Raw genomic sequence first — 57,211 nt, forward strand, 5'->3', positions numbered from 1 at the left:
ATGCTTACCGCGCGCAGTATGGCTGTAACTACATCTCGGTGATGCCGACTAATCTGTACGGTTTGAACGACAACTATCATCCACAGAACTCACATGTGCTGCCTGCGCTGATCCGTCGCTTCCATGAAGCCAAACAAAGCGAAGCAACAGAAGTCGTGATCTGGGGCACCGGAACACCCAAAAGAGAGTTCCTCTATGCCGATGACCTGGCCGAAGCCTGCTACTACCTGATGCAGAACTATAACGAACCGGGACTGGTGAACATCGGAACAGGAGAAGATGTCAGCATCAAGGAATTGGCCGAACTGGTCAAAGAGACCGTAGGTTTTCAGGGAGAGATCAAGTATGATACTACCAAACCCGATGGTACACCACGTAAGCTGATGGATGTATCCAAGCTACACGCCTATGGATGGAAGCACACCATCGAGCTGCCACAAGGCATCCAATTGGCTTATCAGGATTTCCTGAGTAAGAATAAATAGTATACTTATACAATAAGCCGCCGGATGATCATCCGGCGGTTTCCTGAAGAGATCTTCTAAAAAGATCAACAGTTCCCTTACCTCAAATTATTCAAATTACGATACCGAAGGTGTCATGGCCATGCTATGCCTGCGGTTCCTCTATCAGCTTAATCCTAAACCTATAACCAGCATCATGAGCACCCTCACATCATTCAGAAACGATATCCAAGGCCTTCGAGCCCTGGCCGTCATCGTTGTAATCATCTTTCATCTCGGTTTTTTGCCCAATGGCTACCTGGGTGTCGACGTGTTTTTTGTAATAAGCGGTTACCTGATCATTGGCATTATCAACAAAGATTTCCTCAACGATAGTTATTCTATAAAAGATTTTTATCTCCGAAGGTTCAGAAGAATCATTCCCCTGGTGCTTTTGACCGGCTTGGTTTCGTTACTGCTCGGTTCATATTTTATGCTTCCTGATGATCTGGAGAATTTAAGTCAGTCCATCATTGCTACCAACTTCTTCAGCAACAACATCCTGCAGTTGATTACCACGAGGAATTATTGGGACGTGATGAATGAATATAAGCCTCTGATGCATACCTGGAGCCTTGGCGTTGAAGAGCAGTTTTATATCGTCATTCCTTTTCTCTTTTTGCTTTCCAGCAGGAAGAACAACAAGATATTCGCAATCATACTGGTTGCAACGCTTGCATCTGCATTGGCTTACGTCTTTTATGGCGATGAGCCGGTGAAGTTTTATATGCTTCCTATGCGGTTTTTTGAGATCTCTATCGGAGGACTTGCTGCATTAAAAGCACGCGGATTTAAGAGCAACTCTCTAGTATCCAGTCTTTCATTCTTTACCTTGCTTGTTTTTCTCTTGTTTGATTTTGGTTTACCGGGTGAGCTGGAAACCATAGTAACCGTTCTTGCAACGGTCATGCTTATTGTATACAATCGTTCCTCATTCAGCATTAACAGGCTTCTTGAAAGCCGCGTGGCTGTCTATATCGGCACCATCAGCTTCAGTCTTTATATGTGGCATCAGCTGGTGCTTGCCTTTTATCGTTACACGGTATCCCAGGACTTCAACCTGTATTCATCGCTGCTACTGCTGTCCATCATGTTTGTGATCGCCATTTTCTCCTATCACTTCATTGAAGATTACTTCAGGAGACCCCATAATATATCCACTAAAAAGTTGCTTGTTGTTTGCTCATTTCTTTTCGTGGGTCTGAATATTGCTTCATTCTATATCTACCTGAAGGCAGGGGTGGTGAGAGACGTTCCTGAACTGGAGATCACTACAGGTCATGTGGAAAGGGGGATGCATGCCAGATATAATTCCCGCATCCGGGAGTTTACTCAGGATTTCACGCCATCAGAGAAGATAAACGTCCTCCTTATCGGAAATAGTTTTGCACGTGACTGGGCAAACGTATTGCTCGAATCAAATTTCCGTGAGCAGATTAACATCTCCTATAGTGAGCTTCCTTTTCAGACGGAGCACATGCAGCAGAAGCTGGATATGGCCGACATTATCTTCTTCTCACCTTACTATAAAGCGGAGTATATTCCAGTGTCAAAGAAATTCAGAATAGACGAGTCTAAGGTATGGATAGTAGGTACAAAGAACTTTGGACCTAATAATGGCCTGCTATATAACCAGAAACGGAGTCAGGGTAATTGTGACGTCCGGGCGGATGTCAGCGACTACGCGCTAAACGAAAATGAGCAGCTAAAAAAACAGTGGGGAGACCGCTACATAGATCTCCTGTCGCTTGTAATGGACAATAGTCATCAGGTTCCTGTATTTACGAAGAATTGTGAGTTTATCAGCCAGGATACCCGTCACTTTACGCGTCCTGGCGCAGAGTTCTTCGCCAGGAAGATCAACCTCGCGAGGTACCTGCATATATCCAAGTCGGTAAACACAAATCTGAGTGCCTCTCTCCGGTAAGGTCGCCTTTACGCAACCTGCAGGACCTTACTTGTCTGATGCGACATGATAAGTAGGGTCCTCCAGAATATTGACAACGATGACGTCCTCGGCGTTTTTCAGGAGCATTCTGCAATCCTCACTCAGGTGCTTTATCCGAAGTGTCTTATTCTCCTTTTGATATCGTTCCGTCAGTTTATTCAGGGCCTCAATGCCCGACATGTCCGCAACCCGGCTATCCTTAAAATCGACAACAACCTCAGAAGGGTCATTGAAGACGTCAAACTTCTCCATGAACGTTGTTGCTGAACCAAAGAACAGCGGCCCGTAAATCTCGTAATGCTTTACGCCATCCTGATCAATATACTTCCTGGCTCTGATGCGAATAGCGCTGTCCCATGCAAAAACAAGGGCAGAAATGATCACGCCGATCAACACCGCGAGCGCCAGGTTATGGAACCAGACCGTGATGATGGCAACGAGGGCCATGACGAATACGTCCTGCTTCGGCATCTTATTGATAATCTTGAAACTGGTCCATTCAAATGTTCCGATCGCGACCATGATCATTACCCCTGTCAGCGCTGCCATAGGAACACGTTCGATTACAGGAGCACCGATTAGCACGATAATCAGAATGGTCAATGCGGCTATAACGCCGGAAAGCCTTGCCCGTGCACCGGCGGAAAGATTCACCAAGGTCTGAGCGATCATCGGGCAGCCTCCCATCCCTGTAAAGAAGCCATTCAAAATATTGGCGCTCCCCTGTGCCACACACTCCCTGTTGCCGCTTCCTTTCGTTCCGGTGATCTCATCTACCAGATTCAGCGTCAGGAGACCTTCCGTGAGACCCACACCTCCCATAATCAATGCGTAAGGAAATATGATCTGGAGCGTATCCCAGGAAAGCGGAATGTTGGGAATATGGAAGGGTGGGAATCCTCCACTTACGGATGCAATATCTTTGACAGTCTTCGTATCGATATTACCCACAAATACAAGCATGGATACGATGATGATGGCAACAAGTGAGGGAGGAATGGTTTTCGTAACCTTCGGCCATAAAAAAACAATGCCGATAGTGAGTGCAACAAGTCCTGTCATAATATAAAGAGGGCTTCCGGTCAACCACCTGGAATCTCCATTTACTACTGCCTGGAACTGCTCCAGCTGCGCCATAAAGATGACGATGGCCAGGCCATTGACAAAGCCGAACATGACGGGCTGAGGCACCAGCCTGATAAACTTCCCCAACTTAAATAGCCCCACCAGAATCTGCAGAACTCCTGCAAGTGCTACCGCGGCAAATACATATTCGATCCCGTGCGAATGCATCAGAGCAATCAATACAATGACGGTAGCTCCCGCTCCACCGGAAATCAATCCGGGCCGTCCTCCAAATACCGAAGCAACCAAACCCATGATGAAAGCTGCATACAGGCCACTCAACGGTGGCAGGCCTGCCAGAATAGCAAACGAGAGCGATTCGGGGATCATGGTCATCGCGACGGTCAGTCCCGCCAGAATTTCAATTTTATAATCAACTTTTTGCGAAAAGTCAAAAAGACGCAGATAGGGCTTCATCTCAGATAGTGATATTATTGGAGGGGCACCCCGGGTAGTATGATCGGACTGCCATCAGTACTTGCTTTATTTCGAAGATGCAAAGATAATATAATTCACAAAGGCGTGTGCTCTTCATGACTCCTCCGTACTCAAGCCTTACCCTCCCGCAAAACATAAGAAACGGTTTCATGTTCCAATAGAGGGAAAAGAAGTTTAATATATTTATAGAATGGAATATAAAAACGTGCTTGATCATGTTGAAAGGTATGTGGAAAGAATGTTTTCCGAGAAGGAATCCAGCAACCTGATCTATCATAATTTAAGCCATACCGAATATGTCGCCAAGCATACAAAAGCAATAGCAATCCATTACAATCTGACGGAAGATGACCTCTTTATTGTTCAGGCCGCTGCCTGGTTTCATGATGTGGGCTATCTCTCTGGTCAGGAGAACCATGAATCCAAAAGTGCCTCGCTGGCAGCAGAATTCCTGAGATCACACCAGGTTCCTTCGCACATTATTGATGCTGTCCAGGGCTGCATCCTGTCTACCCGCATGCCGCAGCAGCCGCAAACCCTGCTACAGCAGATCGTATGCGACGCTGACCTCTACCATCTCGGCAGCGACAATTTTCAGGATCGCAGTAAACTCATGCGGCAGGAGGCACAGCTAGTCGCTGGTAAGAAGATCAAAAAGGAGAAGTGGCGTGCAAAAACAATTGAACTGCTCACACAGCATCAGTTCCACACAGATTACTGTCGCAGCATTCTCGAGGAAAAAAAGCAGCAGAATCTCCTCAGCCTGAGAAACGAAGCAATCAGCAATGCTGAATCAACATTATCTGCCGTAGCAAAGGAGCTGCAGACGCAGACAGCCCCGGCTAAAGACAAAGAGCTAAAGAGAAAAGACAGACCTGAACGTGGAATAGAGACTATGTTCAGGATCTCGTCGAACAATCATCAGCGCTTAAGTGATATGGCTGATAATAAGGCTCATATCATGATCTCTACAAATTCAATCATACTCTCGGTTGTGCTGAGTATCCTCCTTCGCAAGCTGGAGAACAATACACATCTGATTATTCCTACCATGATGCTTCTCACCGTTTGCCTTATCACCATCGTTTTCTCCATTCTTGCTACCCGCCCTTCTGTTCCCTCGGGCAGCTTCAGCAATGAAGATATAGAGAAGAAGCAGGTCAACCTGCTGTTTTTCGGCAATTTCTACCGGATGAGCCTGCAGGATTACCAGAAAGGCATGCATGCGATGATGGATGACCGCGACTTCCTTTATGGAAGTCTTATTCGTGACCTTTATTCGCAGGGTGTTGTTCTGGGAAGAAAATATAAGCTGATGAGAGCTGCCTATAGTGTATTCATGTTCGGAATCGTTGCATCGGTTGTCGCCTTTGTAATAGCCGTTATACTGGTGACAGATTAAGGTACTCCTAATTGATACGTATGAGAATATTTCTGATTTCAGCAATCCTGATTCTGATAAGCACTTCTTGCAAGCCGCAGCCCGAGGCGAAGAGCAATCCCCCCGGTTATGACCTTCAGCAGCCGGAAAAGTTCAGCCTGACGGAGAGCCTGCTCGAGATCTCTGGAGTGGCCTTCAAAAATGGCGAAAGCGATACGATTTTCGCCGTGCAGGATGAGGATGGGCGCTTGTTCAGGCTTGCCTGGGGCAATAAAGACCAAACGAATATATCATTTGCGGGAGCTGGCGACTATGAAGATCTGGCCATCGTCAATGATAAGGTATTTATTCTGAAGAGTAATGGCAACCTGTATTCTTTCATGCTCAACCAGGCTTCCGCGAAAAAAGTCACACAGGTGAATGAACATGAAAAGCTGCTTCCTCCGGGTGAGTACGAAGGGATGTATTATGACCCTTTAAGCGACAGGCTCACGGTCTTGTGTAAAAGCTGCAAGGTCGACAAGAAGAAGAAAAGTGTTACCGGCTATCTTCTCCAAGCCAAAGGAGATCAGTTGCTCCTTAGTGGCACCTTCAAGCTCAAAGGCCTTAAAGATAACAAAGCCATAAAAGGAACCTTGAAGCCTTCAGCCATCGCCAGGCATCCACTCACCTCGAAATGGTATGTGCTCTCATCCGTTAACAAGGCCTTACTGATTCTGAACGATGAATGGCAGATCGAAAACGTTCATCCGCTGAGTTCTAAAATTTTCAACCAGCCTGAAGGTATCGCATTTGATAAAAACGCTAACTTATACATATCGAATGAAGGCGATGAACTGACTCAGGGAAACATTCTGAAGTTCGTTTACAAGCCCTGATTGGATCCTTCTAGAAGCTTTCGCATGAAAAGAACGGCCAAATTACTGATCCTGATTCTCTTATTTGGGCTCTCCGCCCAGGGACAGGATTCTGTACGTCATAGAATGATCTTTATCGGGGATGCCGGCGAGATCAATCATAAACAGGAGACCATCATTCCTTATGCGGCCCAACTCATCCTTCCAGGAAAAACAACTGTGATGTATCTGGGAGATAATGTTTATCCAAGCGGAGTCGGTCTGCCAGGCAGCGCGGATGAGGTGTCCACACGTGACATCCTGCGGTCCCAGTATCGTCCCATGCGTGCCGCGGGTGCACCGGTCTACTTTATTCCGGGTAACCACGACTGGGACAGAATGGGTAAGCAGGGCCTGGCCAAGATTAAGGCACAATGGGAATTTCTCCAGGCGCAGGGTGATTCTTTGCTGATGCTGGTTCCTGCTGACGGCTGTCCGGATCCTGTTGAAATCCCGCTCAGCGACAAGGCCCTTATCATTGCATACGATAGTGAGTGGTGGGTGTTCCCGCATGATAAAAAGAGCGACGATGCGGACTGTGCGTGTAACAGCGCGCAGGAGGTTATTGATCGCATGAAGTTTCTGCTGAACAAGAACAAAAATAAAACGATCTTCCTTGCTGGTCACCACCCCATCTGGACATACGGGGTTCACGGAGGGCATTACTCATGGAAAGATCATATCTTTCCGCTAACGGCGAAATTCAAGAACCTGTGGATCCCTCTTCCGGGAATAGGCTCACTGTATCCGCTATTGCGAAATACCCTCTTCCTTAATCCGGAGGATAGCAAGCATCCTGCATACAAAAACCTCGTCAGGAACGTTAATAGCGTTTTTAAGGGATTCGAGAATGTGATCTATGTATCAGGCCATGATCATGGATTGCAACTGATCAACGAAGAAAAATTGCAGATCGTCAGCGGTGCAGGGGCCAAGCAATCTTATGCCGGTAAAGGAAAAAACTCCCTTTACTCCCAGGCAGAGCAAGGCTTCGTTACCGTGGATCTGCTTAGCGATCGTAGCAGCCGGATCACGTTTTACGGTTTTTCTGATGCTTCACTTAAGCGTACCTTCGTATATGTAAAGCCCTATGAACCGGCACATGGTCAGGAGCATAAGGGTAGCCTGAACAAGGTACCCTGGCTTAAAGAAAAAACAAATTCATCTTCTTCTGAGGCCGCCGATTAATAGCGCTCAGCAATACATATTACATGAAACTTATTTCTCCAGATTCTTTATATCACAGACCATCAGGTAACTTACCCGAGGAGGTCTTCTCCTTGCGACCGCTTTATGAATTCCTCCTGAAGAAAAAATCCGGCGATAAAGTAATCACCAGGAAGATTTATTCCTCACTTATTCATGAAATAGAACGCCGTCCGGAGCTGAAGAGTCATATAGAACCTGCAATCTTCCAGCACGATAGCCTCATCCTGGAGATGATCTACACTATTACCTCCAACATTGTGCATGCGACGGAGAACGATCTCTGGGGACTGGCACTGCCAGTAAGCATCGACTCGTTCTATGGCACCGACCGCATCGCTCGCCTGGTCGTCAATAAGCAGAATAATATATGCAACCTGCAAGAGCAGGAGGAGTCACCGTATGATAACAGGCGCATGGCATTCATGTATGCTACCGTCCTGGAAAAAGTCTACCACTACCAATTAAAGCTGTGTAAGAGCCTTGTGCTCAAAATACCAAACGTGGAGTCGAAAGTCTCCGAGTATTACGAAGTAAACATAGACACGACTTTCCTTGATGTGTTCAGCCGGGAAAACCTCCCATCACTGGATCTGTCCAAGCTCAGGGAATTTACCTCCGACGAGGAAATCCTGGCTTTCCTGATCGCGGAAATACCACTGAGCACGTTCAGATTCGAAGGGTTTACCATCCTCACCTTAACGGATGTTACCGAGCGGCACGCACTTTCCACTATCCGGAACAGCATTCTGACAATGGACGAAGAGAGTAGGGAAGTATGCGAACGTGACATAAAATCGGCGCTTCACACATTGGCCAACACCAGCTCCCTTGAATTTGGCCTCATACCGCTGGTCATGCTGAACGGAAAACCGGTGTTTGACTTCGGAGAACTGACCAAAACGCTGGTCAGTAACAGTCTCAGCAAAAATGATGTGCTTCTGGAAGAAGAAGTACATCGTTTTATGCTAAAGCCCGAGCCCCTTTTCATACCTCACGTATCCGTGGTCCGCCATCAGGATGCCTCTCTCTTTCTGAGAACCGTTCTGCAAAACTCAGATTTGGAATCTTACGCGCTGGTGCCCCTGTTTTCTAATAAGCAACTTGTAGGCGCAATTGAGATAACATCCAGAGAGAAGAATGTCCTCACTACGGATCTGATGCAGAAGCTGGATGCCGCGTTTCCGCTTTTATCGCAATTACTAAAATATGCCGTAGAAGCCATTCAGAATAGAATTTCATCGGTAGTCAGCGAGAAGTTTACGGCCATACAGAGTGCAGTTTCCTGGAAGTTCAGGGAAGCAGCCTGGACCTATCTGAGCAAGAACCGTTCAGAACAGGCGCGTATAGAGATAGAACCTGTATTGTTTAAGCAGCTGTATCCGCTTTATGGCGCCATAGACGTCCGCAATTCTTCGATCGAGCGCAACACGGCGCTGAAACTCGATCTCAACTATCAGCTGGGGCTCCTGTCCGATACGCTCACCTTGCTGAAAAAAGATATCGGGCTTTCCATTCTTGATGAAGTAAACTACAGAATAGAAAAATGGCTTTTTACCCGCGACAGCAACTCTGCGGAAGAGCATAAGGTGAGCCAATATCTGGAGGCGGAAGTTGTGCCTTTTCTGAAAAACGTCAGTGCGCAGCACCCCGATTCAGAGGAGGCTATCAACGCCTACCTCGAAGCGACCGACCCAATTACCGGTCGCGCTTATCAACATAGGAGGGAGCTCGAAAAATCGATGCAGATGATCACTCAGGCAATAAGTCTCTACCTTGACCTGATGAACCTTGAAATGCAGAAGGCATATCCCTGTTACTTCGATAAGTTCCGTACAGATGGTATCGAGTACGATATCTATATCGGTCAATCTCTTCGTCCTGATATGCCTTTTGATCTGATGTATCTCCGGAACCTTCGCTTTATGCAACTTTCATCCATGGCAGGGATATACAAGCAACTCCATAGCATGCTGCCGCAGATGCCTCATCAGCTGCAGACCACTCAGCTGATATATGTCAACTCGGACCCGATAGACATCAGCTTCCGGATGGACGAGAAACGCTTTGATGTGGAAGGCGGTTACAATATCCGTTATCAGATAATCAAGAAGAGAATAGATAAAGTGCATGTTCGCGGTACAGGTGAGCGCCTAACTCAGCCCGGAACCATTGCTATTGTTTATTCACGCAACGCCGATGTTCAGGAATATGTATCGTATGTTGAGTATCTTCGGGATAGTCAGATACTTGAAGGGGAAATTGAATATCTTGATATGGAAGAATTGCAGGGCGTCGATGGATTGAAAGCCCTTCGGGTAAGGATAAAGGTCGAAGATCAAAAGAATCCAGATGAATAATAATGAACTCAGGCAATTGGTCGAAGCTTCCGTTATAACCGAGGAAACGGCAGACCGGATCAGACACTACTACCAGGAGAAGAAAGGAGACTCAAAACTCACCCTCTTTACTGTTTTTGGCATACTGGCATCTTTACTTGTGGGCCTTGGCATCATCTTAATCATTGCCCATAATTGGGATCAACTGACTAAAGGCCTTAAATTGGTGCTGGCTTTTATCCCTCTCGTCGCAGCTCAGGGCCTATGCCTGTACGTACTGCTGAGAAAGAACCCACCCGGTACAGCGTGGAGAGAGGGGAGCGCAACATTTCTTTTCTTCTCGCTTGGTGCCTGCATCGCCCTGATCAGTCAGATGTATCATATCTCCGGCGACATCGAAAAATTTCTGTTCGTGTGGATGTTCTTATGTCTTCCTGTAATCTATCTCATGCAGTCATCGGTAACATCACTGTTGTACCTGTGTGGAATAACCTGGTATGCCCTTGCATCTGATGATTGGTCTCCTGCCCATCTCCCGGACTTCTGGTATTGGCTGATGTTCAGCCTTGCCATGCCTCACTACTACGCCCTGGTGTCCAGGCACCCGAAAAGCAACTTTACAGGATACCATAATTGGATAATTCCACTATCTCTCAGTCTCGGTCTGGCAACCGTATCCCACACCATCCCTCAGCTCATGTATATTGCCTACATGAGCCTGTTCGCAGTCTTCTATTTGTCGGGACATTTGCTATCCGGTACTTTTCAACGCCGGCGCAACAATCCCTATCTGCTGCTCGGCTCTCTGGGCACGATCACGCTGCTTCTTTATCTGAGCTTTGAAGAATTCTGGACCAAACTATTGCGAAAGGACTTTTATACGGATGCACTCCTCCGCTCCCCGGAACTCCTCGCTTCCCTGATTCTCACAGGGGCAGCAATCCTGCTCGCATATAAAAGTCTCAAGCTCCGGAAGCCGAAACCAATGGATATGGTATTTGCCGTTTTTATCCTCGTTTTCCTCGCAGGCACTCAGTCGATGATTTCCGTGGTATTCATAAACGTCATCATTTTAATTTGCGGTATGATGATCATCCGCGAAGGTGCCCGGTCTGACAACCTGGGAGTGCTCAACTACGGCTTGTTGATCATATCTGCGCTTACAGCGTGCCGCTTCTTCGACACCGATCTCAGCTTTGTTCTCCGGGGATTGATCTTTATCACAGTAGGTATCGTAATCTTTATCTTAAACACATGGATGCTCAAAAGAAGGACCTGAAAAAGTGGATCATTCCTGCATTTCTGGTCTTGTGTCTGGTCCAGCTATATGCTCCTGTCAGCATGATCGTCAAACACAACGCGGTCCTTACAAAGGGTAAACTTTTCCGGTTTAAAGTTGCTCCTCTTGATCCAAATGATCCTTTTCGTGGAAAATACATCACACTTCGGTACGAGGTAAATAGCGTAAAAGTTAAAAATGTGAATGAATTCCTGGGAAACACCAATGCATTCGTCATCCTCAGGACTGATTCGAATGGCTACGCAATGATTGAAAATATATCACTGCAAAGACCAAATGGCCCCGTCGACTATGTTGAAGTGCATGCGTACGTCATTAACGTTGACGACAAAAGTATAGTACATGTGGAATTTCCATTTCAGCGTTTTTACATGGAAGAAACTAAGGCAGTTGGGGCAGAAAAGATGTTTCTTCAAACGCTGAGGCGCCCTGGCGCCAGCACCGTTGCCCTGGTATACGTTCGCGAGGGAGCAGCTGTCCTGCAGGATGTGCTGATCAATGAAAAGTCGGTCAATAAGCTCTTGAAATGATGGAATCAAAGCAGTGAAATAAAACTATACATTGGCACAAATCGATTGGACTTAAAACGTGAAGTGCATCTTTGATAAATACACCTAGTTTTATTTCCTTGATTTACGTCCAAACCTATGTTATATTCACTCATTTATTTCAGTACCTGCACACACCTGATGAAGCAGGAAGATCTGAAGGTACTGCTCCATCAATCGGCTACTTTCAACAAGGAGAATGATTTGACGGGAATGCTGGTATACGTTGAAGGGCGATCAGTAAAATGTACTGAAGGCCGCTTCATGCAGATTATCGAAGGATCCAGATTTATGGTTCAAAGGGTGTTCTCCAAGATTAAACAGGATCCCAGGCATCATCAGGTCGTCGTCCTGAAAGAAGAAGCGATCTCCAGGCGGCATTTCCGCATCTGGAACATCGGTTTTGAGATCCTGGATCTCGACGCAGATAAACAGCTGATGGAATTCTTCCAATTGGACAATCACGTATTGGGGAGTGATGAGTTTAAGGCAACGAACGGTCCTCTGCTTTTCCTGAAGAGTTTCTATAAGTCGATGTTCAGTTCACTCGGCACCCCCGCCGCAAACAGAGAGCTTCGGGGATTTGTATAATCCTGGCTTACCTGCTTAAGAGCGAGGTCAGGGTATTTGCGATCGCTTCCAACAGACCTGCACTCAGATGCTTGCTCTTGTCTATCTGCTCATGGCTCACCAGCGCCCGGTAATTGCGCTCTTCATCTGGCTCAAAAATAACGGGCACTCCATCTACATCAATTTCAATCTTGTGAACGTAACCCAAAATGCGTAGCCTGCCCTCATATTCGAGCTCCCTGCCCAAATAAGAAACAGGAATCATAAACGACTCATCCATAATAACATAAATTTTACTTCCAAAAATCGACCGAAAATAGGGTATAAAAAGATGATTTCTCTAATTTCACCGCATGAATCTAAGACCCCTCATTTTTTTTTCCTTTATTTTTGTTTTTCCTTTCTTCTCCAGCGCACAGGTTAAGGAGACCTCCGCATGGGGAGCCTGGTTCAACAGCACCCGGATCTCTGAAAGAGTGGGTGTGCATTTTGACGGACAGGTGAGGTCTTCCAATGATGTTGAATCCGTAAAAAACGTGCTTATACGACCTGGGGTTACCTGGTTTATTGATGATTCTAAAAACGCCACCGCGGGTTATGCTTTGATCAAAACTTTTAATAATGCAGACGGTGCTGCCAGCAATAACCTGACTGAGCATCGCATCTGGGAGCAATTTATTTACACCCACAAGATCAGCTCTCTAAACCTGACACACCGCTTCCGCCTGGAGCAACGTTTCATTGACCAGGGAAATCAGGATGTCTTCTCACAACGTTTACGTTATTTCGTAAGGGCGCTTGTCCCTTTGCGCAAAGCTGCCGATACTCCTTTTTCCAAAGGCGCCTTCTTTGCACTCCAAAATGAGGTTTTCCTGACTATTCAGAATAAGGACGAGCTTAACGGATCCATGTTTGATCAAAACAGGGCCTATGCTGCTGTGGGTTACAGGTTTAGCCCGGCGGTTGATCTTGAAGCAGGCTATCTGAACCAGGCCATCAAGGGCTCGGGCAGAAATGTGTTAAATAATGTTATTCAACTGGCGGTATATACCAGATTCTAAGTTTTTTCTCGATTTTATCGTAAGTTTGCATCCTTACAAGAAGGCGCTCCTAACTAAATAATGATCCGAAATAACGTTAAAGAGGAAAGGCTCTCATTGTCCGGACAATGGACTTTGGCCTGGCAAATTCCTCTGTTCAGGCAGCGCCTGTTGGTAGCCGTTGGCATCTTGCTTTGTCTTACTCCTGTTTTTCCTCTGTTCTATCAGTATATCGAGAAAAGGGAAGGTGTGGTTTACGAAGACTTTTTACTGCAACTGATTCCTGCTGTCGACGTTTCTATCCCAATCTTTATGATCACCTGGGGGATGGCCCTTTTTACTCTTTCACGGGTGATCAAAGTGCCGCATATCTTCCTCGGCCTGCTTTATGGCATTATCGTGCTCAACGTCTCCCGCTTTATCTCCATCTCCCTGGTTCCACTGAATCCTCCCGCAGGTATTATCGATATCTGGGATCCGATAACTGATATGTTCTATGGTGATACCTACGTAACCAAGGATCTGTTTTATTCCGGACATACCGCTACTCAGTTCTTGTTTTTTCTGTTCCTGAAGAAGCGGACCGACAAGACGCTGGCACTGCTGTCGACCTTGTTGATGGGGATGCTGGTGATGATCCAGCATGTACATTATACCGTAGATGTCGTCTTCGCACCACTCTTTACCTACCTTTGTTACCTACTGGCTAGCAGGTTGGCCCGGGTGGATTCATTTACCGACAAAACTCCACCATTTACCGAGTAGTTTCTCTTATATACCTATTGTCTCTTTCCTGAGGGCGTTTCAGAAGATAGTTTTGACTAAAGTTTAGAACCAAAACTCATGAAATCTCTTAAATGCCTCTTGTTTATGTTGCTGCTGATTGTCGCAGGAACGCTGCGCGCGCAGGACATCGTATCTGGAAGCGAAATCGACGGAGTCGTAAAGGATGCAAACCAGAAACCCGTGGATTATGCTACCGTTTCTCTTATCCGGGTAGCTGACTCCGCCGCAGTCAAATCAGTCATGACCGATGGCAAAGGCCGCTATAGCTTTAAGAATATTCCTGCTTCAGCCTATCGCGTGGCGGTCCATCAGGTGGGACAAAGCAAGCATCTCAGCGAAGTGGTCACATTGAATACATCCAATCCCGTATTGCACATGAAGCCTGCCACACTATCTCCCGATAGTAAGCAACTAAAGGAAGTCAATATCGCTGTGCAGAAACCCGCTATCGAACGCCGGGGAGATAAGCTTATCGTCAATGTGGAAAATAGCAGCGTATCTGCCGGCTCAACGGCTCTGGAGGTCTTGCAGAGAGCCCCCGGAGTCAGCCTGGATAAGGATGACAACGTAGCCCTGAAAGGCAAGCAGGGTGTCCTGATCATGATAGATGGCAAGCCTACTTACCTCAGCAACACGGATCTGGCCGCGATGCTTCGCAATATGCAGAGTAATGAAATTGAATCAATAGAAATCATCAATAACCCCTCAGCCCGCTATGAAGCAGAAGGCAAATCGGGTATCATCAATATCAAACTGAAGAAGAACAAAAATTACGGTACAAACGGAACCTTCACCCTCGGTGCCGGATACTCAAGCAAGCGTAAATCAAACACCGGAATTACCCTCAATAATCGCAACGAAAAATTGAACATTTTCGGAAACTACAATTATAACAACAGCCAGGGCGAACAGCATATGCAGATCGACAGGGTCAATGCGGGTCAAACCACAAGTGCCATCTTCAATCAGACCGGAAATGCAGACCGCGCCTGGTACAACAATAATTTCAAGGTTGGTGCCGACGTTTTCCTGAATAAGAATAATACGATCGGCGTACTCGCCACCGGATACATCAACCAGTGGCGTGAGATGTATAGCAATGGTACACTTATCCGTTCCATGCAGGGAGTTTTAGATTCTTCTTTATTGTCTCAAAACGATTCCAGGTCCAACTATAACAACCTGAGCTATAACCTCAACTATAAGTCTGTACTCGACACCGCAGGGCGGGAACTTACCGTGGACCTCGATTATGCGAATAACGACAGCAAAAGCCGGATGCTTTACGATAATGTATATGCTTATGCGTCAGGTACACAGAAGGTTAATGAGCTGCTGGAGAATAAAACGCCATCAGGGATTAATATCTATGCGGTGAAGACCGACTATACCCATCCGTTTTCCAAATCATTCAAAATGGAAACAGGATTTAAGCTCAGCTGGGTAAAGACAGACAATGACTTTCAGGCAAGGCGAATGGGAAGTCAGCAATGGGAAGATGATCCCCGCAGAAGCAACCACTTTATCTATGATGAAAGTGTAAAGGCAGGCTACGTCAACTTCAGGAAGGAGTTTAAAAAGGTCAATGTACAGGTGGGACTGCGTGCGGAGCAAACTGGATCCAAAGGCAATCTGGTTACAACAGGTCAGGTGGTTGAGCGAGATTATCTCGACTTCTTCCCCAGCGCAGCAGTCAACTATACCGTCAATGAAAACAACTCCATGGGGATCACTTACAGCCGCCGTATTACACGCCCTGCATATGACGACCTGAATCCCTTCGAGTATTTTCTTGATCGTTACACCTATAACCAGGGTAACCCCTTCCTGAATCCGGAGTACACCAATACCTTCGAGCTGAGTTATACGCTACTGAAAAAGTACAACGCTTCGGTAAGCTATACAAAGACCACAGACGTGATGACCCAGGTATTATTGCCCGCTCCTGAGAAAAGTGCACTGTACCAGACGAATGCCAACCTGGCTGAGCAACTCTCATATTCTTTCAATCTGAGCGCTCCTTTTACGTATACCAAATGGTGGAACAGTAATACCAACCTTACAGTATTCAATAACCACTTCAAATCGCCAAACCTGAATGGTCAGGTGCTGGACAACAGCCAGACTGCTTTTCAGGTGTTCCACAGTGAAAACGTAACGTTGAACAGCTCTACTTCTTTTGAACTTAGCGGAAACTATCAGTCTAAGCTGATTTACGGGACCTTCCTGGTTCAACCACAGTATGCGATTGATTTTGGATTCAGCAAATCGTTCATGGCTAAGAAAGTGAACCTGAAGCTGGCAGTGAATGATGTATTCAAGACCCGACGCGGTAAGATCAGCAGTGCCTATCCTGGACTTGACTATAGTGTTAATCAGCGATTTGACAGCAGAACTGCACGACTTACCCTTTCGTATAAATTCGGAAACAACAACCTGAAGGAAAGCCGCAAAAGGTCAACCGGTCTTGATTCAGAAGCAGGCCGCATCAAGAACTAAGGCCACACCGTACATACCGATCGAAGATCAGATCAGCTTAACGCCTGATCCGGTCTTCGATCATCCCTTTGAAGCCCTTTGATAGTGGCTTTCCAGAATGTTGCAGTGCCTTCGGTTTCAGGCCGCGCGACTGGTTCCTGGATGCAATGGCTCCCGAACTGCTGGTAAAGGATCCCCGCACCAAATACGAATATGCCGTTGCCAGAGATTCCTCTCCCAGGTCGCCAAAGGCATACCGCGGATCATCAAACGCTGCGGCATCCGGTTTAATTCCAAAATAATAGCCACCTTCCCCTTTCGAGTTCTTCGACTCGAACATACTCATATAGACATCGTATTTGTCGATCCGTAAAGGGAAGAACCCCACTGGCTTACCGTAGCTGGTTTCGCCAACGGTCTTTACGTTCATGTGAGGCTTCAGATTATTGATCACCAGCTCACTCGCAGAGGCGGTGCCATCCGTGGTGATGAAGACCACATTTGTCAGGTTGCGTAGATCGCCTTTCTTCGAAAACTTAGATGTATTGCCTGCAATGGTATAGTCGGCATCGGCATACGTTAACATCCTCCCACCGGAATACTGAATCTGATCCTGATCATTCAACAGAGGAAGATTCTTCAGAATAGGGGCTTTCTTGTTTTGCATAAGGGTGTTAAACCGCTCGGTAAACATGACCTGTCCGTCAACAGTGGCAGGAGCAATCAGGTTGGTCAGATGCTCGGCCGTTGAAACATAGCCGCCCCCATTGTAACGCAGATCGACTATCAGATCAGTCACACCGGCTGCCGCAAACTCGCTGAACGAGTCGTTCAGTCGGGCCACAGCATTGCTGCCTGTCGAGAATTCAGAAAATACAAGATACCCGATCTTTTTAGTTCCCGCAGTGTAAACGGTATCCAGATGTACCGGCGAACTTTTATAAGAACTCCTCGTTAGTGTCACGTTGAATGGTGTGCCACCTCGCTTCGTGCCTGTGAGCGCAGCCGTACTCACCGTGCTGGAAAAGAAGACATCATCTAAGAATGATTTCTCTGCAGTAAAGTTAGCACCAAGGGCACGACCGTTTACCGATTGTATGACATCACCGCGCACAATACCCGCTTTAGCGGCAGGGGAGTTCGGACTCACATCCAGAACATAGATCCTATACGCGTCGGCGCTAGTCGCCACTCCGTAGAAGCCAACGTCCATACCCAGATCATATCCATTCCCCTCCAGATCTACCGAACTCAGCCGGGAAGCAATGGATGCTACCGGATTGGCGTTCTCTGTATTGGTGATATAGCTGTATTTTATCCCGTTCGGATTATCTGTATCGAATTCGTAAGACTGGCCTGTAGCAGGGTCTTTCGCATAGCGGGTAATGGCAAAAAGCTCCTGCCTGAATCCACCTTCTTCGTCGGCAGTGGCGTACTTTCTTGGGTTGAACGTGTTGTAGTCGGGCAAAGACTCGTTCCAGAGGTAGACCTCCTTCGCATAGAGAAAAATAGAATCTGCAGTCAGTTCTGTGCGGCTCGCTTTCTCAGGCTCAGGGGTCGGGGCCGGTTCTTCCTTATCTTTCTTGCAGGAAACTGAAAAACCCAAAAGGGTCAGCAAGAGCAGGGCAGGTCCAACCTGCCTGAATTTATGTGATGTCATCTGTGATGTTTTCCTCGTGGATGTTGAATGTTCTACTATTAATGAGATAAGCTGAAATTTATTGTGTAAGGTGCAAAATATACTGAAAACCAGCTTTTTGTCTGCCTGCTGATCCCAGTGTCAAGCTTTGCAGTCACCTCTTAAAACCGTAACATTTGTAAAACTATAAGGTTTCGGCTAAATAACGCTTTCTGTCCCGGATAAAAGGTAGTAATTTTCCACCTTTTTACGGCGTCTTTGCCGTTTGCACTAAACGAATTGTAATATGAAAGGAAGATCGACGCAAGTAGAGAGGATGCTGTTAGTGATGATCCTCTTCCTGCTGGCTACTCCACTCTTCGCAGGTGATCCTGCACAACTATGGGTTTCAACAAAGGGCAGCGATACAGCGGAAGGAACTGAAAAGCATCCGCTGCTTACTCTCGATATGGCTCTACGTAAGGCCAGAGAAATGCGCCGTCTGGCCGAACCGGCTGCAAAAGACGGTATTCACATCATCATAGAGGGAGGTACTTACCGCTTGAACGAACCTATCCGTATTCGCCCTGAAGATTCGGGTACAGCCGGAAGTCCCACCATCATCCGTTCGGCAGGTACTGGTCAGCCCGTTCTGAGCGGCGGAAAGGTCATTCGCGGATGGATCAGGAAAGGCAATCTTTGGGAAGCCGATGCACCGACGATGGGGACCGATGTAATCGACTTCCGCCAGCTTTGGGTTAACAACAGAAAGGCCACCCGGGCGCGCGACTATAACGATCATAAAATGGGCAGGATCCTGTCATGGGACCATGTATCCCGTACCTGTATGATCCCATTCCCTAAAAAATGGAAAGCTGAGCAGCTGGTGGGTGCCGAAATGGTCATCCTGCAATGGTGGGCCATAGCAAACCTCCGCATCAAAGAGGTAAAGGTGATGGGCGACAGTGCGCGACTGAGCTTCTACGACCCGGAGAGCCGGGTACAGTCTGAACACCCCTGGCCGGCACCCTGGATATCTAAAGAAACAGGTAATTCGGCCTTCTATCTGACCAACTCCAGACAGTTTCTTGATCAGCCGGGAGAATGGTACCTCGACAAGCGGGCAGGTAAAGTTTACTATTGGCCGCTGCCTTCAGAGCAAATGACCTCAGCTACGGTGGTGGCACCTTATCTTGAAACCCTGCTGAAGATGGAAGGTACAATTGACAGGCCTGTGTCGCATGTCTACTTCAAAGGAATCTCTTTTCAGCACGCAAGCTGGCTCAGACCCTCCCAATACGGCCATGTGCCTCACCAGGCCGGGATGTATATGCTGGATGCCTATAAGCTGCAGGTTCCGGGTACAGCTGATAAGAAGGGCCTCGAAAACCAGGCGTGGGTAGGCAGACCCGCCGCCGCGGTGGAAGTTCTCTATGCCCATCATACCGGATTTGAAGCCTGCCGCTTTGAGCATCATGCTTCAACAGGGCTCGATTATAAGAAGGGTACTCACCACAACCTGATCATCGGTAACCTCTTCAAGGATATTGGCGGCACCGGTATTCAGGTCGGAACGTTCTCTGAAGAGAGCGTTGAAGCGCACTTACCCTATGACCCGGCCGACGAGAGGGAGATCAGCACCAATGAAACGATTGCCAATAACCTCATTACCGATGTGACCAATGAAGACTGGGGCTGTGTGGGAATTGGCGCGGGACATGTCAGGGGCATCAATATTGTGAACAATGAAATTTCTAATGTTTCCTACTCGGGCATTAGCATGGGCTGGGGCTGGACCCGTACCATCAACGCGATGCGCAATAATACCATTCGCGCCAATAAGATCCATCATTACGGCATGCACCTTTATGATGTATCGGCCATCTATACCCTGTCCGCACAACCTGGTTCTGTCATCGCTGAAAATGTGATCGACAGCATTTACCAGGCACCCTATGCACACGATCCCCATCATTGGTTCTACCTCTATACAGATGAAGGGTCTTCGTACTTCAGCATCCGGGACAATTGGACTCCGGCGGAAAAGTTTCTTCAGAACGCTAATGGCCCTGGTAATACCTGGGAGAATAACGGTCCGCTCGTTGCCGACAGCATCCGGGCCCGTGCAGGCATTCAGCCACCGTACCAGTACCTGCTGAAAGATCGCAGTCCCGCAGCCCCCCACCGCAAAATCAATCAATATGTACCCGAAGATGATAAGCCTTCACTCATCGAAATTGCCTCAGCAAACGCCGATGCTCCGGATGCTCAGCTTCTTAAACGTATTGCCGGGGAGTTCAAGCTTCCTGCCGGCTCGCTCTATCAGTGGAATAACCGTGCCGTTATCTACGCCAGGCTTAAAGATCCTCGAAGCCTCCGCGCAAATCTGGCAGCCAACTTCCCAAAGGCCACGGTGAAGTTGTACACCGATAGATTCTATTCGTTCGACAGACAAACACACTGCGCGGAAAATCAGTTGAAAGAACAGGATCAGGTCATACTGACGGCCAAATTAGTTAGAAACCCCGGCCTGCAAAAAGAGTATTTTAGCCACTACGCCACACAGTTCGAAAAGTGGCCCGAAGTGGCGAGGGGATTATGCCAGGCCGGCTTTCAAAGTGTCGTCATGTTCCGGGAGGAAGATCAGCTGATGCTTATTATCAGTCTTCCGAAGGGCAGGACATCGGATCAGCTCAATGCCAAGACCCTGGAGAACAACCCCAAGGTGCAGCAATGGAACAAGATGATAAGGAAGTACGAGGAGGGGCAGCCTGGAGCAAAAACCGGTCAGACCTGGTCTCTTTTTAAACACCTCAACTAGCACGACCGGATCAGCATTTCGGGGTCATTTTATGGTCTGCAAAGAGGCACCTTCAAGAGCTTAGTCAAACAAAAAAAAATTTGTCTGAGCGGCAGTAATCCTTTTGTACTCCGTTCGTCGCCCGTGTTTCGCCTGGTGGTATCGTATCACCAGCGGGTGAGTATCGGGTCAGTAGCGGATATTCAAACCTTTTTTCTCCGGCTTCAAGTTTAGGTTCTTCATTGCTGGCATAGAGCCGTGAAAAGCGCAAATTCCGGAAAAATGCGACATATTTCGGAAGAATTTGACGTTTTGTGGCGAAAAATCGTATCTCATCGTGGCGATGACGACCTTTAGTTCACCGGGTTAGAAACACCCGGCTACGAATTATTCATTAAATAAAAGGTAATAATGGCTACATTAAAAAACGGCGTAAATGGCGGATTTTCAGGTACAGTAGGGAGTGTGATTGGCAGCAGTTGGAAAGGTATTGATTATATGAAAGGTAAACATCGTCTGAAAAAGTATCGGAAGCCTCCGACTGGAAAACAGCAGTTTACCAGGGATAAGTTCAAAGAAATTGGCGAGTTTTTTGTTTCTTTTAAAGATGTTTTGCGTGTCGGACTGGGGCAGCGTAATCTGAAAAGGATGACACCGTATAATCTTGCGTTCAAGCTGAACAAGAATGCTTTTGAGCGAACAGGCGATACGATCAGAATTGATTTCTCCCGTATTGTACTAAGCAAAGGCGCTGCCGTAAGCAAACCGGGCATGTGCTCGGTAGAATGGCGGGAGGGGCCGGAGCTGGATGTTCGCTGGGAAATCTTTGGCCATTGTTTGACAGAAAGGCCCACAGATCGAATCGTTCTGACCGCCTACTGCGAAGAGGAGCCGGAAGCGATTTCCGATATTGGTCACCGGACTCGTGCTCACTGTGAAATGAGGGTCGCCATCCCGCAGAATTGGGTGGATCGTACCGTTCATGTTTATCTGTTCATGGTGTCTGAAAAGAGGCCTGTGTTCTGAAACTGTTTATGTCGGACCCTTAAAAATCAATTGATATGGCAAGAGTGATAAATGGCCTTATTTCAGGTCGGGTAGGAGAACATGTATACTGGACAAGGGACGGGAAACAATTCATCAGAAAGGCTCCGGAAGTGGTGCTCCGGCAATCGGAATCGCTGGATGCCTCAAGGGGGGCTTTTGGACTGACGGCAACTTTTCTCACTCAATTCAGATCACTGTTGATGCGGACCTGGACAAGTAGCAGAGCTTCCGGAAATGCCAGGTACCAGGCTGCATTTAGCTACGTGAGGAAGAATGTAGTCCGGGTGGACGAGCAGCGAGCACATATTCAATATGACCGCTTATTGATCAGCCGGGGAACGCTTAGTCCTGCTCCATCGGTTGAGCTGGAAATAACAGGCGATACAGCCATAGTCCGGTGGACGATGTCAGCGATATACACGGTCGATTGTTCGCCGGATGACAGGCTGAATCTGCTCCTGATCAATGAGGATAAAGCACATCATATGTTATTTGAGAGCCTGGCCCTCCGGGATGGCCTGCATGTTCAGGTCAGCTTACCAGAAGCATTCCGGCAGGATAGGATACATGGATATGTGTTTTTCTCCGATTTAAAAGGACGGAACGTTTCAGACAGTGTCTATCTGCTCCCGAAACCTCAGTAACGGACTTAGAAGTCTTCGGTGAGTACCGTCACACAGTTCTTATTGAGCTCGTCTATCCTGGAGTCGAGTGAATTAAAGGTGGATTGATCATCAAGGGCAAGGTAGGCATTCTTGATAGATGCCAGAACCTGATCATTGGGATCACAGGCCATCGCCTTCTCCAGATGAGGGATCGCTTTTCTGAGCGCTGCTTTATATTCGGTCTGGTAGCGTTGGCGTGTAGAAGGTGAAGGCTTTTCGGCCTTCGCTTTCGCGCTTATTATTCTCGCATGATCCAGATAGAGATGCCCGAGAGCCAGGTGGGGTACATAGTAGTTGGGTTCCAGCTTCAGTGATCGTTCGTAAAAGGAGATCGCCTGTTGTGCATTTTTTCTGTCTTCATAGAGCCTAGCTAGCTTGAAGTAGAATATAGCCTGCTGCTTTTTGGTCAGCGACGTGGATGAGGGGACAAGTTTCTCAGCAATTGTCATGGCTTTTTCTGCATCACCTTCGGAAAGGTGAAGACTGAAATCATAGTATTGATCTTCAGGAGTTTGACAAATAGCTGTTTTGCAGAGAAATGTAAATATTATAATGATGATATGTTTCATGGAGTACTAGCTGTAATGTATTCAAATATGCTATATAATAAATATAGCTGCAAAAATGTGCCCAAACGTTTACCTCAGGGAAACAATATTGTTCTGAGATGGTTTAATATTTAACTAAGCAAGCGTATTTCTGTAGTACTGTTATGGAAAAAAATAATTCATCGTCGGAGGTCAGAGATTTGATTGATGCCATTCTGAATGTAAGAATGGGGATGAAGCAGTTTATCCAGCGCAAAGTTAAGGAACACGGGATTGGCCTTACGTATGAAATGCTGCAGGTGTTAACTGTATTATGGCGCAAGGGTGAAATGAATCAGCAGGATATCGCTGATAATATTCAAAAGAACAAAGCGAGCCTGACATCCCTTCTGGATAATCTGACGAAGCGCGGGCTTGTCAGGAGATCGGAGGACCCGACAGACAGGCGTAATAAGATCATATCTGTTACCCCACTCGGGTTAGAAACCCAGAAGTTGTTTCAGCCAATCTTCGATGAATTTCAGACTGTACTAAGTAAAGATCTTTCCAGAACGCAGTTGAAACAGGCTGCTGATTTACTAAAACACGTTTACGAGAACCTGGTTTAGGATACTGAACGATCAAGGCACATTCCCGACTATACCTTACATGATACAAGTTCAAAGCGAAGTATTTTCTGTACGCTGAAACTTTCTGTAACTTTATGAAATTTTATGTCTCATTCCCAAATTCTCATTATCGGAGCGGGTGCAGCGGGGCTGCTTGCTGCCCGTGGGCTCTCATCCGCTGAGAGAAAGGTTGTTATATTGGAAGGGAGCGCCCGGACGGGCGGTCGGATTCTGGATGCCGACAATCAAGGCTGGCCTGTGCCGGTCTCTCTTGGTGCGGAGTTTATCCATGGTGAGCTTCAGCTGACCTTTGATTTGTTGAAGGAAGCAGGAATCACCTATACGCCGATGGAACAACGGGGTGTACGTCTGCGAGAGGGGAAGGAGATCTTGGAAGAGCGTACAGGTCACTGGTCTGAATTTATGGACCGGCTTAATACTCTGGAAGCTGACCGGACACTCAGTGACTTTCTATCGTCCTTTTTCAGCGACAGCCGTTACAGTACTTTACGAGAGGAGGTGTTACGCTTCGTACAAGGTTATGATGCTGCTGATCCGGACACGGTTAGTGTATTCTCGCTACGGGATGAATGGTCTGATGATGGTAAGCAATACCGGGTAGATGGAGGGTACGGACAGCTGATCAGTTTTCTTGAATCCCGTTGCCGGGAAGCGGGCTGTACTATTCAGCTGCATAAGGTGGTGACGCAAGTTCGCTGGAAGAAAGGCTTTGTGGAGGTTTTTACCTCTAACGGAGAGTCATTCACGGCTGAGCAGCTCATTGTGACCGTACCGCCGGGAGTACTGCAAATCCCTCCGGGAAATGCGGGATCTGTCGTGTTTGAACCCCGAATGCCGGAGCAGGAACGGGCCATACAGGCTATTGGCTTTGGAGCGGTTATCAAGATGATCCTTCGCTTCAAAACGGCTTTTTGGGTAGACATGCTGAGCCCGGATACATCATTTCTGTTTTCAGATGAGGCCGTACCTACATGGTGGCTGCATGCCCCGTATACTACGCCTATCTTATACGGATGGATTGCGGGTCCTGCAGCAGCGAAATTTGACCAATGTACCGACAAAAACGTGATAGATGAAGCCATTGCTGCGCTCGCGCTGACCTTCGGGGTAAACGAAGATTTTTTGATCGACCAAATAGAAGATTCTTATATTTTCAACTGGAATACAAACCCGTTCTCCAAAGGTGGATATGCCTTTGCTACACTGGAAGGGGCGCAGGCTTTGGAGGTATTAAATGCCGGGGTTGAGGATACAATCTTTTTTGCGGGAGAGGCGATGTACAGCGGACCACATGGAGGTACCGTTGAAGCCGCTTTAATTTCGGGCAGGGATGTGGCTCAGCAAATCCTGAATAACTGATCATTGTGATCCATACGATATTGCATGAGTTATATACGCCTGGTTTTTTATCCTTTGTCTCTTTTGTATAGCGGTATCCTGCAGCTGAGGAACTTTCTGTATTCGGCAGGTGTATTTCACTCGAAGAAGTACAGGATACCGGTGGTCTGCATCGGGAACCTAGCTCTTGGTGGAGCCGGTAAAAGTCCTATGGCTGAATACCTGATCCGCTTGTTGGGTGCTGAGCGTCGGCTTGCTGTTTTAAGCAGAGGATATGGACGGAAAACCAAAGGTTACAGGCTGGTGGAGACTGATGATGCCGCCGGAGATACGGGCGATGAGCCCTTACAGTTTAAGAAAAAGTATCCGGGACTGACGGTTGCCGTTTGCGAGAAGCGCGTAACCGGCATCGATATCCTGAAAGAAGCACATGACGTGGTAATCCTGGACGATGCTTACCAACACCGGGCAGTAGATGCCGGGTTCAAGCTGCTGCTGTTTGATTATACCCGACTGCACGAGCCGCAGCTGGTTTTGCCGGCAGGTAACCTGCGAGAGCCTTTCTCGGGACGGGCGCGGGCAGATGCCATCGTGATTACCAAGACGGATAAGGGGATAACCGGGGCGGAGCGGGAGTGGGCGCTGAAAAGGGTGAAGCCGCATGGTGGACAACAGGTGTTTTTTTCTTATCTGAAATATGGGAGCCTGAAGCCTTTGTTTGGCGGGGAGTCTCTGGGACTGACCGATGTGATGCCGGGGAGCCGGGTTTACCTGCTTACCGGCATAGCAAACCCAGCGCCACTTTATAATAAGATCAGCACGCTGGGATTCCCTGTGAAGCACTATGATTACCCTGATCATCATCCGTTCAGCCGGAAAAATATTAGTAAACTTGCCGAGGATTTTAGAGGGGACAAGACAGCTCACAAAATAGTCATCACTACCGAAAAAGACGTTCAGCGCCTTATGGCTGAAGAGCTTCGTGAAACCCTGAATGATCTGCCTGTTTTCTATCTGCCCGTAGAGGCAGAATTTCATGATTCAGATAAATTAAAGTTCGATCTTTTATTAAGAGATTATGTTAGCAAGCATTTATAATACAACGGAGTATATCAAGAAACGTATTGGCGATTTCGAGCCGGAAATCGGTATTATCCTGGGAACAGGCTTAGGAGGTTTGGTTAGCGAAATTGAGGTTTTGCATCGGCTCATGTATTCGAATATTCCCGACTTCCCCATTTCGACGGTTGAATTTCATTCTGGCCGCCTGATATTCGGCATGCTGAACGGGAAGAAAGTTGTGGCGATGCAGGGCAGGTTACACTACTATGAAGGCTACGATATGAAGCAGATCACCTTCCCGGTGCGAGTTATGAAGATGTTGGGTATCCAGCGTTTGTTCGTTTCGAATGCGAGTGGCTCATTGAAGGAAAACATCAAGAAGGGCGATATCATGATCATCGAGGATCATATCAACCTTTTGCCGGATAATCCCCTTCGTGGAAGGAACTGGGATGATCTGGGTCCGCGCTTTCCGGATATGAACCAGCCTTATGATCTGAATATGATTGCAAAAGGGATGGAAATTGCATCGGCGAATAACATCAGCTGCCACAAAGGCGTTTACGTGTCGGTACCAGGTCCTAATCTGGAAACAAAAGCGGAGTATAATTACTTACGTTTGATAGGGGGAGACGCGGTAGGAATGAGTACCGTGCCTGAGGTTATCGTGGCGAAACATATGGGGCTGCCGGTATTTGCTGTGTCGGTGATCACGGACGAGGGCTTTTCAGATGCTTTGGAGCCTATTTCCCTGGATGAGATTGTCCGTGTGGCTCAGGAGGCAGAGCCTAAAATGACCTTGATATTGAAAGAGTTACTTGGCTCTTTTTAACATTAGATGTTGATGAGATATTTTTTAGTTGTTCTGCTCGCTTTCTTCTTATTGGGTCCGGTTTCGCTGATGGCACAGATTCGGGAAGCTCCTGCGTCACAGTCTGCCGGCGCTGAGCTGGATTCATTGCGCAAGCTGGAAGAAGAGGGAAGAGATACCGTCATCTTCAATTCGACTTATATCCGCTACACGAATCTGGGCTTGCTGAAAGACAGCACGAAGACGGAGCCGCTGGATACTACTCTTCATCGCTTTCAGAACTATAATCCGCTGATCACACCGGAGAATCCGAGTGCGAACCTTGGGAACCTGGGTTTGGCCTATCGTGATCTTCTTTTCAATCCTTCAAAGACGATCGGTTTCGATGCGGGCTTTCATTCGATGGATCGCTTTAAGCTGACGCAGGATTCGATCAAGTATTACCGGGCGCGTACGCCCTATACATCCCTTTACTATGTGAACGGGAGCAGGACCGAACAAGTGTTCCGGGTAACGCACTCGCAGAATGTGAAGCCTAACTGGAATGTGGGCGGTAACTACTTTCGCGTAGGCGCCAGGGGAATATACCGGAATCAGAATTCAGACCACCTGAATGCAGCGGTCTTTAGCTGGTATGAGTCGCCTACTAAGCGCTATAACCTGCTGGTAAACGGCTTATTTAATACGCTGAAGAATGAGGAGAACGGATCGGTGCAGAATAAGGATATTTTCAACTCTACGAATACTCTGGGTGCACAGGAAGAATCTGTTAATTTGAATCAAACCAGCGACCCGACCCGTAACACGTACAGGCAGAAGTCTTTCTTTCTGAAGCAATTCTACTATCTTGGGCGTATTGATACCGCCGGAGCGGATGCTAGCTCAAGCATATTACCTACGCAGCGGGTTTCTCACTCATTGTCGTACTCCAATGAGGCATATCGATTCTATAAAAATGAAGAAGATCTGGGGAATGTATTTCCGGATGTGCCGGGTGTAGGGAATTTGGTGATCGACTCGACACGCATCAGGAATTTGCGGAATGAGTTCATGTACAGCTTCTATCTAAGAGGGCGTTCAGTCAGTTTCCTGAAGAATGAGGTAAAGCTTGACCTCGGAATGCGTCATGATCTTTACTGGTACGACCAGATGGATTACAGTACTTCCTTTCAGAACATCACCCTCAAGGCAAATGCGGGTTACCGTTTTAGCGACAGGATCAATTTAAACGTCGACCTGCAGCAGATTGCGCAGGGGCGTAATGCGGGCGACTATCTCTATGATGCGAAGGCACAGATTATGCTGAGCCGCTCGGTGGGTCGCATTGTACTGGGAGCCTATACCCAAAATAAATCGCCAGAGCTGATCTATGAGAACCTGAACTATACCTATAATAACTGGTCGAGAAGCTTCGATAATACCAAGATCAACAATCTGTCTTTTGCCTATGTAAATCCTAAGTTCAATATGCTGGCGAAGGCGGAGTACTTTCTGATGGACAATTACCTGTACCTGAGAGAGACGCCTTTTGTGAGTGAAATTGAGCCGGCACAGGAGGGGAGCAGTATTAATATGCTGAAGCTTACGTTAAGCAAGCGGTTCAGGATAGGAAAGTTCAACATGGAGAACTTTGTGGTTTATCAGAAGACGGACTATCAGGACTTACTGCGGACTCCGGAATTCTACACGTACAACAGCGTTTATTTTTCAAACAGCTATTTCAAAAAAGCGCTGTTTGCGGATCTTGGATTTGATGTGCGCCTGAATACACCGTATACGGCGTCATCTTATGCGGTAAACATCAGCCAGTTTTATAATGGATATCCGGTAAAGTTCTCATCTTACCCGGTTGTGGATCTCTGGGCGCGTTTTGCCCTGCGGCGGGCTAACCTGTTTGTGCGTTATGATTATGCCAACCAGGGCTTATTCTCGAAAGGATACTTTACCGTGAACCGCTATCCGATGCCGAGTGCTTTGTTCAAGTTCGGTGTGAGCTGGAGCTTCTACGATTAAGCGGATGCAGGAGCTGCGTGCGAGGCTCAGGTCTTCTGTTTTTTCTTCTTTGCTGCCGGAAACAGGACGTTGTTGAGTATCAGCCTGTAGCCGCTGGAATTAGGGTGCAGGTTCAGATCTGTGGGCGGATCGCCAACGGCATGCTGGTAATCTTCGGGGTCATGCCCTCCATAGAAGGTCCATTGTCCTTTTCCAAATTCACCATGAATATAACGGGCTTCGTCGACGGCTTTTGATTCTCCAAGAACGAGGACGGTTGGCTTGAGAAGCGATTTCCTGAAGGCGGTGGTTTGTCCCATGAAGCCTTTTATCACCTGATCATGGTTTTGGGTGAGCATGGTGGGCACCACATCCCACTTAGCTGAAAAGTCAAATAGGGTAAAGAAGTCTTCGCTCCGCTCAAGTGATCGGGTTGCGGTGACGTCGATATCTGAAAATTCATAGTTATAGGGGTTCATATCAAGCCGGAAATTCTGAAAAGCGAGGCTCTTGGAGAAGTCGAGTTTCTGTTGTGCCTGCTTATCTGCCGGGTCGCCATCAAACATCGTCTCGCAGATATCAATGCCTTCGGCAGCCAATGCGATATCAAAGCTCTCGGTGCCGGAGCACATGGCGAAGAGAAAGCCTCCGCCTGCGCAGAAGTTACGGATGGAGAGGGCCACGTCGAGCTTCATTTGTGACACCTTTTTATAGCCAAGTCTTTTGGCGGTTTTTTCCTGAAGCTTCACATCTTCGGTGTACCAATCGGCCATGCGGAATGTAGACCAGAAGCGACCGTACTGGCCTGTAAAATCTTCATGATGGAGGTGAAGCCAGTCGTATTTGGCGAGCTCCCCCTTCAGTACCTCTTCGTCGTACAGGATGTCATAGGGGATCTCTGCATAGGTTAGAACAAGTGTGACCGCATCGTCCCAGGGAAGTTTATTTTTTGGCGAATACACGGCCATTTTGGGAGCTTTCTCCAGTTTGATAATGTCCATATTGACCTGGCTGTCGGATATGGTAGTGAGAATCTTGTTTGTGGCGAGATCAGTGAGCACCTGATAGGATACGTTCCTGATCCGGCATTCCTTTTCCAGTGTTTCCGAGTAGGAGAAGAGGAAGCTCCCGCCGCGGTAGTTGAGCAGCCAGTTGGCTTCTACCCCGTTTTGCAGTGCCCAGTAGGTTAATCCGTAGGCTTTCAGATGATTTTTTTGATCCTCATCCATTGCGACCAGGAGAGAGGCAGAACGTGCTCCTGAAGCGAAAAGGAGAAGGAGGCCGATCATCACAAGTCTTCGCATCATTGTAAATAGATTATTGGAAAAAGCTTTAATCCATTAAATCTAAATGAAATAATTAACTTTGGCATCTAATTTCGGAAATCATGAGTAAAGCAATCATAAAGACAGAAAAAGGCGACATGACCGTAGAGTTCTACGACAAAGACGCTCCTAACACCGTGGCTAACTTCTTGAAGCTATCTAAAGAAGGGTTCTACAATGGTGTGACCTTCCACCGTGTTATTCCTGATTTCGTTATTCAGGGAGGTGATCCAACAGGAACAGGTGCAGGTGGATCAGGTACACGTATCAAATGTGAGTTGACAGGTGAAAATCAGTATCATGACCGTGGTGTGTTGTCTATGGCTCACGCAGGACGCGATACAGGCAGCTCTCAATTCTTTATTTGCCATAGCCGCAACAACACGGCTCATCTTGACAGACATCATACTTGCTTTGGTAAGGTTGTGGAGAATGTGGATGTGGTAGATGCTATCCGCGCAGGAGACAAGATTTTGAGTGTTGAAGTAATCGAAGAAAACTAAGAACATGAATTTAAGAGGTCTGGTATCTGTTTCGGGCAAGCCGGGACTATACAAAGTTATTGGTCAGAATAAGTCGGGATTTGTTCTCGAGAGTCTGGATGAGCAGAAGGTGAAGCTTGTAGTAAACATCTCTACATCAAAGCTGGCTTCTTTAGAGGATATTACTGTTTTCGGTGAGAATGGTGATCTGAAGCTTATCGATATTTTTGAGAGTATCAAAGCAAGTGAGTCGGTTCCTGATCCTAAATCAGACGGCAAGACCTTAAGAGCATATTTCAGAGAAGTGGCTCCGGATCATGACGAAGAGAAGGTATACGCATCAGATATGAAGAAGATCCTGGTTTGGTATTCGATTATCAAGGAACTGCCTTTATTCGATGAAGAACCTGCAGCACTCCCTGCTCAGGCGGAAGCCGCAGAGGAAACATCTGAAGAAAAGTAACAGGAGCTTATCTCAATCGTGAAAGCGATATTTTGAGACTCAACCTGTACGGAAATTCTATCAGGTACCCGGATAAAATAAACGGAAAAGAGGCTGATCACCAATCGTGATCAGCCTCTTTTTGTTTTAGAACAAGTACATGATTGCTGCGCTGATCAGGATACCGATCACAATGAAGATCCAGAAACGCTTCTGTTCGCTGCCGGGATCTGCTCCCCTATAGCGATATTGCCTTGGTTTAAATGCCATATTGCTTGTATTTGGTTAATCGTGGTGATAGGGTTCGCCCTTGAGAATAGTAAAGCTACGGTAAACCTGTTCGATAAAGAACAAACGAACCATCTGATGAGAGAACGTCATTTTGGATAAAGATATTTTGCTGTTAGCCAATTTATAAATGCTTTCGTCAAATCCATAGGGTCCGCCCACAATAAACACCAGGTTCTGAATACCGCTAACCATCTTTTTATTGAGAAACTCTGAAAATTTACGGGAAGTAAACTCTGCACCGTTTTCGTCAAGCAGGATAACGTGGTCGGTCGGTTGAAGTGCCTTCTGAATCAGCTCAGCCTCTTTTGCCTTCTGCTGGTCCTCCCGGAGGTTTTTGGTGTTCTTTAGGTCGGGTATCTCAATCAGCTCGAACCGGATATAGTGTTTCAGCCGGTTAAGGTATTTGCTGATCCCTTCGATGATATATTTGTCGTCTGTTTTCCCTAAAACCAGGAACGTTATTTTCATTGGAGTATTCTTTAGAATGACGGTGGTGCGGAATGAGGGTTCTTCCGGCAGGTCATCATCATGATGAGCGTCTGGAGCGATCCCGAATGCCCCGCATGTTTCTCATGCGGATCTTCTGTCAAAAATACTGAATTTTGTGAAAGTCATTCTTTCATCATAAAGAGAGCCCTTGATGAATGGCTATATTGGGACAGGGATTTCGTCGTTCTAATACTACTATGAAAACTATCTTTGTAATGTGCTGTTTTTTGGTTGCCGCAATCAGTGGCTGTGCTCAGGAAAAGGTTGCTTCATCTGAGCAAGGAAAGCAGGATACGACCGTTAAAAAAATAATGACAAATAATATGAATTTCAATAAGTTGACTCCAGAAGAGGAACGCGTGATTGTTCACAAGGGCACGGAGTATCCGGGCACGGGCAAGCTTTTACATAATAAAGATAAGGGTACTTATATCTGCAAGAGGTGCAATGCACCATTGTATCGCTCAGAAACCAAGTTTGATTCGCATTGCGGATGGCCGAGCTTTGATGATGAGGTTAAAGGTGCAGTGAAGAGGGTGCCTGATATGGACGGACAGCGGACTGAGATTGTTTGCGCCAACTGCGATGCGCATTTAGGGCATGTGTTCCTGAACGAGGGTTTTACCGCCAAGAATACACGGCATTGTGTGAATTCGGTTTCAATGGATTTTGTTCCGGATTCAGAGTAATGAAAAAAATCTCTAACTTCACGGCCGATAATTTAGTTTTATGAAGTTACTCGAAGGAAAAACTGCGCTGATTACCGGCGCTTCAAAAGGAATTGGCCGTAAGATCGCTGAAAAATTCGCTGAACATGGGGCGAATGTAGCTTTTACTTATTTGTCTTCAGTGGAAAAAGGTCAGGCTCTGGAGCAGGAATTGCAGGGAGCAGGAACGAAGGTAAAGGGATATCGTTCGGATGCTTCCAAGTTCGACCAGGCTGAACAGCTGATCAATGATGTAGTTGCCGATTTCGGAACACTTGATATCGTTGTGAACAATGCAGGTATCACGAAGGATGGACTTTTGATGCGTATGACTGAACAGCAGTGGGATGAAGTTCTGGAAGTGAACCTGAAATCTATATTTAACGTTACGAAAGCCGCTTCTAAGGTGATGATGAAGAACCGCAAGGGTGTTTTTGTGAACATGAGCTCTGTTGTGGGTGTTCAGGGTAATGCCGGACAGGGAAACTATGCGGCTTCGAAGGCTGGTATCATCGGGTTTTCAAAGTCGATGGCAAAAGAACTTGGTTCAAGAAATATCCGTACGAATGTGGTTGCTCCGGGTTTCATTAAGACGGAGATGACCGAAGTATTAGATCCAAAAGTGGTAGCAGGATGGGAGCAGGGTATTCCGATGAAGCGTGCGGGGGAGACAGAAGATGTTGCGAATGTATGCTTATTCCTGGCGTCTGACCTGAGTGCGTACGTTACCGGGCAGGTTGTTGCCGTGGATGGCGGTATGCTTTAAGGCATAGCACCAGTCATAATTGCTATAATAGATACAAATTGGCATATTTACCATTGGTAATATGCCAATTTTTTTTGCCTTGGAATTTCAGATCAGTCATTTCTTGTGGTTACTATTCAGTGTCCTGCTGGGGCTTGGCTATGCTGCGTTCTTGTATCCGCGTCATCGGCGGGTTAGCGGAGTGCCCCGATCATTGGTTTTTACACTCCGGGCGCTTTGTGTTGCACTGATCAGCTTTTTGCTTTTTGCTCCGCAGGTGAGGTCCCGAAAGAAGACGCTGGAGAAGCCTGTGATTATACTGGCACAGGATAATTCAGCCTCTTTAGGTATGGGGACTGTTGATCCGGTAAAAGGTTCGCGCTACCGGGCAGCTCTGAAGAAACTCTACGATCAGCTTTCCCAGGAGTATCAGGTGGATACCCTGCTATTGGGTGATAGTGTAAGGGCTGGTTTTGCGGCTAACCTGGCTGATCAGCGTACCGATATTGCATCCCTCTTCCATACGATCAACAGTATGTACGCCGGGAAGAACGTGGGGGCCATTATCCTTGCGTCAGACGGGCTGTACAATCGGGGCGCTGACCCGCTTTCAGCCGCTCTGCCCTTGAAAGTGCCCATATATTCAGTAGCCCTCGGAGATACGAATCAGAAGAAGGACCGGCTTATAGCGAACCTCAGCTATAATGAGCTTGTTCAGGCCGGGAATGACTTCGAGGTAGGGATTCAGGTCGAGGCCTACGGTATTGAAGGTGAGAAAGCCCGGCTCTCTGTTTACCGTGAAAAAGAGCTGGTCTTTTCCAAAATGCTGGATATCCGATCTGCGGAATTTCGCACTTATCTCCCGGTGATTCTGCCCGCCCAGCGACCTGGGACTGTAGGGTATACGGTACGTGTGGATTCTGTGCCCGGGGAGGTCTCCGTTTCAAACAACATCAGGCAATTCTACGTGCAGGCGCGTGATATCAGGAAGAAGGTTCTGATCGTTGCTGATGCACCCCATCCGGACATAGCCACTCTCCGGCAGTCGTTTGGTATGGGCGGCACCTACGATGTGGCCCTCTCTTATGTAGAAGATCTTCAGCCTGCAGCTATCGAGAAAGCTGATCTGCTTGTATTGTATCAGATCCCATCTCAGAGACAATCGCTTCAGCGCCTTGCTCCAATTCTTAAAAGTAAGCCAGCACTGTATGTTCTTGGGGCCGGTAGTGATCTTCGCGCATTTTCCGCTATGCAAGGACTGCTTGATCTGAAGCCTGCCTCTTCTCTTCTGGAGCTACCGGCGGAGGTAAATGAATCCTTTCCGGCGTTCTCTCTTACTGATAGCCTTATTTCTGAACTGCCGAAACTAGGACCCTTACAGGTGCCCTTTTCAGATGTACGGTTCAAGTCGGCCCATCACGACCTGCTTTTCCAGCTTGCAGGAAAGCTTAAAACAGGCTGGCCGCTATTTAGCTTCTCTGCGGGAAGCAAACCCCGGATCGCGGTTCTCGGAGGGGAAGGGATATGGCGATGGCGCCTGGAGGCTGTTAATGCGTCAGGAAGCAGCGCTTTAGTAGATCAGTTGCTTGCTAAGAGCATGCAGTATCTGGTTGCTGATGATGACAGGAGAAGATTCAGGGTGTATCCTTCCCAGGAGGCTTATACCGATACGGAGCCTGTGATGCTGAATGCCGAGCTGTATAACGAGTCGTTTGAGCTACTGAACACGCCGGATGTAGCGCTCACCCTTCGCGGTGAAAATAAGCAGGTCTACTCCTATCAGTTCAGCAGGATAAACAATGGCTACACGCTGAACATGGGAACCTTGCCGGCGGGGGAATATCGGTACAGAGCAACCGCGCGTCAGGGTGCCGACAGACTTGAAGCAGAGGGCTTGATCCATGTGGGTTCCAATCAGCTGGAATTTCAGGAGACGAAAGCAAACCATCAGTTGTTGTATCAGCTGGCTAAACAAAGCGGGGCTAAGCTGTATAGTCCGGAACAGCTATCAGATATGTATAAGGCTATACGTGCTGACGAGATGGTTAAGACTATATCGTACGAAAAGACAAGAGTCAGCGATATAATAGATCTGAAGTGGCTATTCGGAATGATCTGTATGCTGCTGTTTTGTGAATGGTTCCTGCGAAAAAGGAACGGTGAACTATAGCGAGTTGGGGCTTTCTTTTTTAAACAAGTAGAATGGAAGGCCCGCATGTCTGCTCTTCCAGTCGCCTTCTATCGTTCCTTCGAAGTTTTCTTTTCCTTTGAAGGTGTATACGGTCTGTTTTTTGTCGTTCAGGCACCTGATGTTCCAGATACCGGTTTCAGGATCAATAGATCCAGAGATGGGGTAGGTTTTTCCTGAAGCAGCTTCATAGCAAGTGCCTCTGATAGAGAGCAGAGTGGATTCTACAGATGTTGGAGACTGTTCGAAGATGATTTTGATATAGGTTCTTCCCTTGATCTCTCCGATATAGGTTGAAAGTGAATTTCTCTTCAGAGGGGTGTCTTTATCAAGCACAATGACTTCTTTCTGGGCATCTGGTTGTTGTGCGGTGACAAAAGACGGCCCGGTTAAAGTGAAGGTAGCTAATATGAAGAAAAATGGTTTATGCAATTGGTTTGGAGTTGGAGAGGTTCCTAATCTAATTATTTCTCTATTTCTTTGTCTGGGATAATCACATATATATCCTCATTTTCTTTTTTCATGAGGTATTTTTCTCTGGCAAACTTTTCAAGCTTGGTCTGATCCGTAGTTAGTTCAGCCAGCGTTGTTTTTACCAGTTCGGTTTCTTTGGTGTAGAAGTCTTTCTCTTCCTGAAGTTTTTTAAGTTCGCTACGATAATCATACTGGGACATCAGATCGTTCCGATCAAAAAAGAGCATCCAGGCTGCGAATATGGAAGCAGACAGGAAGTATTTGTTGCTGAAAAGACTGAAAAAGCGTTTCATAGTGCTACAAATATAAAACATCCCGTATGGTTTTCATACAGGATGTCAATTATCAGTATTAAATATTAAAAACCAGTACTTTACGCAATTGCGCTAAAGTTGGGTTACTTTAAGAATTTAAAGTCTTTTCCGATGAAACGGGCAGAAGCACCTAGTTCTTCTTCGATACGGATCAGCTGATTGTATTTTGCGATCCTGTCAGAACGGGAAGCAGAACCAGTTTTAATCTGACCACAGTTAAGAGCAACTGCAAGATCGGCAATGGTGTAATCTTCTGTTTCTCCTGAACGGTGACTCATTACTGAAGTATAGCCATTGTTCTGAGCCAGACTTACTGCGTTGATTGTTTCAGAAAGGGAACCGATCTGATTTACTTTCACGAGGATAGAGTTAGCAACACCAGTTTCGATACCTCTCTGAAGAAATTTAACGTTTGTTACGAACAAATCGTCACCTACTAACTGGATTTTCTTGCCCAGTACGTCAGTTAATTTTTTCCATCCATCCCAGTCAGTTTCAGCAAGACCGTCTTCGATAGAAAGGATCGGGTATTTAGCAGCCCATTCAGCCCAGTATGCAACCATATCGTCGCTGCTGAATGTTTTGCCTGGGTTAGATTTGTAGAAGCTATATGTTTTGGTAGCCTCATCATACATTTCAGAGCTGGCAGCATCCATAGCGATATAGATATCCTGACCAGGTTTGTAACCAGCAGCTTCGATTGCCTGAAGTACAGTTTCGATAGCTTCTTCGTTGCTCTGGATTTCAGGAGCAAATCCACCTTCGTCACCTACGTTAGTAGAATAACCTTTTTTCTTTAATACTGATTTCAGGGTGTGAAATACTTCAGTACCCATTCTCAGTGCTTCAGAGAACGTGTCAGCGCCTACAGGCATGATCATGAACTCCTGGAAGTCGATCTTATTGTCAGCATGAGCACCACCGTTCATGATGTTCATCATTGGAATAGGAAGTGTATTTGCATTTACACCACCGATATAACGGTATAGTGGCTGACGGCTTTCCTGTGCTGCAGCTTTCGCTACTGCAAGTGAAACACCCAGGATTGCGTTTGCTCCGATAGAGCCTTTATTGTGAGTGCCATCGATATCGTTCATCAGTTTATCGATTGTATTCTGATCGAATACGTCAATACCCTGAAGTTCCTTAGCTAATTTTTCATTTACATTGTTTACAGCGTTAAGAACGCCCTTACCCATGTATTTGCTTTTATCGTTATCACGCAGTTCAACCGCTTCGAACTGACCGGTAGATGCTCCTGATGGTACGGCAGCGCGTCCAAGAGTTCCGTTTTCAGTTACTACGTCTACTTCAACTGTAGGATTGCCCCTCGAGTCAAGGATTTGGCGGGCATGTACGTCTAAAATTAAGCTCATTTGATTTTTATTAGTTTATTACCTGATTGGGTTATTTTCTTTTTTGTATGATTCGAAAATCACGCAGGATAAGGCCAAAAGTACTGTTTTTTGGCTCATCAAAAATAACTTATATTACAATTATTTATGATTAGAAACAAAAAACCCGCTAATAGCAGCTATTAACGGGTTGTAGTTTTATTTCGTTTCCTGAGGGATCATCATGTCCACAAACTGATCGAACAGATAGCGTGAATCATGAGGACCAGGAGAAGATTCTGGGTGGTACTGAACCGAAAAGGCTTTCTTGCCTTTAACCCGGATACCTTCGATGGAATTATCGTTGAGATTCAGGTGAGTGATTTCGACCTTGTCTGAATTATGAACATCTTCAGAGACTACGCCGAAGCCATGGTTCTGTGATGTTACTTCGCAATGATCGAGGATGATATTCTTAACAGGGTGGTTAAGACCGCGATGTCCGTTCTTCATTTTCATTGTGCGGATATCGTTTGCCAGTGCAAGCAGCTGGTGACCGAGACAGATACCGAATAGCGGCTTGTCTGCAGAAAGGGCTTTCTTTACCGTATCCAGAGCATAAGGCATAGAGGCAGGATCGCCGGGCCCGTTAGAAATGAAGTAGCCGTCAGCGCCCCATTGTTCCATTTCTTCAAATGGCGTTTTTGCAGGGAATACCTTAACAAATACATCTCTGTGATCGAAATTACGGAGAATGTTCTTCTTTACCCCAAGGTCAAGTACCGCGACACGGTGTTGGGCGCTCTCATTTCCGTAGAAATAAGGCTCTTGAGTGGATACCTGAGATGAGAGCTCCAGGCCTTCCATTGAAGGAACTCCCGCAAGCATCTTCTTCAATTCTTCGATATCCAGTACTTCTGAAGAAATGATCGCATTCATTGCGCCTTTGTCGCGAATATGGCGAACAAGCGAACGGGTATCGACATCTGAGATGCCTACCACATTTTCCTCCTGAAAATAGTCCTGGATCGATTTGTCAGATTGCTTACGGCTGTAGGCGATGTTGAAGTTCTTGCAAACCAGTCCGGCGATCTTAATGTCACCTGACTCAACCTCTTCCTGATTCACGCCGTAATTTCCGATATGTGCGTTGGTGGTTACCATGATCTGACCAAAGTAGGAAGGATCGGTAAAGATCTCCTGGTATCCGGTCATTCCGGTATTAAAGCAAATTTCCCCGGTTGTAGTGCCAATCTTTCCGGCAGCCTTTCCGTGGTACACAGTTCCGTCCTCAAGAAGGAGCACAGCAGGTAGTTTGATATAATTAATCATTTCAGTTTATGTCGTGTTGATTTGAATTCTTGTGTTCGCTTAATGTGTCATTTATCCACTCGTAGTACAGGTACTCTGCACCGGGACCGTAAGCCAGAATGAACTCATTCTCAGCGTATCCCTTGTTTTTAATGTTCGTAAATAAATGAAAAAGGTTAAAGTTCCCGAAAGATTTCCCGGATTCTGAGTACAACATACTGAAGCAGGTCACTTCAATTTTCACAGGGGACAAAGGTATAAAATTATTGTGAAATATCGAACTGGATGAGCATAGTTTTTCTACATTTGCCGGAATACCAATAGAGACGAGATATGTCAGTAAATACACAGATCAAACGTATCACCACCAATACTCTTCATGACATGAAAGCGAGAGGTGAGAAGATCGCCATGCTCACGGCCTACGACTATTCAATGGCCAAAGTAGTAGATGAAGCGGGGATAGATGTCATTTTAGTAGGTGATTCTGCTTCGAATGTGATGGCCGGACATGAGACCACATTGCCGATTACGCTTGATCAGATGATTTACCATGCAGCCTCCGTGGTGCGGGCAGCTGCACGCAGCCTCGTGGTGGTAGATCTTCCTTTTGGTACCTATCAGGGAAATTCAAAGGAGGCACTTCACAGTGCTATCCGTATTATGAAAGAATCGGGAGCTCACGCCGTGAAACTGGAAGGTGGCGAGGAGATCCGGGAGTCGGTTGAGCGGATTATTACTGCTGGAATCCCGGTTATGGGCCATCTTGGACTGACCCCTCAGTCGATCCATAAATTCGGTACGTACACCGTGAGGGCCAAAGAAGAAGCAGAAGCGAGCAAGCTGAAGCAGGATGTTCTTGCGCTGCAGGAAGCGGGTTGCTTTGCGGTAGTTCTGGAAAAAATCCCGGCTCAGTTGGCACGGGAAGCTACCGAGAGCCTCAAGATACCGACCATTGGTATTGGTGCAGGTGGCGATTGCGACGGGCAGGTGCTGGTTATTCATGACATGATCGGTTTGAACAAAGGCTTCAAACCGCGGTTTCTGCGTCAGTACGCAGATATGTATGGAATGATGAATGAAGCGGTTAAGTCATATGTGGATGATGTAAAATCCAGGGACTTTCCGAGTGAAAAGGAACAGTATTAATACGTTCAATGGCAAAGATCGATAAGACATATATAAGTCACGACGTTACAGAGAAGGATATCTTATATGAAGATAATCATCTGATAGCGGTGAATAAGCGCGGAGGCGATATTGTTCAGGTTGATGATACAGGGGATGAGTCTCTTGATGAGAAGGTGAAGAAGTATATCGCCAAAAAGTACAATAAGCCTAACGGTGCATTCCTGGGAGTGGTGCACAGACTGGATCGCCCGGTAAGCGGCGTGATCTTATTTGCCCGCACCAGCAAGTCCCTCGATCGTGTTAATAAGCTGTTTAAGTCCAGGCAGATGCATAAAACCTATCTGGCGGTGGTCAGAAACCGCCCGGTGCCTGAATCAGGTAATCTGGTACACTGGCTGGTGAAGAATCCACAGAAGAATGTGACTAAAGCGCATGACCAGGAGCTGCCGGGGAGCTTACGTTCTGAGCTTAACTATAAACTTATCGGGGAGCTCGGTGGATATTACCTGATCGAGGTGGATCCAATAACAGGAAGACCACATCAGATCCGCGTACAATTATCGACGCTCGACTGTCCGATAGTTGGAGATAATAAATACGGTTATCCACGGGGGAGCCTGAGAAAGACCATTGCTCTCCACGCCCGCAGGCTTCAGTTTGTGCATCCGGTGAAGAACGAGCCGGTAGACATTTTGGCGCCCCTGCCTCACGACGGTTTCTGGGAAAAGTTCGAACACCTGGTTTGATTGTTAGGATAAAGCCTCTGAAACCGCTATATTACGGTCTCTAAATGGTTGGATGTACAAATCAGTAGTTAAATCTTTCTTTACCTGGTATATTGGAGTAATCTTGAAGAAAGACTTCTCCAGGTTTTCGTTCAACAGGATTGTTTTCGATGAACAGCGTGCAGTGCTGTTGCTGGCCAATCACCATTCCTGGTGGGACGGCTTTATGATCTTCTGGATCAATCGTCTGTATTTTCGTAAGCGTTTTCATGTAATGGTAACCGAAGAGAACTACGTAAAGGTGTGGTTTCTCAAATATCTGGGGGCATTTCCGGTAGGCCGTCAGCCCAAGAAGATGATGAATGCGCTGGAGCATGCAGGTCAGCTTCTGAATGACCCTGACAATCTGGTGCTCTTTTTCCCGCAGGGGAAGCTGCATTCCAACCACGTAAAAGAGGTCACATTTGAAAAAGGACTGATCAATCTGATTAATTCTTCAAACAGGCGTTTTCAATACGTTTTCTCAGCATCTTTCGTTGATTATTTTGAAAAACGTAAACCTGCTGCCAGCTGTTATCTTCAGAGTTGGGAGGGCGCAGAGTTCACCAGCTTGCAGCTAATCAAGAGCGCTTACAATAAACACTATGAAAATTCCCGGCAGGAACATTGCCGAACTATCGTATAATACATGCTTGTTTTCTATGTAGTATTCTTCTTCCTCATACTGAGATTTACAATTAGTCTGTTCAATTTTATCTCTAACCCGAAGCTTCCTGTCTCCCCCAGAAGGTACACTGATCTGGTATCTATATTGATCCCGGCACGTAACGAGGCAGGGCGTATCGAACACCTTCTCCAATCTATTCTGGGACAATCGTATCAGCACTATGAAGTGCTTGTGCTGGACGACCAGTCTACGGACGATACTTACCAGATCTGCGAATCATTTTCAAGGCTGGACAGCCGGATCAGAGTGATCAGGGGGAACGCCCTTCCGGATGGATGGTTAGGGAAGAATTTCGCGTGTCATCAGCTGGGGCAGGTGGCCAAGGGGCGCTATTTTATGTTTATAGATGCAGATACGCGTGTAGGAGAAGGCTTGATAGATAATGCTGTGCACCGGACTAAGCGCGGACGGCTCGCCCTCCTGAGCTTATTTGCCAACCAGGTTATGGAGACGATAGGGGAACGGATAGTCGTTCCGCTGATGCACTTTATTTTGTTGAATCTTCTTCCTCTTCGTTTAGTGAGGATCTCCAAGAATGCTTCTTTTGCGGCGGCAAGCGGACAGTTTATGATGTTTGACGGACCCATGTATCAGATATATCACTGGCATGCACAGGTACGCGATAAGGTTCTCGACGATATGGAGATTGCCAAGCTGGTAAAAACCTATCGCCTGCCTACTGAGACTTTATTGGCAAACGGCTTTCTGTTTTGTCGTATGTATAGCGGTTATGATGAAGCAGTAAACGGCTTCAGTAAGAACATTCTCGCCGGCTTCAACAGGAATATCGCGGGTCTGATATGTTATTTATTGCTGGTTATGATCGGGCCATTATTCATCGCTTATTATTTGAGTTTGTCGCTCTTTATGTTTGCCGTGACGCTTATTCTTTTAAGCAGAATTATGATTTCGTTGATGAGTGGCCAGCACGTACTCTGGAACGTGCTTTTGCATCCTGTCCAGATGGTTTCACTCTCGCTGATTGCTATCGTTTCAATCATCAGGCATTTTACGCGCCAATCCATGTGGAAGGGGCGCTCAATTTAGTCATAACATGAAGTTCAAAACCTGTTCCCTGCTTATTATTCTCTTCTATAGCGTTGGTTTGTTTGGGTTCCTATATACCCCAACAGTCGACCTTTTCAAACAGCTCGTGCCCTTCCACCTGCTGCTGATGACGGGTTTGCTGATCTCCACACAACACGTGCGGGGCCGCTCTTTCTGGATCTTTCTGGCAATGACGTATGTTGCAGGTTTTCTCATTGAACTCGCCGGAACGCAAACGGGATTGATCTTTGGCAGTTATGCTTATGGCAGTACGTTAGGACTTAAGGTATTCGGTACCCCGCTGATGATCGGTGTCAACTGGATCCTGGTGATCTATTCAGTGGGAATGACCCTCGTACAATTCAGGGTAAGCAACCGCTATGCTTTTGTTTCGCTGGGAGCTGCGTCAGTAACGCTGCTTGATTTCCTGATTGAACCGGTAGCAATGAAATATGATTACTGGGACTGGGCAGGAGGCGTAGTTCCGGTTCAGAATTATATCGTCTGGTTCTTTTTCTCAGCTTTTTTGCTTTTTCTTTTTCAGCGCTCTGCCTTTCCTAAAGATAACCGGTCAGCATCGACGCTGTTCTTTGTTCAGTTTTTATTCTTTCTGATTCTCTATCTTCAGGTCTAAGTGATTGTTTATGTGGCGCTAAATATGCTACATCAAACGGAAACATTTTGCTATTTTTGCGTTAATTGTATTATGAGCTATAATCTACAGGTAACGATAGACGGGAATTCAGGCTTTTGCTTTGGAGTAGTTTACGCCATTGACATGGCCGAAGAGATATTGGAAGAAGACGGATACTTGTATTGTCTTGGAGATATAGTCCACAACGATGAAGAAGTTGAACGACTGAAAGCACGTGGATTGCGTATCATCAGCCATGATGAATTACCAGATCTGCATGGCGAAAAGGTGTTGATCCGCGCACACGGTGAAGCGCCTGAGACCTATCGTATAGCACTGAAAAATAATATCACACTGATCGATGCATCCTGCCCGGTTGTTCTGAAGTTGCAGAACAGGATCAAAGTTTCGCATGAAGAGGACGAACCTATCCTTATTTTCGGGAAGCATGGTCATGCCGAGGTAATCGGTCTTCAGGGGCAGACGAACAACGAAGCGCTGGTGTTTCAGGATATATCAGAACTGGACCATGTGGAACTTCCTTCCAGGTTTACGCTTTATAGCCAGACCACTAAAAGCACAGAGAAGTTTTATCAGATAAAAGAGGAGCTTATTCAGCGAGGGTACGACGTAAAGGCAAATGACACGATCTGCCGGCAGGTATCTAACCGGAATGAAGACCTCGAAAGCTTTGTAGTTAATTTTGATAAGATTGTTTTTGTATCGGGCAAGAAGTCGTCAAATGGTAAAGTGCTGTATGAAGTATGTAAGAAGCATAACCCGAATACCTATTTCATCTCACAGACCGAGGAGCTCGACATCAATCTTTTCAATCCGGGCGACAGGGTAGGTATCTGCGGAGCGACCTCAACACCTATGTGGCTCATGGAAAAGGTGAAAGCCGCACTGGAAGGCTTTTAATAGCTTCTGTATGAAACAGGCATCCAACTTTGGAATACTCGTCGCACTGCTTGTGATCTCCTGCTGGATGGCCAGTTTGTTTTCACTGCTTCAATGGGAATTCAGTTGGAGAAATCCGCTGGTCTACATCATGATCCTGGTACAGACTCATCTTTATACCGGACTTTTCATAACGGCACATGACGCCATGCATGGCACTGTGTCTTCCTCACGTAAATTTAATATCATAATAGGGCAAGTTTGCACGGCTCTATATGCGGCCTTCTCTTTTAAGAAGTTGATGGTCAAGCATCATCAGCATCACCGGCATGTGCATTCTGATCAGGATCCCGACTACCATGAGGGGCCCTTTCTGATCTGGTATTTTCACTTCATGAAAGAATACATGTCCGTGCTGCAGCTGATTATGATGGCAGTACTATTTAATGTGTTAACAATCTGGTTTTCAGAAAGCAATATTCTTCTGTTTTGGGTTGCCCCGGCCCTTCTGAGCACTCTTCAGCTCTTTTATTTTGGTACCTGGCAGCCCCATCATGGTGAGCATCAGAATATTCACCATTCCCGCACTTTGAAGAAAAACCATTTAGCCGGTTTTTTTTCCTGCTACTTCTTCGGCTATCATTATGAACATCATGAATGGCCCGGAGTGCCCTGGTGGAAGCTATGGCGCATGAAATAGGTGCATAAAATCGGCTATATTTGCAGCGAATTTATGAGTAAGAAAGGTGTTTTATTGGTAAACTTAGGAACCCCTGATAGTCCCTCCGTCAAAGATGTGAGAAGGTATCTGGATGAGTTCCTGATGGATGAACGGGTTATCGATATAAGTCAGCTTGGCAGGACTCTGTTGGTTAAAGGAATTATCGTTCCTTTCCGCGGTCCTAAATCAGCTAAGACGTATCAGAAGATATGGACGGATAATGGCTCGCCATTGATGTACTACAGTGAAATCATGCGCAAGGAACTGCAAAAGCGGTTGGGCGAAGAGTACCAGGTGGAACTGGGTATGAGATACCAGAACCCTTCGATCGAGTCGGCTCTGAATAAGCTTAAGGCAGGTGGAATAAAGAGCATCCGGGTGATTGCTTTATTCCCTCAATATGCTTCGGCAACAACGGGATCTGTGCACCAGAAAGTGATGGAAATTGTGAGCAAATGGCAGGCAATCCCCGATATATCCTTCATTAACTCTTTTCATAATGATCCCGAGATGATCGAGATTTTTGCGGAGAACGGAAGGAAGCACAATATTGAGACCTTTGACCATTATCTTTTCAGTTTTCACGGCTTGCCGCAACGGCAGTTGATTAAAGGTGACGACTCGAAGAAACATTGTTTGCAGTCGCCTGATTGCTGTGCTGTGTTATCCGACACCAATAAGTTCTGTTATTCGGCTCAGTGTCATGATACGGCACGGTTGATCGCCGATAAGTTGAATATCCCCAGGGATAAATACACCGTAACCTTCCAGTCGAGACTCGGAAAGGAGCCATGGGCTCAGCCTTATACCAGCGAGGTCGTTCATGATCTGGCTAAGCGAGGTGTAAAAAGACTGATGGTATTCAGTCCGGCTTTCGTAGCCGATTGTCTGGAGACAATTTACGAGATCGCAGAAGAATATGATGAGGAGTTCAGAGAACTGGGTGGTGAAAAGGTCCAGCTCGTTGAAAGTCTCAACGACAATCCTGTATGGATAGGAGTTCTTGAAAAGTTGGCTAAACAGCCTGTATAATATTTATTTTCTGAATACGTGCTGATCGAGGTATGAGAAGATCGCCTCGGTGGCACCTGTATTATTTTGAACGAGCCTTCGTGCAGCACTACCGCATTGATTGAGGTAATCGTGGTCCTGAAGCTCGTTCATTCTTTTTAAAAGCTCCTCATTGTTACTGATGCTGAACGCGGCACCTTCTGCAATCAGCATATTAGCCTCCAGAAAGCGCTTATAATTAGGTCCGAATATGACCGGAATGCCAAACGCTGCAGCCTCAAGCGTGTTGTGGATACCCACTCCGAAGCCTCCGCCAATATAGGCGATCTTTCCATACTGATATAAAGAAGACAGCATGCCGATGTTGTCGATGATCAAAACCCGGGTAGCAGGAGATATTGCAGAAGCGTCAACGTCTTTAATGCTTGAATACCTTACCGAGCTGCCAGCAGGAAGCAGGCCTTCCAGTGCTTTCAACTTCTCTGGCTTGATCTCATGAGGTGCAATAATGAACTTCCATTCGGGGTATATCTCTATAACTTTAGCTAACAAGCCCTCGTCTTCCGGCCAGGTACTTCCTCCAATGAGAACCTTAGCGGAGCCGCAGAAATTCCTTACCAATGGGAAATCTGTAGGATGAAGCGCGTTAGCGGTAACCCTGTCGAAACGAGTATCTCCTCCAATCGTAGCATGTTCGATTCCAATGTTCCTGAGTAAAGAAACGCTGGCAGCATCCTGAACAAATAGCTGGCTGACTTTCCGGAGTATAGAGCGGTGCAGACCGCCGTACCATTTAAAGAATATCTGTTCTTGTCTGAATATGGCTGATATGACGATCAGGGGGATAGATAGCTTGCTTAATTCATTAAAATAATGATACCAGTATTCGTACTTGGTAAAGATGGCCAACTTGGGGTTGATGATATCAATAAACTCGCGCGCGTTATGCCTGGTGTCAAGTGGAAGGTAAAATACATGCTCGGCCAGTGCGTAGTTTTTCCTCATCTCGTAACCGGAGGGAGAGAAAAAGGTGATCACTATAGGGTATTCCGGATAATCGGCTTTTATTTTTTCAATTACAGGTCTTCCTTGTTCGAATTCCCCCAAAGAGGCGAAGTGAAACCAGATTCGCTCTTTTTCACATTTCACCTGTTGTTTCATCGTTTGAAACAAGTTTTTTCTACCTTTAAGCCAAAGTTTTGCTTTAATGTTGAATGCTTGTGAGATTACAATCAGTAAATTGTATAATTGAATTCCAAGGTTATATATGAACAGCATCGAGACTTCTAATCTTTAATCACCGAAATTACTGTTAAATAATAGAATATTCGCTTGTTACATGAAAATCGGGTTAGCTACAAACATAGTTTAGGTGACAAAGGTACTCATGGAAGATGAGGTGAAATCTGAAGTTTCTGGTGGTAGGTAAACGAGAGGCTTGTTTTTGCAACGTGTTGATAGCAGGTAATCGTGGGCAGGAAGAAGTATTCAGAAGATGCAGCTATATACAAAACGAATTTGGTGCACAGGTGTTGGATAGAGAGGGCTTGCATTCTGAAATATGTGGAAATGCAGGCAAAGCAGAACTATTAACAACCAGAATAGACAGAAAAATAGTATAGTCATAATGGCAAGAAAAAGGATATTAATAACAGGAGCCGCAGGCTTCCTGGGTTCACATTTATGCGACAGGTTCATTAGCGAAGATTTCCATGTCATAGCTATGGATAACCTGATCACCGGAGATCTCCGCAATATTGAGCACCTCTTCAAATTGGAGAACTTTGAGTTCTACAACCACGACGTATCGACCTTTGTACACGTTCCGGGAGAGCTGGACTATATTCTTCACTTCGCATCTCCGGCCAGCCCTATTGACTATCTGAAGATACCTATCCAAACGCTGAAAGTGGGATCCCTGGGCACACATAACCTGCTGGGACTGGCACGTGCTAAAAATGCCAGAATGCTGATTGCATCCACATCGGAGGTATACGGTGACCCGAACTGCAATCCGCAGCCTGAGGAATATTGGGGGAACGTAAACCCGGTAGGCCCAAGAGGGGTGTATGATGAGGCAAAACGCTTTCAGGAAGCGATAACTATGGCTTACCACACCTTCCATGGACTGGAAACCAGAATCGTTCGGATATTTAACACCTACGGTCCGCGTATGCGACTGAACGACGGACGTGTACTGCCGGCTTTCATCGGACAGGCCATCAGAGGTGAAGATCTTACCGTCTTCGGAGATGGCTCTCAAACACGGTCATTCTGCTACGTTGATGACCTGATCGAGGGAATCTACCGTTTGCTGTTCTCTGACTATCCCTACCCTGTAAACATTGGAAACCCTGATGAGATCACCATCCTTGAATTTGGAGAGGAGATTATCAAACTGACTGGCACAAATCAGAAACTGGTTACCAGGCCATTGCCAACAGATGATCCGAAACAACGGCGTCCAGATATTACTAAGGCGAGAGAGATCCTTGGCTGGGAGCCAAAGGTGTCGCGTGCCGAAGGTTTGAAAATTACATATGAATACTTTAAGTCCTTACCAAAGGACGTTATCGAGAAGATCGAACATAAAGATTTTGCGAATTATAATAAATAGACATGGGTAAAATATTGGTAACAGGTGGAACCGGATATATCGGCTCCCACACTGTAGTTACGCTTCAGGAGGCAGGATATGAGGTGGTAATCATCGATAACCTGGATAACTCCAGTATCGGAATTTTAGATCAGATTACTCAGATCACAGGAATCAGACCTGAATTTCATCAGCTGGATCTTTGCGAAGAACAAAAAGTCATCGACTTTATTGCTGCAAACGGTGATATTACCGGCGTCATCCACTTCGCTGCACACAAGGCGGTAGGGGAGTCAGTAGCTCAGCCGCTGAAGTATTACCGGAACAATTTCCTTTCGCTCATCAGCCTGCTGAAAGCTTTTGAAGGACGTGAGGTAAACTTCGTTTTCTCGTCCTCCTGCACGGTCTATGGTCAGCCGGACATTCTTCCTGTAACTGAGGATGCACCCGTTAAGAAGGCTGAATCTCCTTACGGAAACACGAAGCAGATCGCTGAAGAGATTCTTTCTGATATCGCTAAAGTCAATTCCAATTATCATATCATTTCCCTGCGTTACTTCAATCCTGTTGGAGCGCATGAGTCTGCGTTGATTGGAGAACTGCCAATCGGTGTGCCACAAAATCTGGTGCCCTTTATTACGCAAAGTGCGATAGGTAAGCGCGGTGCCATCACTGTATACGGTGATGACTACAATACCGAAGATGGTAGTTGCATACGGGACTATATACACGTTGTGGATCTCGCCAAAGCCCATATCGCTGCTCTGAAACGTCAGGAAGAGGAAAGAATGGATGCCGATTATGAGGTGTTCAATGTAGGTACAGGAACAGGCAGTTCAGTGCTGCAGGTGATCGATGCATTCGAAAGAAGTACAGGCGTAAAGCTGGATTTCAAGATCGGTCCGAGACGCGAAGGCGACATTGAAAAGGTGTGGGGTGATGTAACTAAAGCTGAGGCGGAGCTTAACTGGTCTGCAGAGCTGGGTCTCGACGAGATGATGAAGTCGGCCTGGGCCTGGGAGAACTATATAAAAGAAAATCCGATCAAATAAGCAGGAACATCTGGCCGGTGCGTATAAGCCCGGGCGCCTGCAGTATGCACATTAAATAACAAAGGAGACTGCTTTTCAGACAGTCTCCTTTGTTATTATACAGGCGCTCACACTAAGAATTCTGAGCGATCTGCGGGTATACTTAATCACATTTCTTTGCTATTCATACCTCAGCGCTTCAACAGGGTCGAGCCTCGAAGCCTTAGATGCGGGATAAATACCTGAAATAATCCCCACCACGATACAAAGTACCACACCCACTACCATCCACATCCAGGGAATAATAAAGCTTGCCTCCAATGCCATAGCCACTACATTGCCGATCAGGATTCCCAGGACGATGCCTGCCAGTCCCCCGATAAGGCAGATTACAATAGCTTCATATAAGAATTGCTGCCTGATCAGGCTGGGGTTAGCTCCGATGGCCTTGCGTATCCCGATCTCCCGGGTCCGTTCCGTTACCGAAACAAGCATGATATTCATCAGACCGATAGAGGCTCCCACCAGCGTAACAAAGGCGATTACAATTGCCCCGATCGTTACCCATTTGATATTTTCAAGCAACGTCTGAACTATAGCATCACTCTTAGTAATTTCAAAGTTATCGTCTTTTCCCGCGCTTAAGCCTCTGATATTCCTGAAAAGTGCCGTGGCTTCGCCGATAGTGGCCTCTGCCTGGCGTGAGTCGGTACTCATTACCGTAATGGTATAAGTGGGCTTGCTGCTCGTAGATATTTGTCTTGCTTTGAGTAGCGGCACCACGCATACCTTGTCGCCGCCAAAACTTGCACCTGATCCTTTCTTATCGAAAATTCCGATAACCTTGTACCTGTTGCTACCTAGAAGGATGAAGCGGTCAACAGGGTTAAGATTTGGAAATAGCCGCGTTTTAATCTCCTCGCCAATGATGACGACATTCGCGCCATAGTCGACTTCTGATTTAGAGAAGTTTCTGCCACTCGAAAGGGAATAGCCTCCGGTGGTGATGTATTCGCGATCTCCCCCTATAATGTTGATGTTGGGGTTGGTCTTCTCGCTGCCATACTTGGCGGTGGCTCCCTGAGAAGCAAATGTATTGACCGAGACAGTAGCCGGATAGTCAAATCGTTCCTTAAACGCTATAGCTTCCCGGAAAGTAATGGATGGATGTCGCTTGGGCTGTTCACCCGGCCCGCCAAAACGTATGCCTCCGCCACGATTTCGTATGGTAAAGGAGTTTGCCCCCATCCTGGAGAAGGTGCTATTCAGTGATGCTTTGATGGCATCAATTGAGGTTAGAATGCCAACCAATGCCATCAGACCGATCGCGATGATCGCTGCCGTGAGTAAAGTCCTCAGTTTGTTGCTTTTTACAGACTGAAGGGCAACCCTTACATTTTCTTTATAATTATTGCTTACTGGCATACAGAACAATGGTTAACCTTTATTAGAGCAACGCTCCTGCTTCTTTGTTACATAAGGCCTAATTTAATTATTTAGCTGAGCTTCAAGACACAGGCTGTCTTTGCTGCAGGACTTTCATAGCTTCCTCAGCAGCTACCCGGCCGGATATGATAGCTGGCGGAACGCCCGGACCGGGCACTGTAAGCTGTCCCGCATAAAACAGGTTCTTCACCTTTCCCGAGCGAAGCTTCGGCTTCAGAAACGCAGTTTGCATCAGCGTGTTCGCCAAACCGTACGCGTTCCCTTTAAATGAGTGATAGTCCTTCACAAAGTCCTGTACGGCGTAGCTTCTTTTCACCACCACAGATTCCCGGATTGTTTCGCCCGTAACCGCTTCAAAGCGGTCCATCAGCAGATCAAAATACCGGTCCCTGATCTCTTTCGTGTCCTCCAGACCCGGTGCTATCGGGATCAGGAAAAATAAGTTCTCTCCGCCTTCAGGTGCAACTGAGTTGTCCGTTTTTGAAGCGCAGCAGACGTAGAACAGCGGCTTCTCCGGCCATTGTGGCCTGTCATATATCTCGTCAGAATGCTTGTTGAAGTCCTCGTCGAAGAACAGGCTGTGATGGCGGATGTCTGCCAGCTTTTTGTTTATCCCGATATAGAATAGCAGCGACGATGGAGAAAGCGTTCTTTTATCCCAGTACCCGGCACTGTAATGACGATACCGGCTTTCAAGCAGAACCTGGTCAGTATGATGATAATCTGCATTGGAGACGATCAGATCAGCGGGCTTAAAGCCTGCCGAGGTCTCCACTCCTTTCGCCAGTCCGTTTTCCACCCGTATAGCGCTTACTTCAGTATTGAGGCAGATCTTCACCCCCTGGCTTTGGGCTATGGCCACCATCGCTTTTACAATCTCGTTCATGCCACCCATCGGGTACCAGGTTCCCAGTGCGAGATCCGCGTAGTTCATCAGACTGTAGAGCGCAGGCGTTGTTGCAGCTGTTCCCCCAAGAAAGAGGACAGGAAATTCGAGGATCTCTATGATTTTCGGATGCTTGAAATACGATCGTGCATGCTTTCTGAGGCTGGTAAACAGTTGCAGCCTGAAACTTGCACTGATCAGCTTCAGGTCGATATACTCAGCAATAGAGTGGGAGGGGCGGAATACAAAGTCGCCCATACCCGTATTGTACTTGTATTCAGCCTGCTTAAGAAAGCTGTCGAGACCTGCTGAAGCCCCTGGCTCCAGTTCCTCAAAGAGCTCCTTGAGCTTCCTCATATCAGCGGGGACATCTGTAAAATCCTTTGCTTCCCAGTAAACACGGTAAGAAGGATCCAGTCTTTTCAGTTCATAAAAGTCTGAGCTCTTCTTGCCAAACAAAGCAAAGAAGTCCTCAAACACATCAGGCATCCAGTACCAGCTCGGGCCCATGTCAAAGCGGAAACCGTCCTTCGACCACACTCTTGCTCTTCCTCCGGGCTGCTCATTCTTTTCATAGATTGTAACGTCATGCCCTGCTTTCGCGAGAATAGAGGCGGCTGCCAGACCCGCAAAGCCTGAACCGATAATGGCTACTGAAGATGTATTCATAGACTGTAAATGTAACCTCAAAAACTTTTAAACCAAAATTTCGTATTATTGGTAAATGAGGGGCTTCACTTTATGATGGACTTGTATAATTACACCTGTTTTGAGTGCAGCAAGCTCATCACCAAAAGCTATAGCACGTCCTTTAGTCTGGGCATCCAGGCGTTTCATAAGGACCTGCGTAATCCCATTTACGCGATTTATGGTTTCGTCAGATATGCCGATGAGATTGTAGATACTTTTCACGAGTACGACAAGGTTGGAATGATCCGCCAATTCGGGACGGATACCTACGAAGCCATCCGCAAGGGCGTCAGCATCAATCCGGTGCTTCAGTCTTTCCAGCTGGTTGTGAACCAATACAAGATCGACATGGAATTGATCGAGGCATTCCTCCACTCCATGGAAATGGATCTCGATAAAGTTTCCTACACCGACTCCCTGTTTAAAGAATACATCTACGGTTCAGCAGAAGTGATCGGCTTAATGTGCCTCCGCATCTTTTGTTATGGACATGAAGGTCTGTACGAAAAGCTGCTTCCTGCAGCCCGCAGCCTCGGCTCCGCATTTCAAAAGATCAATTTCCTGAGAGACATTCAGGCTGATTATGAGGAACGGGGCAGAGTGTACTTTCCGGGAGTTGACTTTCTGCGTTTTCATGAAGATGATAAAAAGATGATCGAAGCCGATATCAAGAAAGATTTCGATGAAGGCCTCGCAGGTATTAAGCAACTGCCCCGGAAGTCGCGCAGTGGTGTCTATGTCGCCTACCTGTATTACCTGGAGCTGTTTTATAAAATAAAATCAAAGCCGGCCCGAACCATCGTTGCAGAACGTGTACGGGTGTCTGATAAACGGAAATTGTGGCTGCTTGGGCAGGCCCTGTTCAAGGAGAGGATCATCGGTCTATGATCAGAATACTGTTGTTGCTTCTTGTGCTTCCTTTGTCGGTCTTCTCGACTGATCTAGACAAAGTGCGTTCGCAGTTCTATCAGGCTGTCGAAAACAAAGCGGCTGCAGAGAAATTTGTAAGCCAGATGAAACGCGAACAGGGAATAAGCGCCGTTCACCTGGCTTACTACGGATCTGCCCAGACCCTGATGGGTAAACACGCCTGGAATCCTTACCAAAAGCTCGCCCATCTCAAAAGTGGTATGCAGGTGCTGAGCGCAGCAGCGAAGAAGGCGCCCGACGAGCTAGAAATCCGCTTCCTGAGATTCAGCATAGAACATTATCTGCCCACATTTCTGGGCATGAGCAAACATCTTGATGAAGACCGTAAAAAGATCGTCCGCCTTGTCCAAAGGCATCACTATGGGGGGCTCAGCAAAGAAGTTCTCAAAAATATGTTGAAATTTGTTGTAGAAACCGGACGACTGAAACAACACGAGCTGGAGATCATCAATCAGGCAATGAAATGAACGAAAAGTACACCTACCTGCTAATTAATTTTCTGACCGTCATCTTTCCGGTGTTGTTATCGTTCGACAAGAACGTTCACTTTTATAAAAAATGGAAATATATCTTTCCGGCGCAGGTGATCAGTGGATTGTGTTTCCTGCTGTGGGACTATGTTTTTACCTTATACGATGTCTGGTCCTTCAACAACCGGTATGTTACAGGAGTGTATTTTCTCAATCTGCCCATAGAGGAAATTCTCTTTTTCGTTACCGTTCCCTTTTCCTGCATATTCATTTACGAATGCCTGAACTTTTATGTGAAGAAGGACATTCTGGCCCGCGTCAGCCCCTTCATTACGCATGCCCTGACGGCGCTTTCTGTCCTCCTTTTGGTGTTATACCATGACCGCGTCTATACGCTCATTACATTCGGCCTGCTGCTGGCAAACTGTATATATGTGTATGTAAAGCAGCCCCAAAATATGGGTCGTTTTTATCTGGCCTTCCTGGTATCCATGTTCCCCTTTTACATCGTAAACGGCATTCTGACATCCTGGCCCATCGTGATGTACAATGACGCTCAAAATGTGGGCTTCCGCGTATCTACGATCCCGTTCGAGGACCATTTTTACTCCCTCTCCATGTTGCTGATTAATATATTGCTGTTTGAATACTTCAGAACGAAAAGGCAGGCCCTATGATGGATGCAGATTTGCCTGAATATACACGATCGCAGCTGGCTCTTCGCAACGGACAAGATAAGCCACAGATCTGGGTAGCTCTTGATGGCGTCATTTACGACCTTACGGAGAGCAGGCTTTGGAGAGATGGAAAACACTATGAACACTGGGCAGGTCAGGACCTAACTGCTGAGCTGCAGGATGCACCCCACTCAGCAGGCGTATTCGCCCGATTCAAAAAGGTAGGAAAAATCAAGTGACCGTCAGCCAGGCAGAACGATCACTTGACTCATATTAGGCTTCTATAACGAAGCTGCTTAATGTAACGAATTCTTTTATCCGGCTTTCCACTTCAGGTGCCGTCAGGTTCTTGATCTTCTCTGTGCCGAACTTTTCAACACAGAAAGATGCCAGCGCAGATCCATAGATTACCGCATTTTTCATGTTGTTAAAGTTGATGGTACCCACTTTTGCCAGATACCCGATAAATCCACCTGCAAAGGTATCACCTGCTCCGGTCGGGTCAAACACTTCAGCAAGCGGAAGCGCCGGCGCCGAGAATACGCGCTCCGAATCAAACAAGAGTGCTCCGTGCTCTCCCTTTTTGATAATGAGGTAACGTGGTCCCATCGCGATGATCTTCTTTGCCGCTTTAACCAGCGAGTATTCACCTGAAAGCTGACGGGCTTCTGCGTCATTGATGGTCAGTACATCAACTAGCTTCAAGGTTTCCTTCAGATCGTCCATCGCTACATCCATCCAGAAGTTCATCGTGTCCAGAACTACTAATTTCGGGCGGTTCTTTAAGCGACCTATAGTGGTCTTTTGAATTTGAGGGGTGAGGTTACCTAGAAGAAGGTACTCACAGCTCTGGTATGACTCCGGAATGATCGGATCGAAATCTGCCAGTACGTTCAGTTCAGTCGCAAGGGTATCACGACTGTTCATGTCATTGTGGTACTTTCCCGCCCAGAAGAAAGATTTTTCCCCTTCTTTAATCTGTAATCCCTCTACGTCAATACCATGGCTGGTAAACTCTTCAATATCTTCTTTGTGAAAATCGTCCCCAACAACACCAACAATCTTTACTTTATCATAAAAATACGAAGCGGCTAAGCTGGCATAAGTTGCAGCTCCTCCAACGATCTTGTCTGTCTTTCCAAAAGGTGTTTCAATAGCGTCAAATGCCACTGTACCGATAATAACTAAGCTCATAAATAATTTTTAAAAAACTTTCAGCAAATATTGCATAAATAAATTTAAATCCCGAATATTGCAGTCCCAAAACACAGCAGTGTTGTCCACCTTTATTGGGCAGCAAAGCACAATAACCGGGTTTTATACTCCTGAGTAGCTCAGCCGGTTAGAGCATCTGACTGTTAATCAGAGGGTCGCTGGTTCGAGCCCAGCCTCAGGAGCAAAAGGGTAAACAAATTTACTTTGTTTACCCTTTTCTTTTTTTAACCCCTGAGTACCCTTCTGGTTTTAATATTTATGATTAGCTACTTTAGCCTGCCGGCACTCCGAAACTCTGGTCATGATCCACCCCTAAAAAATTAATGTCCTAATTATGAAGCGGTAGCGTATCTTGCGGTAATTTTCTTTCCATCAGCCTTTCAAAATCAGAATTTATTCCCGAATATTGCAGTCCCAAACAACGCAGACCTTTCTTCGGAAGGTGAAGCACCATAACCGGGTTTTGTACTCCTGAGTAGCTCAGCCGGTTAGAGCATCTGACTGTTAATCAGAGGGTCGCTGGTTCGAGCCCAGCCTCAGGAGCAAAAAAGGCTTCCAGTATTTACTGGAAGCCTTTTTTATTTAAACCCCGTTCCTGGGCCTTACTATTTTCCTAAAACTCATAGTTAATACCTAAAGAAGGTATCAGGTTACCCGAAGGATCGTTCAGAATGACCGGTATCGCGTTGCTTCCGTTCTGCTGAAGCGGGCCGCCATCTGTAGTCACGAAACTGCTGTTGTCGTCAGTACGCTTAAATGTATATTTCGGAAAGGATGCATTCTGTGTTTTCAGGATGTTCTGGATATCTACATAGAAGTTCAGTGAAGTTCTTCTGAAGTTTACACGCTTATCCACACGAAGGTCTGTCTGGCTGAATGAACGCAGTCGTACTGTATTCAGCTGGCTGTAGTCGAATGTCCCCGTACCGATTGATAGGTAGTTCAGCCTGGAACGCAGCGGATCGAAGGGGGTATAAGGTGATCCCCCTGCAAAGCGGTACTTGAGCCCAAGGTCCCAGTTATTCTTAAACTTATATCCTAGGGTAGCCGAAAACAAGTGTTCATTATCCCATGACGATGGCCTGTAGCGTCCGTCCAGCCCTGAAAATTTACTTCTTACATAGGTATAGCTGGCCACATAGAAGATCCGGTTCTCTAATTTTTGCTGAGCGTATACCTCTAGTCCGTACGTTTCCCCCTTGCC

55 protein-coding genes and 2 tRNA genes (1 of these 57 cut by a window edge) are annotated in these 57,211 nt (G+C 46.6%); 41 read left to right on the top strand and 16 right to left on the bottom strand.

Annotation, left to right across the window (positions count from 1 at the left end):
- Together ACO1NU_RS11810 and ACO1NU_RS11815 are read left to right on the top strand one after the other, a co-directional pair.
- The coding region (locus ACO1NU_RS11810; RefSeq protein WP_448818691.1) for an NAD-dependent epimerase/dehydratase family protein at window positions 1–485 on the top strand (485 nt) is incomplete at its 5' end.
- A 175-nt stretch (window positions 486–660) separates the two neighbouring features.
- Window positions 661–2,430, top strand: a complete 1,770-nt coding sequence (locus ACO1NU_RS11815) for an acyltransferase family protein (protein WP_448818692.1) — start codon at window positions 661–663, stop codon at window positions 2,428–2,430.
- 27 nt (window positions 2,431–2,457) lie between these two features.
- Here the strand turns inward: ACO1NU_RS11815 and ACO1NU_RS11820 are convergent, their stop codons facing one another.
- Window positions 2,458–3,993 (bottom strand): SulP family inorganic anion transporter, encoded by a 1,536-nt coding sequence (locus ACO1NU_RS11820; protein WP_448818693.1) that lies wholly within the window; start codon window positions 3,991–3,993, stop codon window positions 2,458–2,460.
- 211 nt (window positions 3,994–4,204) lie between these two features.
- Between ACO1NU_RS11820 and ACO1NU_RS11825 the strand changes: the two genes are divergently transcribed.
- The 7 genes from ACO1NU_RS11825 (at window position 4,205) to ACO1NU_RS11855 (ending at window position 12,275) form a co-directional block, all read left to right on the top strand.
- Entirely contained in the window at window positions 4,205–5,416 is a 1,212-nt protein-coding gene (locus tag ACO1NU_RS11825) for a Pycsar system effector family protein (RefSeq protein ID WP_448818694.1), read from the top strand.
- 20 nt (window positions 5,417–5,436) lie between these two features.
- A complete protein-coding gene (locus ACO1NU_RS11830; protein ID WP_448818695.1) occupies window positions 5,437–6,273 on the top strand; it encodes an SdiA-regulated domain-containing protein in 837 nt (278 codons plus the stop codon).
- A gap of 24 nt (window positions 6,274–6,297) precedes the next feature.
- A complete protein-coding gene (locus ACO1NU_RS11835; RefSeq protein ID WP_448818696.1) occupies window positions 6,298–7,479 on the top strand; it encodes a metallophosphoesterase in 1,182 nt (393 codons plus the stop codon).
- Between the two features lie 23 nt (window positions 7,480–7,502).
- Window positions 7,503–9,857, top strand: coding sequence for a hypothetical protein (locus ACO1NU_RS11840; RefSeq protein WP_448818697.1), 2,355 nt, complete (start codon window positions 7,503–7,505; stop codon window positions 9,855–9,857).
- On the top strand, window positions 9,850–11,115 hold the full coding sequence (locus ACO1NU_RS11845; protein ID WP_448818698.1) for a DUF2157 domain-containing protein: 1,266 nt from the start codon (window positions 9,850–9,852) through the stop codon (window positions 11,113–11,115). Before ACO1NU_RS11840 ends, ACO1NU_RS11845 begins: the two co-directional genes overlap by 8 nt.
- Window positions 11,091–11,666 (top strand): GDYXXLXY domain-containing protein, encoded by a 576-nt coding sequence (locus tag ACO1NU_RS11850; RefSeq protein WP_448818699.1) that lies wholly within the window; start codon window positions 11,091–11,093, stop codon window positions 11,664–11,666. Before ACO1NU_RS11845 ends, ACO1NU_RS11850 begins: the two co-directional genes overlap by 25 nt.
- A gap of 117 nt (window positions 11,667–11,783) precedes the next feature.
- On the top strand, window positions 11,784–12,275 hold the full coding sequence (locus tag ACO1NU_RS11855) for a BLUF domain-containing protein (protein WP_448818700.1): 492 nt from the start codon (window positions 11,784–11,786) through the stop codon (window positions 12,273–12,275).
- Between the two features lie 7 nt (window positions 12,276–12,282).
- On the opposite strand, the gene ACO1NU_RS11860 is transcribed toward ACO1NU_RS11855, so the two are convergent.
- A complete protein-coding gene (locus tag ACO1NU_RS11860; protein WP_448818701.1) occupies window positions 12,283–12,534 on the bottom strand; it encodes a hypothetical protein in 252 nt (83 codons plus the stop codon).
- 73 nt (window positions 12,535–12,607) lie between these two features.
- Between ACO1NU_RS11860 and ACO1NU_RS11865 the strand changes: the two genes are divergently transcribed.
- The 3 genes from ACO1NU_RS11865 to ACO1NU_RS11875 all read left to right on the top strand — a co-directional run bounded on the left by ACO1NU_RS11865 (window position 12,608) and on the right by ACO1NU_RS11875 (window position 16,579).
- Window positions 12,608–13,315 carry a DUF2490 domain-containing protein gene (locus ACO1NU_RS11865; protein WP_448818702.1) on the top strand — a complete coding sequence of 236 codons (708 nt, stop codon included), beginning with the start codon at window positions 12,608–12,610 and terminating at the stop codon, window positions 13,313–13,315.
- A 60-nt stretch (window positions 13,316–13,375) separates the two neighbouring features.
- Complete coding sequence (locus ACO1NU_RS11870) at window positions 13,376–14,059, top strand: phosphatase PAP2-related protein (RefSeq protein ID WP_448818703.1); 684 nt, start codon at window positions 13,376–13,378, stop codon at window positions 14,057–14,059.
- A 78-nt stretch (window positions 14,060–14,137) separates the two neighbouring features.
- Window positions 14,138–16,579, top strand: coding sequence for a TonB-dependent receptor domain-containing protein (locus ACO1NU_RS11875; RefSeq protein ID WP_448818704.1), 2,442 nt, complete (start codon window positions 14,138–14,140; stop codon window positions 16,577–16,579).
- Between the two features lie 37 nt (window positions 16,580–16,616).
- Here ACO1NU_RS11875 and ACO1NU_RS11880 read toward each other — a convergent pair whose 3' ends face one another.
- The gene (locus tag ACO1NU_RS11880) at window positions 16,617–18,218 is read right to left on the bottom strand and encodes a S41 family peptidase (RefSeq protein ID WP_448818705.1); all 1,602 of its coding nucleotides are present in this window, start codon (window positions 18,216–18,218) and stop codon (window positions 16,617–16,619) included.
- Between the two features lie 265 nt (window positions 18,219–18,483).
- On the opposite strand from ACO1NU_RS11880, the gene ACO1NU_RS11885 reads away from it, so the two are divergent.
- From ACO1NU_RS11885 to ACO1NU_RS11895, 3 genes are all read left to right on the top strand, one after another.
- Complete coding sequence (locus ACO1NU_RS11885; RefSeq protein WP_448818706.1) at window positions 18,484–20,997, top strand: L-rhamnose mutarotase; 2,514 nt, start codon at window positions 18,484–18,486, stop codon at window positions 20,995–20,997.
- A 390-nt stretch (window positions 20,998–21,387) separates the two neighbouring features.
- Window positions 21,388–22,002: a DUF6266 family protein gene (locus ACO1NU_RS11890; RefSeq protein WP_448818707.1), complete on the top strand. Its 615-nt coding sequence runs from the start codon at window positions 21,388–21,390 to the stop codon at window positions 22,000–22,002.
- Between the two features lie 35 nt (window positions 22,003–22,037).
- The gene (locus tag ACO1NU_RS11895; protein ID WP_448818708.1) at window positions 22,038–22,667 is read left to right on the top strand and encodes a DUF6266 family protein; all 630 of its coding nucleotides are present in this window, start codon (window positions 22,038–22,040) and stop codon (window positions 22,665–22,667) included.
- A 5-nt stretch (window positions 22,668–22,672) separates the two neighbouring features.
- Here ACO1NU_RS11895 and ACO1NU_RS11900 read toward each other — a convergent pair whose 3' ends face one another.
- Complete coding sequence (locus ACO1NU_RS11900; protein WP_448818709.1) at window positions 22,673–23,257, bottom strand: tetratricopeptide repeat protein; 585 nt, start codon at window positions 23,255–23,257, stop codon at window positions 22,673–22,675.
- A gap of 143 nt (window positions 23,258–23,400) precedes the next feature.
- Here ACO1NU_RS11900 and ACO1NU_RS11905 point away from each other — a divergent pair, with 143 nt between their 5' ends.
- The 5 genes from ACO1NU_RS11905 to ACO1NU_RS11925 all read left to right on the top strand — a co-directional run bounded on the left by ACO1NU_RS11905 (window position 23,401) and on the right by ACO1NU_RS11925 (window position 29,089).
- Window positions 23,401–23,844: a MarR family winged helix-turn-helix transcriptional regulator gene (locus ACO1NU_RS11905; RefSeq protein ID WP_448818710.1), complete on the top strand. Its 444-nt coding sequence runs from the start codon at window positions 23,401–23,403 to the stop codon at window positions 23,842–23,844.
- A gap of 105 nt (window positions 23,845–23,949) precedes the next feature.
- Window positions 23,950–25,224, top strand: coding sequence for a flavin monoamine oxidase family protein (locus ACO1NU_RS11910; RefSeq protein ID WP_448818711.1), 1,275 nt, complete (start codon window positions 23,950–23,952; stop codon window positions 25,222–25,224).
- Window positions 25,225–25,248: 24 nt separating this feature from the next.
- Window positions 25,249–26,301, top strand: a complete 1,053-nt coding sequence (gene lpxK, locus ACO1NU_RS11915) for a tetraacyldisaccharide 4'-kinase (protein ID WP_448818712.1) — start codon at window positions 25,249–25,251, stop codon at window positions 26,299–26,301.
- Entirely contained in the window at window positions 26,282–27,097 is an 816-nt protein-coding gene (locus tag ACO1NU_RS11920; RefSeq protein ID WP_448818713.1) for a purine-nucleoside phosphorylase, read from the top strand. The genes lpxK and ACO1NU_RS11920 overlap by 20 nt, the downstream gene beginning before the upstream one ends.
- Window positions 27,098–27,109: 12 nt before the next feature.
- A complete protein-coding gene (locus tag ACO1NU_RS11925) occupies window positions 27,110–29,089 on the top strand; it encodes a putative porin (RefSeq protein ID WP_448818714.1) in 1,980 nt (659 codons plus the stop codon).
- A 26-nt stretch (window positions 29,090–29,115) separates the two neighbouring features.
- Here the strand turns inward: ACO1NU_RS11925 and ACO1NU_RS11930 are convergent, their stop codons facing one another.
- Window positions 29,116–30,375: an asparagine synthetase B gene (locus ACO1NU_RS11930; protein ID WP_448818715.1), complete on the bottom strand. Its 1,260-nt coding sequence runs from the start codon at window positions 30,373–30,375 to the stop codon at window positions 29,116–29,118.
- Window positions 30,376–30,455: 80 nt separating this feature from the next.
- Between ACO1NU_RS11930 and ACO1NU_RS11935 the strand changes: the two genes are divergently transcribed.
- Both ACO1NU_RS11935 and ACO1NU_RS11940 read left to right on the top strand, forming a co-directional pair.
- Window positions 30,456–30,896: a peptidylprolyl isomerase gene (locus tag ACO1NU_RS11935; RefSeq protein WP_448818716.1), complete on the top strand. Its 441-nt coding sequence runs from the start codon at window positions 30,456–30,458 to the stop codon at window positions 30,894–30,896.
- A 4-nt stretch (window positions 30,897–30,900) separates the two neighbouring features.
- The gene (locus ACO1NU_RS11940; protein ID WP_448818717.1) at window positions 30,901–31,338 is read left to right on the top strand and encodes a DUF5606 family protein; all 438 of its coding nucleotides are present in this window, start codon (window positions 30,901–30,903) and stop codon (window positions 31,336–31,338) included.
- Window positions 31,339–31,464: 126 nt separating this feature from the next.
- Here ACO1NU_RS11940 and ACO1NU_RS11945 read toward each other — a convergent pair whose 3' ends face one another.
- Both ACO1NU_RS11945 and rlmH read right to left on the bottom strand, forming a co-directional pair.
- Entirely contained in the window at window positions 31,465–31,587 is a 123-nt protein-coding gene (locus tag ACO1NU_RS11945) for a hypothetical protein (protein WP_448818718.1), read from the bottom strand.
- A 15-nt stretch (window positions 31,588–31,602) separates the two neighbouring features.
- Window positions 31,603–32,076 (bottom strand): 23S rRNA (pseudouridine(1915)-N(3))-methyltransferase RlmH, encoded by a 474-nt coding sequence (gene rlmH / locus ACO1NU_RS11950; RefSeq protein WP_448818719.1) that lies wholly within the window; start codon window positions 32,074–32,076, stop codon window positions 31,603–31,605.
- 218 nt (window positions 32,077–32,294) lie between these two features.
- On the opposite strand from rlmH, the gene ACO1NU_RS11955 reads away from it, so the two are divergent.
- From ACO1NU_RS11955 to ACO1NU_RS11965, 3 genes are all read left to right on the top strand, one after another.
- Window positions 32,295–32,786, top strand: a complete 492-nt coding sequence (locus ACO1NU_RS11955) for a methionine-R-sulfoxide reductase (RefSeq protein WP_448818720.1) — start codon at window positions 32,295–32,297, stop codon at window positions 32,784–32,786.
- A gap of 40 nt (window positions 32,787–32,826) precedes the next feature.
- Window positions 32,827–33,570, top strand: a complete 744-nt coding sequence (gene fabG, locus ACO1NU_RS11960) for a 3-oxoacyl-[acyl-carrier-protein] reductase (RefSeq protein ID WP_448818721.1) — start codon at window positions 32,827–32,829, stop codon at window positions 33,568–33,570.
- Between the two features lie 61 nt (window positions 33,571–33,631).
- Window positions 33,632–35,719, top strand: coding sequence for a hypothetical protein (locus ACO1NU_RS11965; RefSeq protein WP_448818722.1), 2,088 nt, complete (start codon window positions 33,632–33,634; stop codon window positions 35,717–35,719).
- Here ACO1NU_RS11965 and ACO1NU_RS11970 read toward each other — a convergent pair.
- The 4 genes from ACO1NU_RS11970 to carA all read right to left on the bottom strand — a co-directional run bounded on the left by ACO1NU_RS11970 (window position 35,714) and on the right by carA (window position 39,191).
- Window positions 35,714–36,169: a hypothetical protein gene (locus ACO1NU_RS11970; protein ID WP_448818723.1), complete on the bottom strand. Its 456-nt coding sequence runs from the start codon at window positions 36,167–36,169 to the stop codon at window positions 35,714–35,716. The two genes, ACO1NU_RS11965 and ACO1NU_RS11970, sit on opposite strands and share 6 nt — an antisense overlap.
- Window positions 36,170–36,201: 32 nt before the next feature.
- The gene (locus ACO1NU_RS11975) at window positions 36,202–36,504 is read right to left on the bottom strand and encodes an FtsB family cell division protein (RefSeq protein ID WP_448818724.1); all 303 of its coding nucleotides are present in this window, start codon (window positions 36,502–36,504) and stop codon (window positions 36,202–36,204) included.
- 104 nt (window positions 36,505–36,608) lie between these two features.
- Complete coding sequence (eno, locus tag ACO1NU_RS11980) at window positions 36,609–37,901, bottom strand: phosphopyruvate hydratase (RefSeq protein WP_448818725.1); 1,293 nt, start codon at window positions 37,899–37,901, stop codon at window positions 36,609–36,611.
- A gap of 177 nt (window positions 37,902–38,078) precedes the next feature.
- Window positions 38,079–39,191 carry a glutamine-hydrolyzing carbamoyl-phosphate synthase small subunit gene (carA, locus tag ACO1NU_RS11985; RefSeq protein ID WP_448818726.1) on the bottom strand — a complete coding sequence of 371 codons (1,113 nt, stop codon included), beginning with the start codon at window positions 39,189–39,191 and terminating at the stop codon, window positions 38,079–38,081.
- Between the two features lie 312 nt (window positions 39,192–39,503).
- Between carA and panB the strand changes: the two genes are divergently transcribed.
- From panB to hemH, 8 genes are all read left to right on the top strand, one after another.
- On the top strand, window positions 39,504–40,319 hold the full coding sequence (gene panB / locus ACO1NU_RS11990; RefSeq protein WP_448818727.1) for a 3-methyl-2-oxobutanoate hydroxymethyltransferase: 816 nt from the start codon (window positions 39,504–39,506) through the stop codon (window positions 40,317–40,319).
- An 8-nt stretch (window positions 40,320–40,327) separates the two neighbouring features.
- Window positions 40,328–41,047, top strand: coding sequence for an RluA family pseudouridine synthase (locus tag ACO1NU_RS11995; protein ID WP_448818728.1), 720 nt, complete (start codon window positions 40,328–40,330; stop codon window positions 41,045–41,047).
- 52 nt (window positions 41,048–41,099) lie between these two features.
- Complete coding sequence (locus ACO1NU_RS12000; RefSeq protein ID WP_448818729.1) at window positions 41,100–41,711, top strand: 1-acyl-sn-glycerol-3-phosphate acyltransferase; 612 nt, start codon at window positions 41,100–41,102, stop codon at window positions 41,709–41,711.
- 3 nt (window positions 41,712–41,714) lie between these two features.
- Window positions 41,715–42,800, top strand: a complete 1,086-nt coding sequence (locus ACO1NU_RS12005) for a glycosyltransferase family 2 protein (protein ID WP_448818730.1) — start codon at window positions 41,715–41,717, stop codon at window positions 42,798–42,800.
- Between the two features lie 7 nt (window positions 42,801–42,807).
- Window positions 42,808–43,434 carry a carotenoid biosynthesis protein gene (locus tag ACO1NU_RS12010; protein ID WP_448818731.1) on the top strand — a complete coding sequence of 209 codons (627 nt, stop codon included), beginning with the start codon at window positions 42,808–42,810 and terminating at the stop codon, window positions 43,432–43,434.
- Between the two features lie 72 nt (window positions 43,435–43,506).
- Window positions 43,507–44,355 carry a 4-hydroxy-3-methylbut-2-enyl diphosphate reductase gene (locus ACO1NU_RS12015; RefSeq protein WP_448818732.1) on the top strand — a complete coding sequence of 283 codons (849 nt, stop codon included), beginning with the start codon at window positions 43,507–43,509 and terminating at the stop codon, window positions 44,353–44,355.
- A 10-nt stretch (window positions 44,356–44,365) separates the two neighbouring features.
- Window positions 44,366–45,034, top strand: a complete 669-nt coding sequence (locus ACO1NU_RS12020) for a fatty acid desaturase (RefSeq protein ID WP_448818733.1) — start codon at window positions 44,366–44,368, stop codon at window positions 45,032–45,034.
- A 33-nt stretch (window positions 45,035–45,067) separates the two neighbouring features.
- Complete coding sequence (gene hemH / locus ACO1NU_RS12025) at window positions 45,068–46,087, top strand: ferrochelatase (protein WP_448818734.1); 1,020 nt, start codon at window positions 45,068–45,070, stop codon at window positions 46,085–46,087.
- Between the two features lie 3 nt (window positions 46,088–46,090).
- Here the strand turns inward: hemH and ACO1NU_RS12030 are convergent, their stop codons facing one another.
- Window positions 46,091–47,227 (bottom strand): 3-deoxy-D-manno-octulosonic acid transferase, encoded by a 1,137-nt coding sequence (locus ACO1NU_RS12030; RefSeq protein WP_448818735.1) that lies wholly within the window; start codon window positions 47,225–47,227, stop codon window positions 46,091–46,093.
- Window positions 47,228–47,693: 466 nt separating this feature from the next.
- On the opposite strand from ACO1NU_RS12030, the gene ACO1NU_RS12035 reads away from it, so the two are divergent.
- Together ACO1NU_RS12035 and galE are read left to right on the top strand one after the other, a co-directional pair.
- The gene (locus ACO1NU_RS12035) at window positions 47,694–48,683 is read left to right on the top strand and encodes a UDP-glucuronic acid decarboxylase family protein (RefSeq protein WP_448818736.1); all 990 of its coding nucleotides are present in this window, start codon (window positions 47,694–47,696) and stop codon (window positions 48,681–48,683) included.
- Between the two features lie 2 nt (window positions 48,684–48,685).
- Window positions 48,686–49,714: a UDP-glucose 4-epimerase GalE gene (gene galE / locus ACO1NU_RS12040; protein ID WP_448818737.1), complete on the top strand. Its 1,029-nt coding sequence runs from the start codon at window positions 48,686–48,688 to the stop codon at window positions 49,712–49,714.
- A gap of 159 nt (window positions 49,715–49,873) precedes the next feature.
- On the opposite strand, the gene ACO1NU_RS12045 is transcribed toward galE, so the two are convergent.
- Both ACO1NU_RS12045 and ACO1NU_RS12050 read right to left on the bottom strand, forming a co-directional pair.
- Complete coding sequence (locus tag ACO1NU_RS12045) at window positions 49,874–51,118, bottom strand: ABC transporter permease (RefSeq protein WP_448818738.1); 1,245 nt, start codon at window positions 51,116–51,118, stop codon at window positions 49,874–49,876.
- 82 nt (window positions 51,119–51,200) lie between these two features.
- On the bottom strand, window positions 51,201–52,694 hold the full coding sequence (locus ACO1NU_RS12050) for a phytoene desaturase family protein (RefSeq protein WP_448818739.1): 1,494 nt from the start codon (window positions 52,692–52,694) through the stop codon (window positions 51,201–51,203).
- Window positions 52,695–52,766: 72 nt separating this feature from the next.
- Between ACO1NU_RS12050 and ACO1NU_RS12055 the strand changes: the two genes are divergently transcribed.
- Genes ACO1NU_RS12055 through ACO1NU_RS12070 form a run of 4 tightly spaced genes read left to right on the top strand, consistent with a single transcriptional unit; the run spans window position 52,767 to window position 55,031 of the window.
- Window positions 52,767–53,603, top strand: coding sequence for a phytoene/squalene synthase family protein (locus ACO1NU_RS12055; protein WP_448818740.1), 837 nt, complete (start codon window positions 52,767–52,769; stop codon window positions 53,601–53,603).
- Window positions 53,600–54,112 (top strand): hypothetical protein, encoded by a 513-nt coding sequence (locus tag ACO1NU_RS12060; RefSeq protein WP_448818741.1) that lies wholly within the window; start codon window positions 53,600–53,602, stop codon window positions 54,110–54,112. The genes ACO1NU_RS12055 and ACO1NU_RS12060 overlap by 4 nt, the downstream gene beginning before the upstream one ends.
- Window positions 54,109–54,792: a lycopene cyclase domain-containing protein gene (locus ACO1NU_RS12065; protein ID WP_448818742.1), complete on the top strand. Its 684-nt coding sequence runs from the start codon at window positions 54,109–54,111 to the stop codon at window positions 54,790–54,792. Before ACO1NU_RS12060 ends, ACO1NU_RS12065 begins: the two co-directional genes overlap by 4 nt.
- Window positions 54,792–55,031 carry a cytochrome b5 domain-containing protein gene (locus ACO1NU_RS12070; protein ID WP_448818921.1) on the top strand — a complete coding sequence of 80 codons (240 nt, stop codon included), beginning with the start codon at window positions 54,792–54,794 and terminating at the stop codon, window positions 55,029–55,031. Before ACO1NU_RS12065 ends, ACO1NU_RS12070 begins: the two co-directional genes overlap by 1 nt.
- Window positions 55,032–55,065: 34 nt before the next feature.
- Here the strand turns inward: ACO1NU_RS12070 and ACO1NU_RS12075 are convergent, their stop codons facing one another.
- Window positions 55,066–55,986, bottom strand: coding sequence for a PfkB family carbohydrate kinase (locus ACO1NU_RS12075; RefSeq protein ID WP_448818743.1), 921 nt, complete (start codon window positions 55,984–55,986; stop codon window positions 55,066–55,068).
- A 129-nt stretch (window positions 55,987–56,115) separates the two neighbouring features.
- On the opposite strand from ACO1NU_RS12075, the gene ACO1NU_RS12080 reads away from it, so the two are divergent.
- Together ACO1NU_RS12080 and ACO1NU_RS12085 are read left to right on the top strand one after the other, a co-directional pair.
- A tRNA-Asn gene (locus tag ACO1NU_RS12080) sits at window positions 56,116–56,189 on the top strand.
- 287 nt (window positions 56,190–56,476) lie between these two features.
- Window positions 56,477–56,550, top strand: a tRNA-Asn gene (locus ACO1NU_RS12085).
- 70 nt (window positions 56,551–56,620) lie between these two features.
- Here the strand turns inward: ACO1NU_RS12085 and ACO1NU_RS12090 are convergent.
- Window positions 56,621–57,211, bottom strand: the 3' portion of a protein-coding gene (locus ACO1NU_RS12090; protein ID WP_448818744.1) for a TonB-dependent receptor. It continues 1,857 nt past the right edge of the window; the window shows 591 of its 2,448 coding nt (coding positions 1,858–2,448); its start codon lies off the right edge, out of view — the gene reads right to left on this strand; its stop codon occupies window positions 56,621–56,623.

The sequence above is a fragment of the Arcticibacter sp. genome, from assembly GCF_053551015.1.

Coding starts and splice junctions, on each gene's coding strand:
- ACO1NU_RS12035 (WP_448818736.1), top strand. CDS start 47,694: ATGGCAAGAAAAAGGATATTAATAACAGGAGCCGCAGGCTTCCTGGGT.
- fabG (WP_448818721.1), top strand. CDS start 32,827: ATGAAGTTACTCGAAGGAAAAACTGCGCTGATTACCGGCGCTTCAAAA.
- galE (WP_448818737.1), top strand. CDS start 48,686: ATGGGTAAAATATTGGTAACAGGTGGAACCGGATATATCGGCTCCCAC.
- ACO1NU_RS11900 (WP_448818709.1), bottom strand. CDS start 23,257: ATGAAACATATCATCATTATAATATTTACATTTCTCTGCAAAACAGCT.
- ACO1NU_RS11830 (WP_448818695.1), top strand. CDS start 5,437: ATGAGAATATTTCTGATTTCAGCAATCCTGATTCTGATAAGCACTTCT.
- ACO1NU_RS11905 (WP_448818710.1), top strand. CDS start 23,401: ATGGAAAAAAATAATTCATCGTCGGAGGTCAGAGATTTGATTGATGCC.
- ACO1NU_RS11855 (WP_448818700.1), top strand. CDS start 11,784: ATGTTATATTCACTCATTTATTTCAGTACCTGCACACACCTGATGAAG.
- ACO1NU_RS12045 (WP_448818738.1), bottom strand. CDS start 51,118: ATGCCAGTAAGCAATAATTATAAAGAAAATGTAAGGGTTGCCCTTCAG.
- ACO1NU_RS11885 (WP_448818706.1), top strand. CDS start 18,484: ATGAAAGGAAGATCGACGCAAGTAGAGAGGATGCTGTTAGTGATGATC.
- ACO1NU_RS11935 (WP_448818716.1), top strand. CDS start 30,456: ATGAGTAAAGCAATCATAAAGACAGAAAAAGGCGACATGACCGTAGAG.
- ACO1NU_RS12030 (WP_448818735.1), bottom strand. CDS start 47,227: ATGAAACAACAGGTGAAATGTGAAAAAGAGCGAATCTGGTTTCACTTC.
- ACO1NU_RS11920 (WP_448818713.1), top strand. CDS start 26,282: ATGTTAGCAAGCATTTATAATACAACGGAGTATATCAAGAAACGTATT.
- rlmH (WP_448818719.1), bottom strand. CDS start 32,076: ATGAAAATAACGTTCCTGGTTTTAGGGAAAACAGACGACAAATATATC.
- ACO1NU_RS11930 (WP_448818715.1), bottom strand. CDS start 30,375: ATGATGCGAAGACTTGTGATGATCGGCCTCCTTCTCCTTTTCGCTTCA.
- panB (WP_448818727.1), top strand. CDS start 39,504: ATGTCAGTAAATACACAGATCAAACGTATCACCACCAATACTCTTCAT.
- ACO1NU_RS11825 (WP_448818694.1), top strand. CDS start 4,205: ATGGAATATAAAAACGTGCTTGATCATGTTGAAAGGTATGTGGAAAGA.
- ACO1NU_RS12055 (WP_448818740.1), top strand. CDS start 52,767: ATGATGGACTTGTATAATTACACCTGTTTTGAGTGCAGCAAGCTCATC.
- ACO1NU_RS11910 (WP_448818711.1), top strand. CDS start 23,950: ATGTCTCATTCCCAAATTCTCATTATCGGAGCGGGTGCAGCGGGGCTG.
- carA (WP_448818726.1), bottom strand. CDS start 39,191: ATGATTAATTATATCAAACTACCTGCTGTGCTCCTTCTTGAGGACGGA.
- ACO1NU_RS12050 (WP_448818739.1), bottom strand. CDS start 52,694: ATGAATACATCTTCAGTAGCCATTATCGGTTCAGGCTTTGCGGGTCTG.
- ACO1NU_RS11860 (WP_448818701.1), bottom strand. CDS start 12,534: ATGGATGAGTCGTTTATGATTCCTGTTTCTTATTTGGGCAGGGAGCTC.
- ACO1NU_RS11850 (WP_448818699.1), top strand. CDS start 11,091: ATGGATGCTCAAAAGAAGGACCTGAAAAAGTGGATCATTCCTGCATTT.
- ACO1NU_RS11995 (WP_448818728.1), top strand. CDS start 40,328: ATGGCAAAGATCGATAAGACATATATAAGTCACGACGTTACAGAGAAG.
- ACO1NU_RS11895 (WP_448818708.1), top strand. CDS start 22,038: ATGGCAAGAGTGATAAATGGCCTTATTTCAGGTCGGGTAGGAGAACAT.
- ACO1NU_RS12005 (WP_448818730.1), top strand. CDS start 41,715: ATGCTTGTTTTCTATGTAGTATTCTTCTTCCTCATACTGAGATTTACA.
- ACO1NU_RS11845 (WP_448818698.1), top strand. CDS start 9,850: ATGAATAATAATGAACTCAGGCAATTGGTCGAAGCTTCCGTTATAACC.
- ACO1NU_RS12065 (WP_448818742.1), top strand. CDS start 54,109: ATGAACGAAAAGTACACCTACCTGCTAATTAATTTTCTGACCGTCATC.
- ACO1NU_RS11840 (WP_448818697.1), top strand. CDS start 7,503: ATGAAACTTATTTCTCCAGATTCTTTATATCACAGACCATCAGGTAAC.
- ACO1NU_RS11820 (WP_448818693.1), bottom strand. CDS start 3,993: ATGAAGCCCTATCTGCGTCTTTTTGACTTTTCGCAAAAAGTTGATTAT.
- ACO1NU_RS11890 (WP_448818707.1), top strand. CDS start 21,388: ATGGCTACATTAAAAAACGGCGTAAATGGCGGATTTTCAGGTACAGTA.
- ACO1NU_RS12070 (WP_448818921.1), top strand. CDS start 54,792: ATGGATGCAGATTTGCCTGAATATACACGATCGCAGCTGGCTCTTCGC.
- ACO1NU_RS11875 (WP_448818704.1), top strand. CDS start 14,138: ATGAAATCTCTTAAATGCCTCTTGTTTATGTTGCTGCTGATTGTCGCA.
- ACO1NU_RS12010 (WP_448818731.1), top strand. CDS start 42,808: ATGAAGTTCAAAACCTGTTCCCTGCTTATTATTCTCTTCTATAGCGTT.
- ACO1NU_RS12000 (WP_448818729.1), top strand. CDS start 41,100: ATGTACAAATCAGTAGTTAAATCTTTCTTTACCTGGTATATTGGAGTA.
- ACO1NU_RS11865 (WP_448818702.1), top strand. CDS start 12,608: ATGAATCTAAGACCCCTCATTTTTTTTTCCTTTATTTTTGTTTTTCCT.
- ACO1NU_RS11925 (WP_448818714.1), top strand. CDS start 27,110: ATGAGATATTTTTTAGTTGTTCTGCTCGCTTTCTTCTTATTGGGTCCG.
- ACO1NU_RS12075 (WP_448818743.1), bottom strand. CDS start 55,986: ATGAGCTTAGTTATTATCGGTACAGTGGCATTTGACGCTATTGAAACA.
- ACO1NU_RS11880 (WP_448818705.1), bottom strand. CDS start 18,218: ATGACATCACATAAATTCAGGCAGGTTGGACCTGCCCTGCTCTTGCTG.
- ACO1NU_RS12015 (WP_448818732.1), top strand. CDS start 43,507: ATGAGCTATAATCTACAGGTAACGATAGACGGGAATTCAGGCTTTTGC.
- ACO1NU_RS12020 (WP_448818733.1), top strand. CDS start 44,366: ATGAAACAGGCATCCAACTTTGGAATACTCGTCGCACTGCTTGTGATC.
- ACO1NU_RS11870 (WP_448818703.1), top strand. CDS start 13,376: ATGATCCGAAATAACGTTAAAGAGGAAAGGCTCTCATTGTCCGGACAA.
- lpxK (WP_448818712.1), top strand. CDS start 25,249: ATGAGTTATATACGCCTGGTTTTTTATCCTTTGTCTCTTTTGTATAGC.
- ACO1NU_RS11815 (WP_448818692.1), top strand. CDS start 661: ATGAGCACCCTCACATCATTCAGAAACGATATCCAAGGCCTTCGAGCC.
- ACO1NU_RS12060 (WP_448818741.1), top strand. CDS start 53,600: ATGATCAGAATACTGTTGTTGCTTCTTGTGCTTCCTTTGTCGGTCTTC.
- eno (WP_448818725.1), bottom strand. CDS start 37,901: ATGAGCTTAATTTTAGACGTACATGCCCGCCAAATCCTTGACTCGAGG.
- ACO1NU_RS11945 (WP_448818718.1), bottom strand. CDS start 31,587: ATGGCATTTAAACCAAGGCAATATCGCTATAGGGGAGCAGATCCCGGC.
- hemH (WP_448818734.1), top strand. CDS start 45,068: ATGAGTAAGAAAGGTGTTTTATTGGTAAACTTAGGAACCCCTGATAGT.
- ACO1NU_RS11965 (WP_448818722.1), top strand. CDS start 33,632: ATGCCAATTTTTTTTGCCTTGGAATTTCAGATCAGTCATTTCTTGTGG.
- ACO1NU_RS11835 (WP_448818696.1), top strand. CDS start 6,298: ATGAAAAGAACGGCCAAATTACTGATCCTGATTCTCTTATTTGGGCTC.
- ACO1NU_RS11940 (WP_448818717.1), top strand. CDS start 30,901: ATGAATTTAAGAGGTCTGGTATCTGTTTCGGGCAAGCCGGGACTATAC.
- ACO1NU_RS11955 (WP_448818720.1), top strand. CDS start 32,295: ATGAAAACTATCTTTGTAATGTGCTGTTTTTTGGTTGCCGCAATCAGT.
- ACO1NU_RS11975 (WP_448818724.1), bottom strand. CDS start 36,504: ATGAAACGCTTTTTCAGTCTTTTCAGCAACAAATACTTCCTGTCTGCT.